This window comes from Halomonas sp. ATBC28 (genome assembly GCF_005937175.1).
Lineage (GTDB): Bacteria > Pseudomonadota > Gammaproteobacteria > Pseudomonadales > Halomonadaceae > Vreelandella > Vreelandella titanicae.
This window is the reverse complement of record NZ_VCQL01000014.1, coordinates 57,520-115,190: the sequence shown is the minus strand read 5'-3', so window position 1 is coordinate 115,190 and position 57,671 is coordinate 57,520. Positions and strand designations below refer to the sequence as shown.

The 57,671-nt window shown below is 54.0% G+C and carries 57 protein-coding genes (2 of these 57 only partly in view); 37 read left to right on the top strand and 20 right to left on the bottom strand.

What is annotated here, in order from left to right:
* Positions 1-1,145, top strand: the 3' portion of a protein-coding gene (yidC, locus tag E0L35_RS16645; RefSeq protein WP_009286358.1) for a membrane protein insertase YidC. The gene continues 544 nt to the left of window position 1, outside the view; the window shows 1,145 of its 1,689 coding nt (coding positions 545-1,689); the start codon falls outside the window, past its left edge; the stop codon is at positions 1,143-1,145.
* Positions 1,146-1,280: 135 nt separating this feature from the next.
* On the top strand, positions 1,281-2,651 hold the full coding sequence (gene mnmE, locus E0L35_RS16640; RefSeq protein WP_138800889.1) for a tRNA uridine-5-carboxymethylaminomethyl(34) synthesis GTPase MnmE: 1,371 nt from the start codon (positions 1,281-1,283) through the stop codon (positions 2,649-2,651).
* A gap of 18 nt (positions 2,652-2,669) precedes the next feature.
* Here the strand turns inward: mnmE and rlmJ are convergent, their stop codons facing one another.
* The 4 genes from rlmJ to rdgB form a co-directional block, all read right to left on the bottom strand.
* Positions 2,670-3,515 carry a 23S rRNA (adenine(2030)-N(6))-methyltransferase RlmJ gene (gene rlmJ / locus E0L35_RS16635; protein WP_009286356.1) on the bottom strand — a complete coding sequence of 282 codons (846 nt, stop codon included), beginning with the start codon at positions 3,513-3,515 and terminating at the stop codon, positions 2,670-2,672.
* Positions 3,516-3,602: 87 nt separating this feature from the next.
* Positions 3,603-4,277 (bottom strand): OmpA family protein, encoded by a 675-nt coding sequence (locus E0L35_RS16630; protein ID WP_022521033.1) that lies wholly within the window; start codon positions 4,275-4,277, stop codon positions 3,603-3,605.
* 79 nt (positions 4,278-4,356) lie between these two features.
* A complete protein-coding gene (hemW, locus tag E0L35_RS16625; RefSeq protein WP_022521034.1) occupies positions 4,357-5,541 on the bottom strand; it encodes a radical SAM family heme chaperone HemW in 1,185 nt (394 codons plus the stop codon).
* Positions 5,534-6,142 (bottom strand): RdgB/HAM1 family non-canonical purine NTP pyrophosphatase, encoded by a 609-nt coding sequence (gene rdgB / locus E0L35_RS16620; RefSeq protein ID WP_009286354.1) that lies wholly within the window; start codon positions 6,140-6,142, stop codon positions 5,534-5,536. Before rdgB ends, hemW begins: the two co-directional genes overlap by 8 nt.
* A 281-nt stretch (positions 6,143-6,423) precedes the next feature.
* Between rdgB and E0L35_RS16615 the strand changes: the two genes are divergently transcribed.
* From E0L35_RS16615 to E0L35_RS16590, 6 genes are all read left to right on the top strand, one after another.
* Positions 6,424-7,116, top strand: coding sequence for a response regulator transcription factor (locus tag E0L35_RS16615; RefSeq protein ID WP_022521035.1), 693 nt, complete (start codon positions 6,424-6,426; stop codon positions 7,114-7,116).
* Between the two features lie 24 nt (positions 7,117-7,140).
* On the top strand, positions 7,141-7,662 hold the full coding sequence (locus E0L35_RS16610; RefSeq protein WP_022521036.1) for a CsgE family curli-type amyloid fiber assembly protein: 522 nt from the start codon (positions 7,141-7,143) through the stop codon (positions 7,660-7,662).
* Positions 7,662-8,078: a curli assembly protein CsgF gene (locus tag E0L35_RS16605; protein ID WP_022521037.1), complete on the top strand. Its 417-nt coding sequence runs from the start codon at positions 7,662-7,664 to the stop codon at positions 8,076-8,078. Before E0L35_RS16610 ends, E0L35_RS16605 begins: the two co-directional genes overlap by 1 nt.
* Before the next feature lie 49 nt (positions 8,079-8,127).
* The gene (locus tag E0L35_RS16600) at positions 8,128-8,958 is read left to right on the top strand and encodes a CsgG/HfaB family protein (protein ID WP_022521038.1); all 831 of its coding nucleotides are present in this window, start codon (positions 8,128-8,130) and stop codon (positions 8,956-8,958) included.
* Between the two features lie 240 nt (positions 8,959-9,198).
* A complete protein-coding gene (locus tag E0L35_RS16595) occupies positions 9,199-9,738 on the top strand; it encodes a hypothetical protein (RefSeq protein ID WP_022521039.1) in 540 nt (179 codons plus the stop codon).
* A 60-nt stretch (positions 9,739-9,798) separates the two neighbouring features.
* Complete coding sequence (locus tag E0L35_RS16590; protein WP_022521040.1) at positions 9,799-10,560, top strand: hypothetical protein; 762 nt, start codon at positions 9,799-9,801, stop codon at positions 10,558-10,560.
* A gap of 61 nt (positions 10,561-10,621) precedes the next feature.
* Here E0L35_RS16590 and E0L35_RS16585 read toward each other — a convergent pair whose 3' ends face one another.
* The 5 genes from E0L35_RS16585 to E0L35_RS16565 form a co-directional block, all read right to left on the bottom strand.
* Positions 10,622-10,984, bottom strand: coding sequence for a hypothetical protein (locus E0L35_RS16585; protein ID WP_022521041.1), 363 nt, complete (start codon positions 10,982-10,984; stop codon positions 10,622-10,624).
* An 80-nt stretch (positions 10,985-11,064) separates the two neighbouring features.
* Positions 11,065-12,345, bottom strand: coding sequence for a glutamate-1-semialdehyde 2,1-aminomutase (gene hemL / locus E0L35_RS16580; protein WP_009286351.1), 1,281 nt, complete (start codon positions 12,343-12,345; stop codon positions 11,065-11,067).
* Positions 12,346-12,381: 36 nt separating this feature from the next.
* Positions 12,382-13,191: a hydroxymethylpyrimidine/phosphomethylpyrimidine kinase gene (locus E0L35_RS16575; protein WP_022521042.1), complete on the bottom strand. Its 810-nt coding sequence runs from the start codon at positions 13,189-13,191 to the stop codon at positions 12,382-12,384.
* Positions 13,191-13,622, bottom strand: a complete 432-nt coding sequence (gene hemJ / locus E0L35_RS16570; protein ID WP_022521043.1) for a protoporphyrinogen oxidase HemJ — start codon at positions 13,620-13,622, stop codon at positions 13,191-13,193. The genes E0L35_RS16575 and hemJ overlap by 1 nt, the downstream gene beginning before the upstream one ends.
* A 9-nt stretch (positions 13,623-13,631) precedes the next feature.
* Positions 13,632-15,467: a chloride channel protein gene (locus tag E0L35_RS16565; RefSeq protein ID WP_022521044.1), complete on the bottom strand. Its 1,836-nt coding sequence runs from the start codon at positions 15,465-15,467 to the stop codon at positions 13,632-13,634.
* Between the two features lie 134 nt (positions 15,468-15,601).
* On the opposite strand from E0L35_RS16565, the gene argC reads away from it, so the two are divergent.
* From argC to mgtE, 19 genes are all read left to right on the top strand, one after another.
* Positions 15,602-16,651: an N-acetyl-gamma-glutamyl-phosphate reductase gene (argC, locus tag E0L35_RS16560; protein ID WP_022521045.1), complete on the top strand. Its 1,050-nt coding sequence runs from the start codon at positions 15,602-15,604 to the stop codon at positions 16,649-16,651.
* 290 nt (positions 16,652-16,941) lie between these two features.
* On the top strand, positions 16,942-17,295 hold the full coding sequence (gene erpA / locus E0L35_RS16555) for an iron-sulfur cluster insertion protein ErpA (protein ID WP_007112206.1): 354 nt from the start codon (positions 16,942-16,944) through the stop codon (positions 17,293-17,295).
* A 161-nt stretch (positions 17,296-17,456) separates the two neighbouring features.
* Complete coding sequence (locus E0L35_RS16550) at positions 17,457-18,233, top strand: transporter substrate-binding domain-containing protein (protein WP_138800888.1); 777 nt, start codon at positions 17,457-17,459, stop codon at positions 18,231-18,233.
* A 118-nt stretch (positions 18,234-18,351) separates the two neighbouring features.
* Positions 18,352-19,023, top strand: coding sequence for an amino acid ABC transporter permease (locus E0L35_RS16545; RefSeq protein ID WP_009286346.1), 672 nt, complete (start codon positions 18,352-18,354; stop codon positions 19,021-19,023).
* Between the two features lie 11 nt (positions 19,024-19,034).
* Complete coding sequence (locus E0L35_RS16540) at positions 19,035-19,805, top strand: amino acid ABC transporter ATP-binding protein (protein ID WP_171051176.1); 771 nt, start codon at positions 19,035-19,037, stop codon at positions 19,803-19,805.
* A 617-nt stretch (positions 19,806-20,422) separates the two neighbouring features.
* Positions 20,423-22,327, top strand: a complete 1,905-nt coding sequence (gene mnmG / locus E0L35_RS16535; RefSeq protein ID WP_022521048.1) for a tRNA uridine-5-carboxymethylaminomethyl(34) synthesis enzyme MnmG — start codon at positions 20,423-20,425, stop codon at positions 22,325-22,327.
* Positions 22,324-22,983 carry a 16S rRNA (guanine(527)-N(7))-methyltransferase RsmG gene (rsmG, locus tag E0L35_RS16530; RefSeq protein WP_022521049.1) on the top strand — a complete coding sequence of 220 codons (660 nt, stop codon included), beginning with the start codon at positions 22,324-22,326 and terminating at the stop codon, positions 22,981-22,983. The genes mnmG and rsmG overlap by 4 nt, the downstream gene beginning before the upstream one ends.
* A 61-nt stretch (positions 22,984-23,044) precedes the next feature.
* The gene (locus E0L35_RS16525) at positions 23,045-23,812 is read left to right on the top strand and encodes a ParA family protein (protein WP_009286343.1); all 768 of its coding nucleotides are present in this window, start codon (positions 23,045-23,047) and stop codon (positions 23,810-23,812) included.
* Positions 23,813-23,827: 15 nt separating this feature from the next.
* The gene (locus E0L35_RS16520) at positions 23,828-24,757 is read left to right on the top strand and encodes a ParB/RepB/Spo0J family partition protein (RefSeq protein WP_009286342.1); all 930 of its coding nucleotides are present in this window, start codon (positions 23,828-23,830) and stop codon (positions 24,755-24,757) included.
* 205 nt (positions 24,758-24,962) lie between these two features.
* A complete protein-coding gene (locus E0L35_RS16515) occupies positions 24,963-25,358 on the top strand; it encodes an ATP synthase subunit I (protein WP_138800887.1) in 396 nt (131 codons plus the stop codon).
* Between the two features lie 32 nt (positions 25,359-25,390).
* Complete coding sequence (gene atpB / locus E0L35_RS16510; protein ID WP_009286341.1) at positions 25,391-26,218, top strand: F0F1 ATP synthase subunit A; 828 nt, start codon at positions 25,391-25,393, stop codon at positions 26,216-26,218.
* A 76-nt stretch (positions 26,219-26,294) separates the two neighbouring features.
* Positions 26,295-26,522 carry a F0F1 ATP synthase subunit C gene (gene atpE, locus E0L35_RS16505; RefSeq protein ID WP_022521051.1) on the top strand — a complete coding sequence of 76 codons (228 nt, stop codon included), beginning with the start codon at positions 26,295-26,297 and terminating at the stop codon, positions 26,520-26,522.
* A gap of 76 nt (positions 26,523-26,598) precedes the next feature.
* On the top strand, positions 26,599-27,069 hold the full coding sequence (locus E0L35_RS16500) for a F0F1 ATP synthase subunit B (protein ID WP_022521052.1): 471 nt from the start codon (positions 26,599-26,601) through the stop codon (positions 27,067-27,069).
* A gap of 11 nt (positions 27,070-27,080) precedes the next feature.
* The gene (locus tag E0L35_RS16495) at positions 27,081-27,617 is read left to right on the top strand and encodes a F0F1 ATP synthase subunit delta (RefSeq protein WP_022521053.1); all 537 of its coding nucleotides are present in this window, start codon (positions 27,081-27,083) and stop codon (positions 27,615-27,617) included.
* 16 nt (positions 27,618-27,633) lie between these two features.
* Positions 27,634-29,178, top strand: a complete 1,545-nt coding sequence (atpA, locus tag E0L35_RS16490) for a F0F1 ATP synthase subunit alpha (protein ID WP_009286340.1) — start codon at positions 27,634-27,636, stop codon at positions 29,176-29,178.
* Positions 29,179-29,246: 68 nt separating this feature from the next.
* Entirely contained in the window at positions 29,247-30,134 is an 888-nt protein-coding gene (atpG, locus tag E0L35_RS16485) for a F0F1 ATP synthase subunit gamma (RefSeq protein WP_009286339.1), read from the top strand.
* Between the two features lie 73 nt (positions 30,135-30,207).
* Positions 30,208-31,587, top strand: a complete 1,380-nt coding sequence (gene atpD, locus E0L35_RS16480; protein WP_022521054.1) for a F0F1 ATP synthase subunit beta — start codon at positions 30,208-30,210, stop codon at positions 31,585-31,587.
* Positions 31,588-31,611: 24 nt separating this feature from the next.
* Entirely contained in the window at positions 31,612-32,040 is a 429-nt protein-coding gene (locus E0L35_RS16475; RefSeq protein ID WP_022521055.1) for a F0F1 ATP synthase subunit epsilon, read from the top strand.
* Positions 32,041-32,213: 173 nt separating this feature from the next.
* Positions 32,214-33,596: a magnesium transporter gene (gene mgtE, locus E0L35_RS16470; RefSeq protein ID WP_009286337.1), complete on the top strand. Its 1,383-nt coding sequence runs from the start codon at positions 32,214-32,216 to the stop codon at positions 33,594-33,596.
* Between the two features lie 26 nt (positions 33,597-33,622).
* Here the strand turns inward: mgtE and E0L35_RS16465 are convergent, their stop codons facing one another.
* Positions 33,623-34,816 (bottom strand): cation diffusion facilitator family transporter, encoded by a 1,194-nt coding sequence (locus E0L35_RS16465; protein ID WP_022521056.1) that lies wholly within the window; start codon positions 34,814-34,816, stop codon positions 33,623-33,625.
* A 217-nt stretch (positions 34,817-35,033) separates the two neighbouring features.
* Between E0L35_RS16465 and E0L35_RS16460 the strand changes: the two genes are divergently transcribed.
* From E0L35_RS16460 to nhaD, 5 genes are all read left to right on the top strand, one after another.
* On the top strand, positions 35,034-35,834 hold the full coding sequence (locus E0L35_RS16460; RefSeq protein WP_022521057.1) for an undecaprenyl-diphosphate phosphatase: 801 nt from the start codon (positions 35,034-35,036) through the stop codon (positions 35,832-35,834).
* A 12-nt stretch (positions 35,835-35,846) separates the two neighbouring features.
* Positions 35,847-37,016 carry an FAD:protein FMN transferase gene (locus E0L35_RS16455; RefSeq protein ID WP_022521058.1) on the top strand — a complete coding sequence of 390 codons (1,170 nt, stop codon included), beginning with the start codon at positions 35,847-35,849 and terminating at the stop codon, positions 37,014-37,016.
* 1 nt (position 37,017) lies between these two features.
* Complete coding sequence (gene glmU / locus E0L35_RS16450) at positions 37,018-38,388, top strand: bifunctional UDP-N-acetylglucosamine diphosphorylase/glucosamine-1-phosphate N-acetyltransferase GlmU (RefSeq protein WP_022521059.1); 1,371 nt, start codon at positions 37,018-37,020, stop codon at positions 38,386-38,388.
* Positions 38,389-38,576: 188 nt separating this feature from the next.
* Complete coding sequence (gene glmS / locus E0L35_RS16445; protein ID WP_138800886.1) at positions 38,577-40,403, top strand: glutamine--fructose-6-phosphate transaminase (isomerizing); 1,827 nt, start codon at positions 38,577-38,579, stop codon at positions 40,401-40,403.
* A 157-nt stretch (positions 40,404-40,560) separates the two neighbouring features.
* Complete coding sequence (gene nhaD / locus E0L35_RS16440; RefSeq protein ID WP_022521061.1) at positions 40,561-42,027, top strand: sodium:proton antiporter NhaD; 1,467 nt, start codon at positions 40,561-40,563, stop codon at positions 42,025-42,027.
* Positions 42,028-42,116: 89 nt separating this feature from the next.
* Here nhaD and E0L35_RS16435 read toward each other — a convergent pair whose 3' ends face one another.
* From E0L35_RS16435 to E0L35_RS16425, 3 genes are all read right to left on the bottom strand, one after another.
* Entirely contained in the window at positions 42,117-42,716 is a 600-nt protein-coding gene (locus E0L35_RS16435; RefSeq protein WP_022521062.1) for a CBS domain-containing protein, read from the bottom strand.
* A 131-nt stretch (positions 42,717-42,847) separates the two neighbouring features.
* Complete coding sequence (locus tag E0L35_RS16430; RefSeq protein WP_022521063.1) at positions 42,848-44,233, bottom strand: ATP-binding protein; 1,386 nt, start codon at positions 44,231-44,233, stop codon at positions 42,848-42,850.
* Entirely contained in the window at positions 44,230-44,910 is a 681-nt protein-coding gene (locus E0L35_RS16425) for a response regulator transcription factor (protein ID WP_022521064.1), read from the bottom strand. The genes E0L35_RS16430 and E0L35_RS16425 overlap by 4 nt, the downstream gene beginning before the upstream one ends.
* Before the next feature lie 169 nt (positions 44,911-45,079).
* On the opposite strand from E0L35_RS16425, the gene E0L35_RS16420 reads away from it, so the two are divergent.
* Together E0L35_RS16420 and E0L35_RS16415 are read left to right on the top strand one after the other, a co-directional pair.
* Entirely contained in the window at positions 45,080-46,030 is a 951-nt protein-coding gene (locus tag E0L35_RS16420; protein WP_138800885.1) for a GNAT family N-acetyltransferase, read from the top strand.
* A 184-nt stretch (positions 46,031-46,214) separates the two neighbouring features.
* Positions 46,215-47,090 (top strand): c-type cytochrome, encoded by an 876-nt coding sequence (locus tag E0L35_RS16415; protein WP_138800884.1) that lies wholly within the window; start codon positions 46,215-46,217, stop codon positions 47,088-47,090.
* Between the two features lie 106 nt (positions 47,091-47,196).
* Here the strand turns inward: E0L35_RS16415 and rep are convergent, their stop codons facing one another.
* A complete protein-coding gene (rep, locus tag E0L35_RS16410) occupies positions 47,197-49,266 on the bottom strand; it encodes a DNA helicase Rep (protein WP_009286326.1) in 2,070 nt (689 codons plus the stop codon).
* A gap of 110 nt (positions 49,267-49,376) precedes the next feature.
* Here rep and E0L35_RS16405 point away from each other — a divergent pair, with 110 nt between their 5' ends.
* Positions 49,377-49,847, top strand: a complete 471-nt coding sequence (locus E0L35_RS16405; RefSeq protein ID WP_022521067.1) for a tRNA (cytidine(34)-2'-O)-methyltransferase — start codon at positions 49,377-49,379, stop codon at positions 49,845-49,847.
* Here the strand turns inward: E0L35_RS16405 and pyrE are convergent, their stop codons facing one another.
* On the bottom strand, positions 49,848-50,513 hold the full coding sequence (pyrE, locus tag E0L35_RS16400) for an orotate phosphoribosyltransferase (RefSeq protein WP_138800883.1): 666 nt from the start codon (positions 50,511-50,513) through the stop codon (positions 49,848-49,850).
* A gap of 141 nt (positions 50,514-50,654) precedes the next feature.
* Between pyrE and E0L35_RS16395 the strand changes: the two genes are divergently transcribed.
* Positions 50,655-51,422 (top strand): exodeoxyribonuclease III, encoded by a 768-nt coding sequence (locus E0L35_RS16395; RefSeq protein WP_009286323.1) that lies wholly within the window; start codon positions 50,655-50,657, stop codon positions 51,420-51,422.
* Between the two features lie 127 nt (positions 51,423-51,549).
* Here the strand turns inward: E0L35_RS16395 and rph are convergent, their stop codons facing one another.
* Entirely contained in the window at positions 51,550-52,272 is a 723-nt protein-coding gene (gene rph / locus E0L35_RS16390; protein ID WP_170834128.1) for a ribonuclease PH, read from the bottom strand.
* Between the two features lie 703 nt (positions 52,273-52,975).
* On the opposite strand from rph, the gene E0L35_RS16385 reads away from it, so the two are divergent.
* Positions 52,976-53,860 (top strand): serine hydrolase, encoded by an 885-nt coding sequence (locus tag E0L35_RS16385; protein ID WP_041157441.1) that lies wholly within the window; start codon positions 52,976-52,978, stop codon positions 53,858-53,860.
* Positions 53,861-53,982: 122 nt separating this feature from the next.
* Here E0L35_RS16385 and E0L35_RS16380 read toward each other — a convergent pair whose 3' ends face one another.
* The 4 genes in view from E0L35_RS16380 to E0L35_RS16365 are tightly spaced (at most 12 nt apart) and all read right to left on the bottom strand, a layout consistent with a single transcriptional unit that may run on beyond the window.
* Complete coding sequence (locus E0L35_RS16380; protein WP_138800882.1) at positions 53,983-55,539, bottom strand: FGGY family pentulose kinase; 1,557 nt, start codon at positions 55,537-55,539, stop codon at positions 53,983-53,985.
* 12 nt (positions 55,540-55,551) lie between these two features.
* The gene (locus E0L35_RS16375; RefSeq protein ID WP_138800881.1) at positions 55,552-56,544 is read right to left on the bottom strand and encodes an ABC transporter permease; all 993 of its coding nucleotides are present in this window, start codon (positions 56,542-56,544) and stop codon (positions 55,552-55,554) included.
* Positions 56,541-57,539, bottom strand: a complete 999-nt coding sequence (locus E0L35_RS16370) for an ABC transporter permease (protein WP_138800880.1) — start codon at positions 57,537-57,539, stop codon at positions 56,541-56,543. The genes E0L35_RS16375 and E0L35_RS16370 overlap by 4 nt, the downstream gene beginning before the upstream one ends.
* A protein-coding gene (locus tag E0L35_RS16365; RefSeq protein WP_212751695.1) for a sugar ABC transporter ATP-binding protein crosses the window boundary here: on the bottom strand, positions 57,532-57,671 show its 3' portion. It continues 1,348 nt past the right edge of the window; 140 of the gene's 1,488 nt are visible here — the last part of the coding sequence; its start codon lies beyond the right edge, outside the window; its stop codon occupies positions 57,532-57,534. The genes E0L35_RS16370 and E0L35_RS16365 overlap by 8 nt, the downstream gene beginning before the upstream one ends.

The following is a 57,671-nucleotide window of genomic DNA, read 5'->3' as shown; positions in this document are numbered from 1 at the left end:
GGCTTACCTTTGAGCGCGGCAGCTATGCGGTCAACGTCAACTACTACCTGGCCAATAACACCGACGCACCGGTTAGTGCGCGCTTTATTGGTCAGTTGGCACGCGACAATAGCCCTGACCCATCAAGCGGTGTCTCCATGGGTATGAAATCCTACTTAGGGGCCGCTTACTCAACGCCAGATGCACGCTACGAGAAGATCGACTTTGAGGATATTCAAAGCCATAACTTCGAAAACCGTGAAGCACAGGGCGGCTGGATAGCCATTATTCAGCACTACTTTGTGTCGGCATGGGCGCCTCAGCAGGATCAGCAAAACCTTTTCTACGTCACCACCGACTCCAGTAATCGTAACGTCGTAGCCTTTGCTGGCCCCACCAGCACTGTGGCCGCCGATAGTGAAACCACTCTAGGCGCCACTCTGTACGTCGGGCCAAAAGTGCAGGACTATCTGGAACAAGTCGCTCCCAACCTGCAATTAACCGTAGATTATGGCTGGTTATGGTTTATTGCTAACCCCCTCTTCTGGCTGCTGGATCATATCCACGAGGTAGTCGGTAACTGGGGTTGGTCGATTGTCCTGTTGACCATACTGGTTAAGACAGTGCTGTTCCCGCTTTCAGCCAAAGCTTACAAATCCATGGGTAGGATGCGTAAACTCGGCCCGGAAATGCAGCGCCTGAAAGAGATGTATGGCGACGACCGGCAGAAAATGTCACAAGAGATGATGAAGTTCTACCAGAAGGAGAAGATCAATCCGCTGGGGGGCTGTCTACCTATTGTGATTCAAATGCCTGTCTTCATCGCTCTCTACTGGATGTTGCTGGAGTCGGTTGAGTTGCGGCATGCGCCGTTTATCTTCTGGATTCAGGATCTATCGGTGAAGGATCCGTACTTCATTCTGCCGATTCTGATGGGCATTTCGATGTTCGTTCAGCAGATGTTGAACCCGACACCTCCAGACCCCATGCAGGCGAAGATCATGAAGATGCTACCTATCATCTTTACCTTCTTCTTCCTGTGGTTCCCGGCCGGTCTGGTTATCTACTGGGTGGTCAACAACATCATTTCGGTGGCGCAGCAGTACTACATTACGCGCAAAATCGAAAATGATCCGAGTATCGGCAAAGGCATGAAAACCAAATAGACTGCCTTTGTCATCGCCCTTCAGACCCCCGCCCCGAGCGGGGGTCTGGCGTTTTAAGGTCGACAAATCCAAACTATGTAGATCGATGCTAGACCGATCAAATGCTACTTCTGCCAATTGACTAAGAGATTCACCATGGCCGAACGCCTCTATACGCCTGACACCATTGCGGCGCTGGCAACTCCCCCAGGACGCGGCGGCGTGGGTATTATCCGCGTCTCCGGGCCCGCCTGCCGCGAAATCGCTCAAGCCATGGTTGGGCATTGCCCTGCCCCGCGATACGCTCACTACGGCCCATTCCAAGGCGCAGAAGGGAGCATTGATGAAGGCATCGCCCTGTTCTTCAACGGCCCCCTTTCGTTTACCGGTGAAGACGTACTGGAACTCCAGGGACACGGCGGCCCGATTATTATGGATATGCTGCTGGAGCGCTGTGTGGTCTTGGGTGCCCGCCTGGCGCGGCCGGGAGAGTTTTCCGAACGGGCATTTTTGAACGATAAGCTCGATCTGGCTCAGGCGGAAGCGATTGCCGATCTCATCGATGCCACCTCACGCTCAGCGGCAGAAAACGCCGTACGCTCGCTCCAGGGTGAGTTCTCGAAGCGCGTCTCTGCGCTGGTGGAGCGCTTGATCGAACTGCGCGTTTACGTTGAAGCGGCGATCGACTTCCCCGAAGAGGAGATCGACTTTCTTGCCGACGGTCACGTTGCCCAGCACTTAAGCAGCGTCCAGCAAGCGCTGAGCGACGTACGCCAGGCGGCAGGCCAAGGTGCACTGCTGCGAGAAGGAATGAGCGTGGTCATTGCCGGGCGACCCAATGCGGGGAAGTCGAGCCTGCTAAATGCGCTGACCGAACAAGATACCGCCATTGTGACGGATATCGCGGGCACGACCCGGGACGTGCTCCGTGAGCACATTCATATTGATGGTATGCCCCTACATATCATCGACACCGCTGGATTGCGCGATACGCCTGATGCGGTGGAGAAAATTGGTGTCGCACGTGCCTGGGCCGAAATAGAGAAAGCCGACCGAGTGCTGCTACTCGTTGATGCCAGCACCACTACTTCAACCGACCCCATGGCCATCTGGCCGGAGTTTGTCGCTCGCCTGCCCGACCAGAGCCGCTTAACCCTGGTGCGTAATAAAATCGATACCAGTGCCGAGCCGGCGGGCATTGATTTATCCACAACCATACCCATTGTGCGCCTATCGGCGAAAACCGGTACGGGTGTGGATAACTTGAAAGCGCATCTGAAGGATGTGATGGGTTTTGCCGCCACCACCGAGGGTCGCTTCTCCGCCCGCCGAAGGCACCTGGACGCCCTAGATCGCGCCATGGCAGCCCTTGATACCGGCCGTGCTCAGTTGGATGGATATGGCGCAGGGGAACTGCTGGCGGAAGATTTGCGCGACGCCCAACAAGCCTTAGGCGAGATCACTGGCGAATTCAGCGCCGATGATTTATTGGGCGAAATTTTTGGCAGTTTTTGTATCGGCAAATAGGGTTACTTTTTTCGACAACTACTCTCCCACCCACCAATCCGCCTGATAGCGGCTATCAGCGCCGAGCAGCGGGGTAATTTCTGCCATCGCTGCTGCCAGGCGTTTATCCAACCCCCAGGGCGGATTGATCACCAGCATACCGCTACCGAACATGCCGTGAGCCTGCTCGCCAGGTTCGCGCAGCAGCAGCTCGCTGCGCCATATCTTGCGTATTCCACTGGCCTGCAGCACGTCCAGCAGCATTTGGTGATGCCCGGCAGGCAGCAGCGGGTACCAGATCATCATCACCGCATGGCGAGCCTTTTCCAGGGCCTGGATAGCAGTGTCAGCGACCTCCTGGTACTCCACCTTGCGCTCAAAGCTTGGGTCAATCAGCACGCATACCCTGGGTGTTGCTACCGGCAGCATCGCTCTAAGCCCTGCCAGCCCGTCGCCATACACGCGCTTGACCTGCGCAGGGAGCGCCTGGCCATTCAAGTGCTGGTGTTCGCCCGGGTGCAGCTCAAACAGGCACAGACGATCGTGCTCGCGCAGCGGCTGGCTCAGCCACCAGGGCGAGCCTGGGTAGAGGGTCAATTCATTATGATCTGGCTGCGCCCCAACAATAGCGTTTAACCAGCTTCCCAGCAGCGCGTCGGTTAGCTGTTCACGCTTCTGCCACAGTGGCCAGATGCCCTCACGGTACTCTTGGAGTCGCTGGGTCTCTTTGGTGGCTAGTGGATAAAGCCCTCTACCGGCATGTGTATCTATATATGTAATAGGTGTTTTTTTACGTAATAGGTAATCAGTGACGGCGTAAAGCGTCAGATGCTTGTGTACATCGGCAAAATTACCGGCGTGGTAAGCGTGTTGGTAGGACAGCATGGTAGCTCGTAAACAGGTGAACGAAAAAAGCCCGCTATAGGAGCATAGCGGGCTTTGAGCGGCAATGCGCAGCTTTAAGAGGCTTACTTAGCCCTGGCCGTTACCGGTAGGCGTCAAGGTAATTTCTACCCGACGGTTTTGAGCACGGCCCTGCTCATTGTCGTTGCTGGCGACTGGCTGAGTAGCACCGTAACCAGAAGTATTCAGGCGCATGGATGAAACGCCGTTCTGAGACAAGTAGCTGGCGACGGCTTGGGCACGGCGCTCAGATAGACGCTGGTTATAGCTCGCGTCACCGGTACTATCGGTGTGGCCAGCGATACTAACGCGGGTATCCTGGTACTGAGAAAGTACGTTAGCAACTTCATTGAGTGAGCCACGCGCTTCACTAGTCAGCTCAGCAGAGTCAAAGCCAAAGGTAACGCCGCTGGGCATATTGAGCACGATATCGTCGCCACGGCGATCGATTTCAATGCGTGACCCCTGTAGGTTGTCACGTAGCTGCTGCTCTTGGCGATCCATATAGACACCAATACCAGCGCCCGCTGCTGCGCCTACGGCAGCACCAATTAGTGCACGGTCACGGCGGCTGGTGCTGCCATCGCCAGACAGAGCGCCTGCAGCGGCCCCCACGGCGGCACCAATCCCGGTGCCCATAGCGGTGCTAGAGCGCTGCGTTTGGCCACCGTAAGGATCCGATGTAGCGCAACCGGCCAGTAGAATAGCAGCCGCCAACGGTGTCAGTAGTCGAGAAATACGCATCACTCACTCCTTGTAAGTCGTCAAGCTTGATGGTTCAAGTCTGTTATTTCAGAAAAAAAGAATTTCTGTAGATTGCTGGTCAATCATCGCTGATCAAAGCTAGCAACTCATTCAAGAATAATAGACCTTGAGGCGATGCACGCAGTTTTTCAGGCATTTGCATCAAAAGTCCTTTTTTCTCGGCAGATTGTAAACGCGTGAGTAACATTGCAGGCGCTTGCCCAGTGTTGGCTCTCCATGTCTCAAGCGACACCCCGCCAGTGAGCCGTAAAGCGTTCATGGCAAACTCCAACGGTAGCTCATCCGTTTTTATCAGCTGTTTACCGGCTATAAAGCCACGCAGGTCATCTACGCGCTTTAGGTAGGCGTCTGGCTGGCGAGTTTTCCAGCGCCGTTCAATGTGCCACTCCCCATTTGAGTCAATACGGCTAAGCTTGCCATGAGCACCAGCGCCAATCCCGAGGTAGTCACCAAACTGCCAGTAATTAAGGTTATGGCGGCTCTGGTGACCGGCACTAGCGTAAGCCGAGATCTCGTAGCGCTTGAAGCCCGCCAGCTCCAGGAGCTGATGACCTTTATCCTGAATATCCCAAAGCGCCTCTTCCTCTGGCAGTATCGGGGGGTGGGAGTGAAAGGCGGTATTCGGCTCAAGGGTCAACTGATACCAAGAGAGATGTTCAGGTGCCAATGCCAGCGCTTGGGTAATATCATCCATCGCCAATTGAGGCGTTTGATCAGGCAAACCGTGCATAAGGTCAATATTAATGTTGGTAAAGCCTGCCTGGCGCGCCTGCGCTACCGCAGTAATCGCTTCGTCACCGCTATGAATTCGCCCCAGCGCATGCAGTTGATCAGGCTGAAAACTTTGAATACCCAGCGAAAGACGGTTAATGCCTGCTTTCCGGTAACCAATGAAACGCTCTTGCTCCGTGGTACCTGGATTAGCCTCTAAGGTAATTTCTATCTCTTTAGAGAAGGGTAAACGGATCTGGATCTCTTTCAGTAATCGTTCATAAAACGCGGGCGACATCAGGCTTGGAGTCCCACCGCCAATAAAGATGGTTTTAATTTCTCGACCAGCCGCCAGGTCAAGATCACTATCCAGGTCTTGTAACAGCGCATCTAGATAGGCGGCTTCAGGTAAATCTCGCGGTGTAAAACCGTGTGTGCCCGGCTCATGAGAATTGAAATCACAGTACGGACATTTACGGACACACCAGGGCGTGTGGATATAGAGAGAGAGTGGCGGCAACGTATCAGCCATGCGCCACCTTCAGTAACTCCACTAACCCCTGCAACGCGCGACCACGATGGCTAAGGCGATTTTTACTTTCGCTGGGCAGCTCGGCGACGCTCATACCCTGATCAGGTAACCAGAAAAGCGGATCATAGCCAAACCCCTCCTTCCCTCGGGGATGAGCAAGAATTTCGCCTTCCCAACTCCGTTGCACAATGACCGGCACCGGATCCTTCGGATGGCGCAAATAAACCAGCACACACCAGTAACGCCCACTTCTCTGCCCTTCCGCACAGTCACTTAATGCGGCTAACAACGTTTGGTTATTTTTCTCGTCGCTTCTCGGCTCACCGCCATACCGAGCGGAATAGATACCGGGTGCACCATTGAGTGCGTCTACTTCAAGCCCAGAATCGTCAGCTAATGCAGGTAATCCACTGATGAGGCTCGCTTCACGCGCTTTTAACAGTGCATTTTCGACGAAAGTTAGCCCCGTCTCTTCCACATCCGTGACACCAAAATCCGCCTGGGGGCGAACATCGAACCCCAAAGGTGAAAGTAACTGACTGAATTCTCTTAATTTTCCTGTATTGCCACTGGCAAGTACAAGGGTATTGACGGCGGCCATGGTATGTACTCCTAACATTAGAACTGCAGTTTACGCGCTCACTGCTGGTATCAAAAGCCGTCAAAATGTTACATAACGTATCTAATGATGAGGTAATTAATTTATTGCTTAATTAATAATAAGCATTTGTTAAATAACAATATTTTCCATATTAATGAAAATATTGAAGAGATGAAAAATATTTTTACCATATATTTAATAACAAAACTTTACGAAACGTATCTTATGGTCAACACTTCAGTGGTTACCTGCTCACTCTTTCTTTCCACGAGGGCCACCCAATGTCGCAGGAAAAGTCTACCGGAACGGTGTATGTCGTTACCGAAAAAAGTCCCCAAGTCCAGCTGTTCGCTGAGTACTTGAACAAGCACACCGGTTGTCAAATTAGTATCCACTCCCCCCACGCGGCGCTACCCATTTCCGCTTCCGGCAACATGTTGATTCTTATCGATAGTGATCATATCGGCATTGATGCACTGCCCGAATGGCAAGATAAGTTACCCGATGCACTCACTAAAACTCCTCTAGCCGCCTTTAACATTCACGATATGGATCACGCCCTTGAAGCACTCTCGTGCGCTCAACTAAAAGGCGTGTTTTATCGCAATGAAAGTCTTGAGGTCATCTGTAAAGGCATTCACGCGCTACTTGAAGGAGAGCTATGGATGTCACGGGATTTAATGGCTCGTTTAATTCTGTTTTATCGTAAATACCAAAGTAATGCTTTCCGCCCAGCCTGTGGACTAACTAACAGGGAGATGGAGATTATTTCACTACTTAGTGCTGGCTCTTCCAATCAACAAATTGCCGAAAAACTGTTTGTTAGCGAACACACCGTTAAGTCACACCTATACAACATTTTTCGCAAAATTAACGTTCACAACCGCATTCAAGCGCTCAACTGGATTCATCAGAACCTGGGCCCGATTCTGCCCAATATTGAGACCGCACGCAGTCTTCAACGACATCGTTAGCGCTAATGCGCAAGGGTAACTGTCATGCCATCAATGCACCGTTTATCCATCAACTTTTTCTTCATGGCGGTATGGATCGGGTCATCTTTAGCATTAGCTAACGAACCAACAGCCCCAACCGATGCATTGCCTGCCAACGAACAAGAAGCGATCGACGCTATTAATCAGCTCTCCAGTCCTGATGGGCCAGGAGTGCAAGGAAGCGCTAATGGAGGAAGTGAGCTAACTGGCGTGATGGTAGATAGAACAATCACCATGGCCGGTAAGACCTTCTACCGAGCCTTCAGCCAGCGGGCGATGGATAACCTGATTATCGGCAATGCCACCATCACCATTAAAGAGCGCCCAGATGCCCGCTGGGGTAGCCAAATATGGGTAATGGAAGGCAATCGTATGTATTTCCGCACACAGCTCTCCCCAAGAATAAATGAAGCCGATAGGGCGGCTGTGGAAGCCGTGCAGACCGTCGAAAGAGCACTGATTGAACGGCAAATATCCGCTTCGCTATCTTCCGACAAAGACTTGGGAAAAGAGGAGATTTTCTAATGAACCCAATAAAAAGAACTTGCTTAGTCGTTATGGGAATGGCCTTGGTGCTATCCACAACAGCACAAGCTGGGGAATTAATCTATAAGCCACTTAATCCTTCTTTTGGAGGTGATCCCTTTGTGGGTAGTTATTTACTAGGAAAAGCGCAGGCTCAAGATACCAATAAAGACTCCAGCGCTAGCCGATCAACTCCCACTTCCGCGACAGAAAGATTACTACAAAGTTTAGAGAGCCGACTCATTTCTCAATTAATAGCGGATGTCAGTTCGGGCGATGTTAGCGAAGGTAGCTTTGATAGTGATGAGTTTGGCGTAGTGGTTAGCGACAATGGTGGTCAATTAGTAGTTAGAGTAGTCGATAAGTTAACTGGAGATGTGACTGAAATAAGCGTGGGTGGGCTATTCAATCCTTAAAACAACAAAATAGCTCACTAAAAATTATCCGTCATTTCAGGGGAACACCATGAAAATTATCGCATCACTTATCGTCGCTAGTTTACTAAGCGGCTGCGCCGGCATGGTCGCTACATCGGAAAATTTAGAAGGTGCAGACGCAACGCTTACCCCCCGTGGAGCTACCTACCAAGATTTAATTTCACTCCCCCCCACAGCTGGGCAAATTTTTGTGTCTGTTTATGACTTTCGCGATCAAACAGGCCAATACCGCCCTGCGCCTGCAAGTACTTTTTCAACCGCTGTCACCCAAGGTGCGGCAGCAATGCTAACCGGTGCGCTGGCGGATTCAGGCTGGTTTATACCGCTTGAGCGTGTCGGTTTACAAAACTTGCTTACCGAAAGACGCATTATACGCGCAGAGTTTGAACGCTTTGGCCAGCCCGATACGCTGCCATCCCTGCGTGCTGCCTCGGTGATGTTGGAAGGCGGTATCATCGCCTACGAATCCAACGTGCGCACTGGCGGCGCTGGCGCTGAGTATTTTGGTATTGGTGCTTCAGGGCAGTACCAAGTTGACCAGGTAACGGTCAATTTACGCGCGGTTGAAATATCCACCGGCGAAGTACTGGCTAACGTAACCACAACGAAAACGATCTACTCGAAAGAAATGCGAGCGGGTGTCTATCGTTTTATTGATTTTCGTCGTTTGCTAGAGGCCGAAGTAGGCCTTACCACGAATGAGCCTGTACAGTTGGCGGTCATGTCAGCGATTGAGTCGGCGGTTATTCATCTTATCGCCAGAGGCGTTGAAAACCGACTGTGGAACCTCGCACCAGGTACGAATATTCAAGATACTGTACTTAATGACTACCTAAATTCCCCAACACCCATGCTTTAATATTTCTTATATAAAAAATTAACAACGGCCACATTAAAAGTGGCCGTTGCATACGTAAGCAATACCTAAAGTGACTAAAAAACTAATTCTCTTATGGTGTTTTTAATAGTTATTATTGTTTTAATAATTGTTAAAAAAACAATAGTCATCTCAAAAAAATTCGCTATGGTTAATTTCTAAAAACAAGCCAAACTCAACGCATGAATACAAACTGATACGAAAAGTTTCAAAAGGAAAAATATGAAAACGTTCAGTTACAGTAAGCACATGCGAATCTATTTTACTGCGTTAGTGGCCGCTATTTCTTTAACCAACGCTTCCACCTTATTAGCCGCTGGTAATGACTTTACACGTTTGTCTGAAGAAAACGCACGAATAACTCAATATGCAGCAGGTACATACCATAACAATCTATTAAAAAGTAACGTTAGCATTATTAGTCAAAATGGCAATGACAACCAAGCTAATGTTACACAGTCTCGCTCAGCGAGTTATCAAATGGGTAACATCGCCTATATCTATCAAGATGGATATAACAATCAAGCCAGTATTTCTCAAAATAATGGCGCTAACATTGGTTTAGTAAAACAGGTAGGTTCAAATCACGTCGCGAATATAAGTCAAACTGGCGGCCAATTTGAAATTAAAGCGCAAGTAACTCAATTTGGACAAAATAGTGATATTGCTCTTTCTCAATCGGGCAGTGGCCTTCGCAGCATAAGTGTCGAACAACAAAATTATTCGGGCTATGCGCGGCCGGTCACTATCGATACCAACTGAGTCGCATCCAGCTTCTCAGTTAAAACCAAAGCAAGTAGATCGAAACCAAGGGGAAACACCATGAAAACTCAAATTACTACTATCGCTGCCGCCATTGCTCTAGTTAGCGCGTTCTCAGCACAAGCTCGTGACTACCAAGATTCAACTATCAACGGCGCTGCCAATTACGTGGCAAATCCAGCTTTTGATGAACAAGAAGCAATTCGTTTAGGTTTGAATGGTTTTGATCGGGATGATAAGCGCACTTCGTTAATCATTCAAAATGGTGATGATAACATTGCTGAAACTGATCAATATGGAGATGCACAGTATTCTCGCGTAGTTCAGAAAGGAAATGAGAATAGCTCTTATGTATTACAAAGCGGTAACGAACACGAATCTGTCGTTTATCAAATAGGCGATGAGAACAAATCCACTGTGATACAAAAGGGTGGTGAACGTAATGATTCTTTTGTTCACCAAGATGGTAACGGTAACGACTCCACCGTTGCTCAGTTCTGGAATACTAGCCAGAGCGACTCCATCGTCGAACAATTTGGCGATAATAACTCCTCTGACGTCTATCAGGCATATAACACCGATGAAACTTGGAGTTTTGTGCATCAGGACGGCGACTATAACGAAGCCAAAGTCATCCAAGTTGCAGCGGATCTAAGTGCTTCCTACATTTACCAAGGTGGCGATGGTCACATGGCAGATGTATACCAAGAAGGCCGTAACAACGTATCGACTATCCGCCAAAACGTTTCTTACGGTGGTGCAGCAGCAGCTATTCATTCTCAGGTAGGCCACAATAACTCTGCTATCTCCACTCAGTGGTAACCCACCAAGAACACACAAACCGCCCCCATGGGGCGGTTTTTTATTGCTTAAAAGGTAACAGCTAACGAATCATCAGCGTCAATGTTCCCCCTGCCCCCTGAGTCGATGAACGCGACCGGTTACTGCCTTTTTGAATATCGACTTCCAGCCGCTCATCATCACTTAACAGTTTTACCGTGCCTTCCAGCTCCGTGCCAGTAAAGGTGTACTCAGCAGGTACTGTTCCGCTCTCTTCAACGTGCTCGGTGGTTTCTCCTTCGTGGGTAATCCGCCAGTGGGCGGAAAACTCAGCGCCCGGTGAACCGCTCATGGTGATATGGATCTGGGTCATGTCCTGCTCCTGAGGCGACTGAGCAGCCAGCGGGAAGCAAACCAGCAGCCCCGCTGCGCAGATCATGTATCGCCAAGCCGTTGGTCGTGCCATGAGTGTAACTCTCATATAAGCCAAGAGCCGCTCAAGTTGAGCGGCTCTTGACAGTATAGCTGGCTTTAGGTTACGTGCCGTTACATTACCGCAAAGGCTTTTTCTGCTGCATCCAGCGTGAACTGAATGTCTTCCGGGGTATGAGCACTGGACATAAAGCCTGCTTCGTAAGCAGAAGGCGCCAAGTAAACGCCATGATCGAGCATCGCGCCAAAGAAGCGGCGGAAGGCATCCGGGTTACAGGCGGTGGCTTGGGCAAAGTTATCCACACGGCTTTGAGAGGTGAAGAAAAGTCCAAACATACCGCCCGCCGACTGCGTCATCATCGGCACCCGTGCGGCATTGGCACGCTCCTGAAGGCCCGCACAAAGGGTGTTAACCCGCTGGGTAAGCGCATCGTGGAAGCCCGGTACCTGTAGTTTGGTTAGCAGTGCCACACCTGCAGCCATCGCCAACGGGTTACCCGACAATGTGCCCGCTTGGTAAACCGGCCCCAGGGGGGAGATGTTTTGCATTATCTCGCGCTTGCCACCAAAGGCGCCCACCGGCATGCCGCCACCGACAATTTTTCCCAAGCAGGTTAGATCAGGCACTATACCGTAGTGGGCTTGGGCACCGCCCAATGCCACTCGAAAACCAGTCATCACTTCGTCAAAAATCAGCACGCTGCCATACTCGTTACATACTCGGCGCAGCGTTTCCAAAAAGCCCGGTTGAGGCGGAATACAATTCATATTGCCGGCAACGGGTTCAACAATAATGCAGGCAATCTGATCGCCAATTTCGCTAAAACACGCTTCGACCCCTTCAGGGTCGTTAAACGACAGGGTAATAGTGTGTTCAGCCAGCGACGTGGGCACGCCCGGTGAGCTGGGTTCGCCGTGGGTAAGCGCGCCAGAGCCCGCCTTAACCAGCAGTGAATCAGAGTGGCCGTGGTAGTTACCCTCGAACTTAACGATCTTATCGCGGCCGGTGGTACCTCGCGCCAGGCGAATCGCCGACATGGTGGCTTCGGTGCCCGAGCTAGTCATGCGCACCATATCCATGGAGGGGATCATCTCGCAGATCAAATCCGCCATGGTGGTTTCGACTGCGGTAGGGGTACCAAAGGACAGGCCGTTGTCTAATCGCGCCCGTACGGCTGCCAATACGTCTTGGTCGGCATGCCCAGTGATCATGGGCCCCCAGGAGCCGACATAATCCACGTAGCGATTGCCTTCGACGTCAAACAGAAAGGCACCTTGAGCACGCTCCATAAAGACCGGCGGGCGGTGCAACCCTTTAAACGCCCGGACGGGTGAGTTTACTCCGCCCGGTATATGGCGACTGGCAAGATCGAACAGTTCAGCTGATGTAGTCATAGCATCCTCTCGGTCAATGGCGTACAGAAGATAGGATCAAAAACGGGCAGCCCGTGAAAAACGATGTGGCAAACACTGGCCGCTGGGCGGTTGAAAGCCTTGAGACAAACTTTGCCAAGTAAAGTGCTGAGCCTGCTCACAAGCTGTTGGTAAGCGCTCACCAACAGCAAGACGAGCAGCTAGAGACGATGCCAGCGTGCAGCCAGAACCATGGAACAATTCAGGCAAACGTGGCCACTGCCACTGGCGAGTAGTATCAGGCGAGTGCAGGGTGTGCACCACCTGTTGGTCGTTGCCGGGCAGCGGCTCATCCGTGGCAGTGACCAGAATGGCTTGGCACCCCTGTGACATCAGTGCCACCGCACGGGCCGTATCATCGAAAGGAGTGATGATGTCGGGCGTAAGCTGAGCCAACTCAGCGCGATTGGGGGTTAAGATATCCACAAGCGGTAACAAGCGATCAATAAACAATTGTCGCAAAGCAGGTGTGGATAACTCAGTTCCGCCACCGGCTTTGAAGACCGGATCGGCCACCACGGGAATGCCTGGAAAACGACGAATAATTTGCTCCGCTGCGCGCAGGGTGTCTTCGTCGGCAAGTAGGCCAATCTTAATCGCCGCGACCTGCATCTCACTAATTGCCTCGGCCATTTGGCGCATCGCGGTCGGCTCAGCAGGGATCACGCGGGTCACATTATGACAATTCTGTACCGTCAGCGCAGTGGGGATCGTTACCGCCCAACCACCACAGGCCGCAATGGCTTCACTGTCAGCGATCAACCCAGCGCCACCAGTCGGATCATGCCCGGCGAGTACCAACACCACGGGGGGAAGTGGTTGGCGCATCAAAAGGGCTTCACAACGGCAAGCAGAATAATCGCCACGAGCGCAATCACCGGCGCTTCATTAAACCAGCGAAAAAACACATGGCCTTTGGTACAACGATCCTGGGCAAACTGCTTCAAATAGATCAAACAAACGTGATGATAGGCGATAAGCAGAACCACTAGCGCCAGCTTGGCATGCATCCAGCCCTGGCTAAACCACTCGGGCACCAGATAGAGCATCCAGCCACCAAAAATGAGTACCGCAATCATCGATGGGGTCATGATGCCACGGTAGAGCTTACGCTCCATGGTTTTGAAATAGCTGATGGCCTGTTCGTCGCCGTTATCCCGCGCAGTGGCGTGATACACATACAGGCGGGGTAAATAGAACAGCGCAGCGAACCACGTCACTACGGCCATTAAGTGAATGGCCTTTACCCATAGGTACATTGTCGCTCCTTAAAGTGATGAGTCCTTCTTACGGGTATCATTCTCTCGTACTTCATTGTCACGAAGGTCGGCACCACGGGGGTCAGTGTAGTGATAATAACGTTCGATGGCGCCACGGGTGATAATACCTGAAATACGCCGCTGCTTTGGGCGATAGCCATGAACGACGTAGAGCGCCCCCAGAGCGTTATCCTGCAGTTTTAGAAACGCTTCGGAAAGCGTCGCCTGTAAACCAATCGGTGCCAGCTCTAAACGCTGGCCGGGGATTTCCAGTAGATCAATCAGCTCATCCTCAGGCGGCTCATCCCCCTGCAGCGCCTCATCGTGCTCAAGTAGCCAGCGTGCCAATTCAGCGGCTTTTAGCGCCAGCACAGGTTTTTCCTCTGTTGACCGCTCAATCACTAACCACACTGGGTTCTTCTCTAATAAAAGCCGCGCTTGATCAGGGGTGATCATTCGCTCGGTGCGCACCAGTTGACGCTCCATCACCGCAGGCACCGAAACCCGTGAGAGTGCCTGCATCAACGGCTGCTGAAGCGGGTGAAGCCCGTAGCGCACCGTGCTAATAAAGAAACCTTCACAGCCGGTCAATTGACGCGAGGTTAAGCACGCCACCACCACCGCCAGCATGCCGGGAAGCATGATACTCGGCGTATGGGTTAACTCCAAAAGCGCCATTAGGGCAGCAAGAGGCGCTTGTAACACCGCCCCCATCATTGCGGCCATGCCTAGCATCGCGTAAATACCAGGATCCGCGGCTTTATCAGACCAAAGCCAGCCTCCCAGTAAACCAAACAGTGCACCTGTGGCAGCACCTATGACCAACACCGGGCCGATAATACCGATGGGTACGCCGCCAGCGACAGTTAGCGCTGTAAGCAGTAGTTTGACGATCATTAGCGCCAGCAGCACTTTAATTTCCAGCTGGTTATTGAGCGCCGCCGCCACGCTGTCATAACCGATGCCCTGAACCTGAGGGAACCACCAAGCCACCGCGCCAGTTGCCACACCCACCAAGCCAAGGCGCATCCAGAGCGGCCACAGCATAATCCGCTGGTTGCGTGAAATATGAATAAACAGCCCCGCTAACAGACCAATCACCAGCCCGGTAACCACAATCCACGGCAAGTTGATCAGTGAACCTAGTGCTATCTCGGGGATACGAAAAGCGGGTTCATTGCCATAAGCCAACTGTGCTACCAGCGCCCCCATGGTAGAGGCCAAAATCACGGGCATAAAACTCACCAAGGTGTACTCCATCATCACCACTTCCATGGCAAAGATGACACCCGCGATAGGCGTGTTAAAAGAAGCGGAAATAGCTGCTGCGGTACCGCACGCCACAAGTACTCTGAGACTATTATTGGGCAAACGCATCTGTTGGCCTAGTCCACTGGCCGCCGCCGCGCCCAAATGAATCGCCGGGCCCTCGCGCCCAGCAGAGAGCCCGCCCAATACCACCACAACACCTACCCACCACTGATTTAACCAATTGCGTAACGGAAAACGGCCCTGATGATAGGTAAGCCGCTCAATTACATGGCCAACGCCCAGCTTGCGCGCTGTCGGTTTTTGCCGGTACAGCAGCACACCCACAAGGGTAACCGCCAACATAGGTAGCAGCGCACGCAGCCAGGGCACCATGCTTTCAAACGCTTCTGGGTCGCCATCGGTCATGTAGAGCGCGGCGCCCGCTTCCAATAGCAGCCGAAACGCCACCATCACAGCGCCGGTAATAACCCCCGAGACAAGGCCCAGCAAACAGAGCTGCGGAAGGGCGTCGACGTTGGCCAACTGGCGACGAAAACTCTCTAAGGTAAAATCCGATCGGGAAAAACGCGCCACAGCGACCTTCCTTACTCTTGTATCTTTACACTCTTGTGTATCATAGCTGGATACGCTTAAACAGCTTGGTGTCCTATGCTTAAGCTAATAGCGAATTTGGTTTTCTACTCAGCGGCATCCGTAAGGAGTGAATTGTGATTAAGGTCGGCATTGTTGGCGGTACAGGTTACACCGGCGTTGAACTACTGCGGCTACTTGCCCAGCACCCCCACGTCAACGTAGCCATGATTACCTCGCGCTCGGAAACCGGCGTCAAGGTGTGCGACATGTACCCCAACCTGCGCGGCCATTACGACACGCTGGCATTTAGCGAGCCGGACGCCAAACAGCTGGGCGCCAAACAGCTGGGCGCCATGGATGCGGTATTTTTTGCCACCCCCCATGGCGTCGCCCATGCCCTAGCCGGTGAGCTACTCGAAAACGGCACTCGGGTGATTGATCTATCGGCCGATTTCCGGCTGCGCGATGCTGACGAGTGGAGCCGCTGGTACGACCAGGCCCACGGTGCCCCGGAATTGTTGCAAGAGGCAGTATACGGGCTGCCGGAAATGCACCGGGAGAAAATCAAAAACGCACGTTTAATTGCGGTTCCCGGTTGCTACCCCACCAGCGTTCAGTTGGGCTACCTGCCGCTTCTGGAAGCGGGTTTGATCGACCCAAGCCAACTCATTGCTGACTGCAAATCCGGAGTTACCGGCGCAGGCCGTGGCGCTAAAGTGGGTTCACTGCTTGCCGAAGCCAGCGAGTCGATGAAGGCCTACGGCGCTTCGGGCCACCGCCACCTCCCGGAAATTAGCCAAGGACTTAGGGATATCCAGCAATCCACAGTGGGTTTAACCTTTGTGCCCCACCTAACGCCGATGATTCGCGGCATTCACTCCACACTCTACGGCCAGCTAACCGCTGAGCCGGGCGACCTGCAGACACTCTTTGAGCAGCGCTACGCCGACGAACCCTTTGTCGATGTGATGCCCGCGGGGAGCCACCCTGAAACGCGCAGTGTCAAAGGCATCAACACCTGCCGCTTAGCAGTGCACCGGCCGGGCAATGGCAACACCGTCGTCGTGTTATCGGTGATTGATAACCTGGTCAAAGGCGCTTCAGGCCAAGCAATCCAAAATCTCAACTTAATGTTTGGCTTTGAAGAGAACACAGGACTCACCGCCCCTGCGCTGATGCCTTGAACCAAACACCAGTATGCAGAGGGTACTTCAAAAGGTTTCTTTACCAAGGCAGTTAACGTGGTGCGAGGGCAGGTTGGAGCGAGGGTCTTTCGACATGGATGTCGAAAGTAGCGCCCATGGACGGGTTCACAGCGCCCTCGCGCAAACCTGTCCTCGCCACCGAGGGGATCGGTAGCTAACCTAGACATTCCTAACTAATTCCCAGCAATAGTTGACCAATTTGCTGGGAATTACCCATAATCACCCCCCAATGCCGATTTATTCGTTCTTAAAGCTCGCGGGAGGTACCCATGAGCGGTGCAGAAGCCTTTGTTCCTACTCCACTACTGCTCTCTGATAGCGCACGAAAACGTATTAATGCGCTGATTGCAGAAGAAAATAACCCATCCCTTAAACTGCGGGTCTATGTAACTGGTGGCGGCTGTTCAGGTTTTCAGTACGGTTTCGACTTTGCAGAAAACGTCGCCGACGATGACACCGTAATAGAGTTCGGTAACGCAGCCCTAGTGGTTGACCCCCTCTCCTACCAATACTTGGTAGGCTCCACCGTCGACTACGAAGAGGGCCTGGCGGGCGCACGTTTTCGCGTTCAAAATCCTAATGCCACCACCACCTGCGGCTGCGGCGCCTCCTTTATGGTCTAAACAGCGTTGGCCCGCAGCGCTCCCCGTGACTTGACGCCCTGACGGTTTCTCGCCAAGGTTAATAGGTCAACAACGGCTTAAATAACGGTTTATAAAGAGCATCAAACGGTAAAAAACCGCTTTGTAACCCGCCATCAGCCATATAAAGCACGGGGAAACTTATGAAAATAGCACTACCACTCAGCCTAACCAAAACAACGCTGGCGCTTGCACTGGGATTGGGCAGCGCCAATGCCGCCATGGCCCAAACGCCATCGGTGAACGTGGCCACTGACCCAAGCTTTGTGCCGTTTGAAATGATGGATCAAGAGACCGGCGAAATGGTCGGCTTCGATATGGATATCATCAACGAAGTCGCCGAACGCGCAGGTTTTGAAGTCAACCTCACGACCATGGAGTTCTCCGGCATCATTCCCGCCGTGCAAACCGGCAGCCAGGAAATCGCCATTGCCGGTACCACCATTACGGAAGAGCGTGCCGAAGTTGTCGACTTCTCCGACCCCTACTACGATTCCGGTCTTCGCATTATTGTGCGTGCCGACAATGACAGCGTCGAAACACTAGAAGACCTTCAGGATCTCGCCGTTGGTACCAAAATTGGTTCCACCAGCTACGACTACCTGCAGCAAGAGCTTGGCGAAGATGCTGACATCACCCCCTTCCCGGGTACTGCCGACATGTACATGGCGCTGTTAGGCCGCAACGTTGACGCGGTGCTCTATGACGCCCCTAACGTTGCCTACTTCTCGCAAACCCGTGGCGAAGGCCGTACCAAGGTTGTTGGCCCGCTATATGAAGGTCAGCAGTACGGCATCGTCTTCCACAAAGGCAGCGAGTGGGTGGAACCCACCAACGAAGCACTCGCCGCGATGAAAGAAGACGGCACTTACGATGAGATCTACACCAAATGGTTTGGTGAAGCCCCCAGCGAAGAGTGAGTGTAAAACCTCTATAATAGCGTAACGCCATTACAGGGCCGGGTGGCCAAAACTCCCGGCCCTGCTGCGTTGATCATGTGTTTTTTGCCAACTGCTTTTTTGTTTCAGGAGTCTACGCGTGGACGTCAATTTTCAGTTTGATTGGTCGGCGGCGTTTGGGTCTATCCCTTACCTGCTGCCGGGTATTCCCTGGACGCTACTTATCTCATTTGGCGGCTTGGCCATTGGTTTTTTTATCGGCATATTCTTTGGCCTGTTACGCATTAGCCCCCTGCGCTGGCTACGCTGGCCGGCCATCATTTATGTCGAAGTGTTCCGCGGCACGCCGATTCTGGTTCAAGTACTGTTTATTTTTTACGGCTTACCACAACTGCTGGGTGGGCCAATTAACGCCCTGGTCGCCGGTATTGCCGCGATCGCCGTTAATTCCGGCGCTTACATCTCTGAAATCGTGCGTGGCGGTGTGCAGTCAATTGAGCGCGGTCAAGGGGAAGCTTCGCTCTCTCTGGGCCTTTCCCGCACTCAGGCGTTTCGCTACGTTATCTGGCCCCAGGCGTTTCGGCGCATGATCCCGCCTCTTGGTAACCAGGGCATCATCAGTATCAAAGATACCTCCCTGTTTTCAGTGATTGGCGTCAGTGAGCTGGTGCGCCAAGGGCAGATCTATATCGCCACCACCTTCACGGCCCTTGAGGTCTACTTTATGGTCGCCCTGATGTATCTCGCGATCACCTGGACGCTCTCCATCATCCTGCGCCAACTTGAGCGCAGAGGCCTGGCCGGACAATAAGGACACGCGCAATGAGCGAGACATTGAACAACACAACGCAACCAATTGTGCGTATGCAGCAGCTCAACAAGCACTTTGGCAGCCTGCACGTACTCAACGATATTGACCTTACGATTGTGCCCGGTGAAGTTGTCGTGATCATCGGCGCCAGTGGCTCAGGTAAATCGACGCTGATTCGCTGTATTAACGGCCTGGAAGAGTTCCAATCAGGCAGTCTGGTGGTCGATGACAATGAACTGCTGCCCTATGGAAAGAGCACCCAAGCACTGCAAACCATCCGCACCGAAGTGGGCATGGTTTTTCAGCAATTCAACCTGTTTCCCCATCTCAGCGTCATTGATAATGTCACACTGGCGCCGATGAAAGTGCGCGGTTTAAGCCGTGACGACGCGGTCAGCAATGCCAAACGTTTGCTTGACCGGGTGGGTATCGCCGACCAGGCCGATAAGTACCCCAGCCAGCTCTCAGGCGGCCAGCAGCAGCGTGTGGCGCTCGCTCGTGCCTTGGCCATGGAACCCCGGCTGATGTTATTTGACGAGCCCACATCGGCGCTTGACCCGGAAATGATCGGTGAAGTGCTCGATGCCATGCGTGAACTGGCCAAAGAGGGCATGACCATGGTGATTGTTACCCATGAAATGAGCTTTGCCCGTGAGGTTGCCGACCGGGTGATTTTTATCCATAAAGGCGAGATTACCGAGCAGGGACACCCGGAAAAACTGTTCGATTCACCGCAACATGAACGTACTCAATCCTTCCTTGCGCGGGTGCTTAAACACTAGATGTGAACACTCAATGCCCTCGCGTAGACCTGCGCTTAGCACCTAAATAACGCGTTCGCTAATGCGAAATGACGCTTTTTTACCGGCCTGTCGACACGACAGGCCATTTTTTTGCCTGTGGATAAACTTTTTTTACATTAATCGTTTTTATCTCCGCAAGGACTACCATGGGCGTCTCTCAGCGTTAGCTCCACACCCAACGTTGCTTGTTCACAGGTGCGGTAACAACCTAGGTACTGGCCGGTGGATAAGCCGTGGCCAATTGCATCTGTGGATAAGGCGCTATTTCATCCACAGGCTTAGCACCCTTTCTACCCAGGCACTCCCGCCTTCAAACATGTAGAAGTCAACAATATAAGTTGATGAAATAATTAATAATTATTCGCTTATACACAGAAATTGTCCACACTAGTAGTTACAACATTTACAGAACTTCTCTTATTTTATATTTATGTTGTTATTAATAGAGGCGGTTTAGCGATTTGGGGTGTGGAAAAACCTGACGGTTACCCACAGGGGGTTTATACTTGCCGACTCATTGATCTAAGGTGGCTGCGTCTAGAATCGACTGCATTGGCCACATCATCCGTGCCGACAGGCACAAGACGAGGTGTCTCTTGAATTACCCCGACCGCTTTGACGTGATTGTCATCGGCGGTGGCCATGCGGGAACTGAAGCCGCACTGGCCTCTGCTCGCATGGGCTGTCAGACCCTGCTGCTCACCCATAACATCGAAACTCTGGGCCAAATGTCGTGTAATCCCGCGATTGGCGGCATCGGCAAAAGTCACTTGGTCAAGGAAATTGATGCACTGGGCGGCGCCATGGGGCTTGCCACGGACTTGGGTGGTATCCAGTTTCGTGTGCTCAATGCCAGCAAAGGGCCTGCCGTTCGGGCCACCCGTGCCCAGGCTGACCGCATCCGTTACAAGTCAGCGATCCGCGGAATGCTGGAAAACCAGCCCAACTTAACGATTTTCCAGCAAGCCGCTGGTGATCTGATTGTGGATAACGACACCGTACGAGGCGTCGTCACGGAAACCGGCATTCGCTTTCATGCCGACAGCGTCGTGCTGTGTACCGGGACATTTTTGGGTGGCGTGATTCATATTGGTTTGGATCAAAGCAAAGGCGGCCGAGCGGGCGACCCGCCTTCCAACGCGCTGGCTGAACGTCTGCGCGCCCTGCCGTTTCGGGTTGACCGCCTAAAAACCGGTACGCCGCCGCGCATCAATGCCAAAAGCGTGGATTTTTCCCAGTTGGAAGAGCAGCCCGGTGATAGCCCAACGCCGGTTATGTCCTACCTGGGATCGCGGGAGATGCACCCTCAGCAGGTGAGTTGCCACATTGCTCACACCAATCAGCACACCCACGATCTGATTCTGGCCAACCTTGATCGCTCGCCGATGTATTCCGGCGTCATCGAAGGGATTGGGCCACGTTACTGCCCATCGATAGAAGACAAGGTTCATCGCTTTGCCGATAAATCCAGCCACCAGGTGTTTATCGAACCCGAAGGCTTGGATACCCATGAGCTCTACCCCAACGGCATCTCGACTTCGCTGCCCTTTGACGTGCAGATTCAGGTGGTGCGTTCCATCAAAGGCTTGGAAAACGCCCATATCACCCGGCCTGGCTACGCCATTGAGTACGACTTTTTTGACCCACGAGACTTAAAACACTCGCTGGAAACTAAATTTATCCACAACCTGTTTTTTGCCGGTCAAATCAACGGCACTACCGGCTACGAAGAAGCCGGTGCTCAAGGTTTGCTCGCAGGCCTGAATGCCGCCCGCCGCGCTCAGGAGCTGGACGCCTGGTATCCCCGCCGCGATGAAGCCTATCTCGGTGTACTGGTTGATGATCTGATCACTATGGGTACCAAAGAGCCCTACCGGATGTTTACTTCCCGTGCGGAGTACCGCCTGCTGTTGCGGGAAGACAACGCGGATTTACGCTTAACCGAAGCGGGCCGGGAATTGGGTCTTGTCGACGACACGCGCTGGGCAGCGTTTAGCCAAAAACGCGAGGCTATCGAACAAGAGAGCGCGCGGCTAAGCACCCTGTGGATACAACCGGGAAGCCCAGCGGCTGAACAAGTGGCCGAAAAAACCGGGGCACCGCTCACTCGCGAGTATTGCTTGAGTGATCTGCTTAAACGCCCTGAATTGAATTACAGCGATTTGGCCAATCTGCCCGGCATTGAGGGCACCCTGGTCACTGACCCAGCAGTCGCCGAGCAGGTGCAGATTCAGGCTAAGTATCAAGGCTATATCGATCGTCAGCAGCATGAGATCGATAAACTCAAACGCCACGAAGCCACGCCACTGCCTGCGGAGCTGGATTATTTAAAAGTCGAAGGTTTGTCTAACGAAATTCGCCAAAAGCTGGCTGAAGCGCGGCCGGAAACGCTTGCTCATGCGGCGCGGATTTCAGGCGTTACACCGGCGGCCGTCTCTATTTTGCTGGTGCATCTGAAAAAGCGCCGGTTGGTAGCCGCAGCTGAGGTAGTTAACGGATGAGTTCGTTGAACCCACTGTTGAAGACGCTACCTACAAGCGTTGCACCACGGCTCGATCAAGGCCTTACCCAATTAGGCATCGCCGTTGACGAACATCAACGCCAACAGCTGCTAGGCTTATTGGCACTGTTGCACAAGTGGAATCGGGCTTATAACCTCACAGCGGTGCGCGATGTGGACGACATGGTGTCGCGTCATGTGTTGGATAGCGCCGCTGTGTTGCCCTATGTGCGGGGGCCGCGGCTACTGGATGTAGGTGCGGGTCCTGGGCTTCCTGGTATCGTATTAGCGATATTAGCCCCCCAGCTTGATGTAACACTGCTGGATAGTAATGGCAAAAAGGTGCGCTTTCAGCGTCAGGCGGTAATGGAGTTAGGGCTTGAAAACGTCACTCCCGTACAGGCGCGGGTGGAACAGTTTGAAGCCGCCGCTTTTGATCAGGTGATTTCCCGAGCATTTGCCAGCTTGGTCGATTTTGTCACCTTGACCCGCCAGCTACCCAGCGCCGATGGCCAGTGGTTAGCCATGAAAGGCCCGGGGGCGGATGATGAACTGCGCGACCTGCCCGCCGGTATACGTTTATATCAGCGTCACCTATTGGAAGTACCCTTTGAAGCGGCCCAGCGGCAGCTGCTGATCTTGGATGTTGAAAGCTAAATGTGAAAGCTGAATGTTGAAAGCTGAACGTTGATTCTGACCCCCAGAAGGAGTTGAGTAAGTGAGCCAGATCATTGCCCTGACCAACCAAAAAGGCGGCGTGGGCAAGACCACCTCGGCCGTTAACCTGGCGGCCAGTCTCGCTGCGCTCGACCGTCGCGTACTGCTGGTGGATCTTGACCCCCAAGGCCATGCCAGCATGGGCAGCGGCATCGATAAATACGAGCTCGATAAAAGCGTGCTTGACGTTCTACTGGGCGAAGCAACGGCCGCTGATACGATTGTCAAAAAGCTGGCGGTCAAGTACGACGTACTGCCGGGTAACGGTGATCTCACCGCCGCCGAAGTCGAGCTGCTAGATCGCGATAAAAGCGAGAGCTGCTTAACCAACGCACTAGCTTCGGTCTCGGATGCCTATGACGTAGTGTTGATCGACTGCCCGCCCTCTTTGAACATGCTAACCGTGAATGCATTAACGGCTTCCGATAGCGTGCTGATCCCTCTTCAGTGCGAATTTTACGCCCTGGAGGGGCTGTCGGCCCTGCTCGATACCGTTGAGCAGATTAAGCAAAATGTGAATCCTGATCTTGCCATTGCGGGCATTTTGCGCACTATGTATGACAAGCGCACCAGCTTAACGCGGGAAGTGGATAAGCAGTTGCGTGACTATTTTGGCGACATGCTGTTGAAAACGACCATTCCTCGCAACGTCAAAGTTGCCGAAGCGCCGAGCCACGGATTACCCGTTACGCAATATGCCCGGTTCTCCCGTGGTAGCCAGGCCTATCGTGTGTTGGCGAAAGAGATGATTCGTCGCCTAGCGTTATAAAATGAGGAAAAGCGAATGACGCGTAAACCCGCGCTGGGACGTGGCCTGGATGCCCTGATTGGTGCCGGTGCCCGTCGCCGTGACAGCTTAGAACTTGCCGGTAGCGGCACCCCGTTGGAGCTTTCTGACGCCGCGCGTAGTGCCGCGGCCGATGACGTTAGCGAAGATCGCCTTGAACGTCTGCCGTTAGGGCAATTAACGCGAGGTAAATATCAGCCGCGCCGGGATATTCAGCCCGAAGCGCTAGAAGAGCTGGCAGACTCCATTCGCGCCCAGGGCGTGATGCAGCCCATCGTCGTGCGTCCAATTGGCGTGGATCGCTACGAAATTATTGCCGGTGAGCGTCGCTGGCGGGCAGCCCAACTTGCTGAGCTGGACGTTATCCCGGCGGTGATCCGGGAAGTCAGCGATGAAGTTGCCCTGGCGCTGGCGCTGATCGAAAACATTCAGCGTGAAAACCTCAACGCCATCGAAGAAGCCATGGCGCTCAAGCGCCTGGGCGAAGAGTTTGAGCTTACCCAGCAGCAGATTGCCGACGCAGTGGGTAAATCGCGCACCCAGGTAGCCAACCTGTTGCGCCTGCTGGCGCTAGATCCGGAAGTGCAAACCCTACTCGAACGGGGTGACCTGGATATGGGCCACGCAAGAGCTTTGCTGACGCTGAACAGCACCCAGCAGCGGCAGGTGGCTCATGAGGTGGTCAATAACGATATGACGGTGCGGGCCACCGAAGCGCTGGTGAAAAAAGTCCAAACCAGCCAAACACCAACCAAAACGCCTAACCGTCAAAGCAAGCAGCCCGATGTGGCCAAGCTTGAAACACATCTTGGCGAACTGCTCGGTGCGCCTGTCTCCATTGATCATGGTCAAAAAGGCAAAGGTAAGTTAACGATACGTTATACCAGCCTCGAAGAATTGGATGGCATCTTGAATCATATTAAATAGCAGGCTATTCAATATCACGTAAGAAGCGCACACGTTTTCCCCCTTTGGTCGCAAATCAGCCCTTAAGCGGGCAAAATCGGTGCGACTTCGGTTGAAGGTGTGATAGCGCTTCCCTATAATCGCGCAAGATTTGTGCAGGTTGCCTTGGTTTGTCTAGCTATTAGCTGGTCGAGGTATTGGTTTTTATCAGTGAGGCTGGGCCGGTATGCAGCGATACGAAACCCAGCGTCGAAAAGCCTACATCGTTCGGCTCACGATCGCGCAACTGATGATCACCTTCGTTGGTATGTTGGCCGCCTATCTAGTCGCCGATTTAGAAGGCGTGTCATCGGTTTTTAAAGGGGCGCTGGTAGCCTTATTACCGCACGCCTTTTTTATCAAACGAATGGGGGTTTTACGCGCGAGTAGCCCTTCAAAGGCAGCGATGCGCCTGTTTCGCGCCGAGGCAGGCAAGTTTGGTTTGACGGTGGCACTGTTTGTTGCAGTGTTCGTGGCAGCGCCCCCCTCAAACCCTACTTTCTTTTTTTATGCTTATGTTGCAGTTGTTCTAACGCATTGGCTTACGCCTTGGTTAATGCCAAAAAAAAACGCTAATGCCTAGAAAATTGCACAACTGATTGAGGTGACACATCCATGGCCGCAGGAAACGAAGTCTCAACGACTTACTATATCCAGCACCACTTGCAGAATTTGACCTTTGGCAATCATCCTGAGAACGGCTGGTCGCTGGCGCATTCAGCAGAAGAAGCAAGTGAAATGGGCTTTTGGGCCATTCACCTGGATACCATGGGCTGGTCGATTGCCATGGGGTTGCTGTTTATCTGGATTTTCCGCAAAGCGGGCAAAATGGCCACCACGGGAGTACCCAGTGGTCTGCAAAATGCCGTTGAGATGGTCGTAGAGTTTGTCGAGGACATGATCAAGGGGACATTTAAAGGGCATAACCCGATCATCGCCCCCCTCGCGTTGACGTTGTTCGTGTGGATTCTGTTCATGAACACGCTCAAAATTATTCCGGTCGACTACTTCCCCGTGCTGTTCAGCAAGCTGGGCGTGGACTACATGAAAATTGTCCCCACCACCGATGTGAACGCCACGCTGGGTTTGGCATTAGGGGTATTCGGACTGATCCTTTACTACAGCTTTAAGGTTAAAGGCGTGGGTGGTTTCGCCAAAGAGCTGTCATTGACCCCGTTTAACCACTGGGCGCTGATTCCCTTTAACCTCCTGCTGGAAATTGTCGCGCTGCTGGTTAAACCGTTTAGTTTGGCGATGCGTCTGTTCGGCAACATGTTTGCCGGCGAAGTGATCTTTATTTTGATCGCCATGCTGCCGTTCTGGGCTATCTGGGTGCTGGATGTGCCGTGGGCCATTTTCCATATTTTGATCGTCGTACTACAAGCTTTCATCTTTACAGTGCTGTCCGTGGTGTATCTAAGCGCTGCACACGAGCATCACTAATCCGAGCAATGCTTGAAACACATTAACCCTTAACCTCAACCCTCGACCTTTAACTTGAAAAACTAGGAGCATTACCATGGAACTTATCTACATTGCCGCTTCCATCATGATCGGTCTCGGCGCTCTAGGTACCGGCATTGGCTTCGCTATTTTGGGTGGTAAGCTGCTGGAATCTACAGCGCGTCAGCCTGAACTGGGCGACCAGCTGCAAACCAAAACCTTCCTAATGGCAGGTCTGTTGGATGCCGTTCCGATGATCGGTGTTGGTATCGCAATGTACCTGATCTTCGTTGTTGCCGGTTAATGACAGCTCAGCCGAGCGTTAAGCGCTCGGTTTTGTTTCACTCCGGTCGCCACGAACTTGTCAGAGGTACATTCCTGTGAATATCAACATGACGCTAATCGGGCAGACGATCGCCTTCGCGATCTTTGTCTGGTTTTGCTTAAAGTATGTGTGGCCTCCGATCAGCAACGCGCTTCATGAGCGTCAGAAAAAAATTGCTGATGGCTTGGATGCAGCCAGCCGTGCTAACCGTGATCTTGAGCTTGCTCAAGAGCGGGCGGAGCAGACGCTGCGCGAAAGCAAGGAGCAAGCTTCTCAGATTCTTGAGCAGGCCAACAAACGCTCTGCCCAGATAGTTGAAGAAGCCCGCGAACAGGCCCGCGCCGAAGGCGAACGCCTAGTAGCGAGTGCACGTTCCGAGATTGAGCAAGAAGTGAATCGCGCTAAGGATGAACTTCGTGCCCAGGTCTCTTATCTCGCCGTTATGGGTGCCGAGCGTGTTCTTGAAGCGTCGGTCGACGAACAAGCCCATCGCAAGTTACTCGATGAGCTTGCTGCTGAACTGTAAGGAGGTGAACCATGGCGGAATTACTTACCGTCGCTCGTCCTTACGCTAAGGCAGCGTTTGAATACGCGCGTGATCATGAGGCGCTTGATAGCTGGTCACAAGCGCTGAGTTTTTTAAGTGTTGCGGTAGCAGATGACGTCGTGCGCCATCGGCTAAGCAGTCCCAAATTAGACAGCGAGCAAAAAGTGTCGCTGCTTGTCGAGCTTATTCCTGAGCAACAGGATGAGGCTTTACAGCGATTTTTGACTGTTTTGGCTGACCAGGGCCGCCTGATGGCGTTGGCCTCCATTGCTGATCAGTTCGAGCACCTGCGTGCTGAACACGAGCAGCGGGTTGAAGTGAACGTCACCTCTGCTTACAAGTTAGATAGTAAGCAGAAGACCAAACTAGCGAACGCGCTTAAGAAACGTCTGAATCGCGAAATCTCTATTACTACTCAGGTGGACAAGTCGCTTATTGGCGGTGTCATCCTGCGTGCTGGCGATACCGTTATTGACGGCTCCGTACGTGGTCGATTGAACCGCCTTTCCGAAGCGCTAACCGCTTGAGTCTGAGGGACATGGCATGCAGCAACTGAATCCTTCCGAGATCAGCGACATCATCAAGCAGCGAATTGAAAAGCTTGACGTCGCATCCGAAGCCCATAATCAGGGCACCATCGTCACCGTTTCCGACGGTATCGTGAAAATTCACGGCCTCGAAGACGCGATGTTTGGTGAAATGATCGAATTCCCCAACAGCATCTTTGGCATGGTACTCAACCTGGAGCGTGACTCCGTGGGTGCCGTAGTGCTGGGTGACTACCTGCAGCTCGAAGAGGGCATGACCGCCAAGTGTACCGGTCGTATTCTCGAAGTGCCGGTAGGCCCTGAGCTGATTGGTCGTGTGGTCGATGCGCTGGGTAACCCCATTGATGGTAAAGGCGACATTAACACCACCATGACCGACGCCGTTGAGAAAGTGGCGCCGGGCGTTATTACCCGTCAGTCCGTCGATGAGCCGATTCAAACCGGTCTGAAATCGATCGATGCCATGGTGCCGATCGGTCGTGGTCAGCGTGAGCTGATCATCGGTGACCGTCAAATCGGTAAGTCCGCCATTGCCATTGATGCGATCATCAACCAGAAAGGCAAAGGCGTGACCTGTGTCTACGTGGCGATTGGCCAGAAGCAGTCGACCATTGCCAACGTGGTACGCAAGCTTGAAGAGCACGGCGCCATGGAGCACACCATCGTCGTCGCCGCTGGCGCTGCCGATCCGGCTCCCATGCAGTTCCTGGCCGCTTACTCTGGCTGCACCATGGGCGAATACTTCCGCGACCGCGGCGAGAACGCGCTGATTGTGTATGACGACCTCTCCAAGCAGGCCGTCGCCTACCGCCAGGTATCGCTGCTGCTGCGTCGCCCGCCGGGTCGTGAAGCCTATCCTGGTGACGTGTTCTATCTCCACTCGCGTCTACTTGAGCGTGCTGCACGAGTTAATGTCGACTACGTTGAGAAGTTCACCAACGGCGAAGTGAAAGGCAAAACCGGTTCCTTGACCGCGCTGCCGATCATCGAAACCCAGGGCGGCGACGTCTCCGCGTTTGTACCGACCAACGTGATCTCGATCACCGATGGTCAGATCTTCCTGGAAACCAACCTGTTTAACTCGGGTATTCGTCCGGCGATTAACGCCGGTCTATCGGTTTCTCGTGTAGGTGGTTCGGCGCAGACCAAAATCATCAAGAAGCTCGGCGGTAGTGTCCGTCTGGCGCTGGCTCAGTACCGTGAACTGGCGGCGTTCTCGCAGTTTGCCTCTGATCTTGACGAAGCCACGCGTAAGCAGCTTGAGCACGGCCAACGTGTCACCGAGCTGATGAAGCAGAACCAGTACTCGCCGATGTCGATCGCTGAAATGGCGCTGTCGCTGTATGCCGCCAACGAAGGCTTCCTGGATGATGTCGAAGTGAACAAGGTGCTGGACTTCGAGCGTGCCTTGCACGACTACATGAAGTCTGAGCACGCTGATCTACTCGACAAGATCAACCAGAGCGGCGACTACAATGGTGAGATTCAAGACAGCTTGAAGTCGGGTCTCGAGAAGTTCAAGGCGACTCAGAGCTGGTAATGTTTAGCCCGTCTGTGATGGACGGGTTTGCATGCTTTCTGAGAGCCACGAACGAAGGGTAGATCGCTATGGCAGCTGCAAAAGAGATACGCACCCAGATCGGGAGCATTAAAAATACGCAGAAGATCACCAGCGCCATGGAAATGGTGGCTGCATCTAAAATGCGTAAAGCGCAAGATCTGATGAGAGCTAGTCAGCCTTACGCTAAGCAGATCCGCAATGTGGTCGGCCACATTGCCGATGCGAACCCCGAGTACAGGCACGACTATATGGTCGAGCGTAGCGAGGTTAAGCGCGTTGGTTACATTGTGGTCTCTACAGACCGTGGTCTGTGCGGTGGCTTGAACCACAACCTCTTCAAAGCCTTGCTCAAACAGGCCAGCGAGTGGAAAAAGCAGGGCGCAGAGCAGGATTTTTGCGCTTTGGGCGCTAAGGCCAGCACCTTTTTCCGCAACTACGGTGGCAATTTGGTGGCGGCGAAGAGTGGTTTAGGCGAAGCCCCGACCGTTGAAGGTCTGATTGGCAGTATTAAGGTCATGCTCGAAGCGTACGATGAAGGACGTCTCGACCGGCTTTACGTGGTGCACAACGAGTTTGTTAACACCATGACCCAAAAGCCAGTGGTTCGTCAGCTTCTTCCGCTGTCGCCTGATATGGGCGCAGACGCTGAGCAAGACGACGAAAACGCCCGTCCCGGAAGCTGGGACTACCTGTATGAACCGGATGCCAAGGCGTTGCTCGATAGCCTGCTGGTTCGTTTCATCGAATCGCAGGTGTATCAGGCGGTAGTGGAAAACGGCGCTTGTGAACAAGCCGCCCGAATGATCGCTATGAAAAGTGCCACTGACAACGCAGGCGGCCTTATCGACGATCTGGAGATGGTCTACAACAAGGCCCGTCAGGCCGCCATCACCCAGGAAATTTCTGAGATCGTCGGCGGCGCTGCTGCCGTATAACGCCTAGGGAGTCGACTATTTAAGCGACTCCCGGCAGACAGGTTTCATTTGCAGGTTTTAGAGAGGAACCAAGATGAGCGGACGTATCGTACAAATCATCGGCGCGGTGATTGACGTAGAGTTTCCGCGGGACTCTGTGCCCAAGGTCTACGACGCGCTGAAGGTCTCCGATGTTGGGACCATCCTCGAAGTCCAGCAGCAGCTGGGCGACGGCGTGGTGCGCACCATCGCCATGGGCTCCACTGAGGGCTTGAAGCGTGGCATGGACGTGACCAGCACAGGTGCCGCCATTTCCGTACCGGTAGGTAAGGAAACGCTGGGCCGTATTATGAACGTACTCGGCGAACCGATCGACGAAGCGGGACCGATCGGTGAGCAAGAGCGTATGCCGATCCACCGTAAAGCACCGAGCTATGCCGACCAAGCAGCTTCTAACGAGCTGCTGGAAACCGGTATCAAGGTTATCGACTTGGTCTGCCCGTTCGCTAAGGGTGGTAAAGTTGGCCTATTCGGCGGCGCCGGTGTCGGTAAGACCGTTAACATGATGGAGCTTATCCGCAACATCGCCACCGAGCACAGTGGCTACTCTGTATTCGCCGGTGTTGGTGAGCGTACGCGTGAGGGTAACGACTTCTATCACGAAATGACTGAATCCAACGTTATCGATAAGGTATCGCTGGTTTATGGTCAGATGAACGAGCCTCCGGGTAACCGTCTGCGCGTAGCGTTGACCGGCCTGACCATTGCCGAGAAATTCCGTGATGAAGGCCGCGACGTTCTACTGTTCGTCGATAACATCTACCGTTACACCCTGGCGGGTACCGAAGTATCGGCACTTTTGGGTCGTATGCCATCAGCGGTAGGTTATCAGCCTACGCTGGCTGAAGAGATGGGCGTTCTGCAGGAGCGTATTACCTCGACGAAAACCGGCTCAATCACCTCCGTACAGGCCGTTTACGTACCTGCGGATGACTTGACCGACCCGTCGCCGGCGACCACCTTCTCGCACCTGGATGCTACCGTGGTATTGGCACGTTCTATCGCCGAGCTGGGTATCTATCCGGCGATCGATCCGTTGGACTCCACCTCACGTCAGTTGGATCCGCTGGTCGTCGGTGAAGAGCACTACGCCACCGCTCGTGGTGTGCAGAACGTTCTTCAACGCTACAAAGAGCTTAAGGATATTATCGCCATTCTGGGTATGGACGAGCTGTCTGACGAAGACAAGTTGGCCGTTTCCCGGGCGCGTAAAATCCAGCGCTTCTTGTCGCAGCCGTTCTTCGTGGCCGAAGTATTTACCGGTTCACCAGGTAAGTATGTCTCACTGAAAGACACCATCAGTGGCTTCCAGGGCATTCTTGCTGGCGAATACGACGATATGCCGGAACAGGCCTTCTATATGGTCGGCTCCATCGACGAAGCCGTCGAGAAAGCCAACCAGATGAAGAAGTAATCCCGTCCATTAGGGGGATTCGCTATGGCGAATAGCTTTACTTGCAATATCGTCAGCGCTGAAGCATCGATCTTCTCAGGTACCGTTGAGCAGGTGATTGCTTCCGGGATTATAGGTGACCTGGGTGTTTTGCCGGGTCACGCCCCGCTGCTGACCGAGCTTCAGCCGGGTCCGGTACGCGTGATTCACGATGGCGGCAAGGAAGAGAACTTCTTTGTCTCGGGGGGCTTCATGGAAGTCCAGCCGAATGTCGTGACGATTCTGGCCGACTCTGCATCACGTGCCAGCGACCTCAACGAGGCCGCTGCCGAAGAAGCGCGTCAGCAGGCGCTGAGAGCCTTTAATGAGAAGTCATCGGAGCTCGATTATACTCGTGCTGCCGCTGAACTTGCCGAAGCCGTTGCACAGCTGCGAACGATTCAGCAGCTGCGTAAAAAGGCGGGTAAAGGCTAACACTCACGCACTTGGCGTGTGTCCAACGCCCCTTAAACCCGCTACCAGGGTTTAAGGGGCGTTTTTTTGTTTGGCAGTCAAATAAGTAAGTATGATGAGTTTGGTCAGTAGAATGGGCTGGGTGATGGATTAGCTCGGCAGCACGACGCTTGTAAGCGCAAGGGGGGAGAATCATGGCACTGAATGATGAAAGCCTACAGGAATTAAAAGCCGAGCTGCTCGACGAGTTGGGCAAGGAAGTGCCCAGTAAATCGGTGCTCTCTTTGCGATTGGCCGAAACCCGCTCTGCGGATATCGGTGAAGTGCTCGAAGAGATGATCGAGGATGACGAAGAGCTGCCTGCGGCGCTCGCCCTTCTGGATATTCTTTCTGCGGAACGGGCAGCCAATGTGCTGGGCTATTTGCCTGGGGAGAGCCAGCTCGAGGTGGTAGGAAAGCTGGATGACAGCCAGGTTCTCAAGCTGCTCGAAGAAATGGGGTCGGACGAACGTGCCGATCTGTTCAATCTTCTCAACGAAGACCGTCGTGAGGCACTGCTGCGTCGCATGGCTCACCGCGAGCGAGAAGACCTGAAGCGGCTTGCCAGCTACGAAGAGGGTACCGCCGGCGCCATCATGACCTCTGACTATGTCTCCATAGCCAGTGGCATGACGGTGTCGCAGGCGATGATGAGGGTACGCCAGACCGCTCCCGACGCGGAAACGGTCTATCAGCTGTATATCCTGGATAGCGACGGACAACTGATCGGTACCATGTCGCTGCGTCAGCTTATGGTGGCACGCCCCGGCGCCATTGTTGATGACATTATGATCAAGGATGTCATCAGTACACGGGTTGATAGTGCCCAGGAAGATGTCGCCCGTATTGTGGCGAAGTATGACTTGTTGGCGCTGCCAGTGATCGATGCCGATGAACGCATGGTCGGTATAGTGACCCACGATGACGCGATGGATGTCGCTGAATCCGAGGCGACAGAGGATTTCCACAAGGGGATGTCGATCGGCCAACTGGAAGATGGCGTAAGCCGTGTGAAGCTCTGGAGCCTCTACCGTAAGCGCGTGTTCTGGCTGGTACTGCTGGTCTTTGCCAATCTGTTTTCGGGGGCCGGGATTGCCTATTTTGAAGAGACCATTGCCGCCCAGGTAGCGCTGGTATTCTTTTTACCGTTATTGATCGGTAGTGGCGGTAACGCCGGGGCTCAGGCAGCCACGTTGATGGTGCGCGGCATGGCGACCGGTGACGTTGGCGTCAAAGATTGGGGCAAACTACTGGGCCGCGAGCTACTTGTCGCCGGGTCACTGGGTATCACCATGGCCATCGCGGTAACGCCTATTGGCATTATGCGCGGGGGAGAAGAGCTGGCAATGGTGGTCGCCTTGAGCATGGTGACCATCGTGCTGTTTGGCAGCCTGTTGGGGATGTGCCTGCCGTTCGTACTCGAGCGCTTTAAGGTCGACCCTGCCACGGCATCGGCACCGCTGGTGACCACGCTTATTGATGCTTCCGGGGTGGTGATCTACTTCAGCATCGCCACACTGCTGTTGACAGGGTTATAAGAGGAAACAACCAGCGGGTAGAGGCTCTAGCGCATCGAGCTACTGGCGGCGCGGGTGATAAACAGCACCTCGACGTGGCCGAGCCACTCGATATCGCTAGCCAGCGCTTTTAGTTGGCTAGCGAGGCACTGGGGCGGCTGATGCACTGCGTCATCAATGATCAATGATACCGACACCTTATCGTCCAAGTAGTGCAACTGGAGCTCGTTCAGGGTGCGCCACACAGGGTGCTTGTACCAGCGTGCATCCAGGGCAGCCTCTACTTCAGGGCGGAGTGGAAGGCCGGGAAGGCGGCTAGGATCACCCGCCCCGGCGTCGTCTTCGGGGTCAACGTGGAATATCACATCGGTGAGTGCGGGAAACTCATGGCGTAGGCGACGGCTGACTTCATTACCTATTTCGTGGGCTTCCGACACGGTAATCTTCGGCCCGACCACCACGTGTAGGTCGACCATTACCCAGCCGGCGGATTGCCTGGTACGCAGATCGTGAACACTATCCACACCCGGAACGCTGCAGGCAACATCGTGCATCTGATCCTGTACGTCCTCTGGTAGCGCGGTATCCACCAATTCCCGCGCCGACTCCCACAGCAAGTCCAAACCTACCTTGCCGACTAATAAACCCACAATGATGGCGGCCACGGCATCCAGCCAACCCAAACCAAACTGGGCGCCCACCAAGGCTACTAACACCACGGCAGTGGATAATGCATCACTGCGCGAGTGCCAGGCGTTGGCTTCGAGTAACTTTGACTTTACCCGCTTGGCAACCCGCATGGTGTAGCGAAAAATCCACTCTTTGCTAAACAGAGCGATGACAGTAATCACGATTGCCAGCGCGCCAGGGGCGTTAACGTCGGCGCCGCTAAACAGGCGATCCAGGCTCGACCAGGCAATCGCGCCAGCCACGAAAATCAGTACGCTTCCCAGCAGCAGGGTCGTCAGGGTTTCGATACGGCCGTGGCCGTAGTGGTGGTCTTTATCGGGCTCCTGACGCCCATAGTGAATGGCCGCCAGGACAAAGCCGTCGGTGACTAAGTCTGATAGGGAGTGAATGCCGTCGGCAATCAACGCCGCTGAGCCGACCATAAAACCGATCGCGACTTTGACGATGCTCAACAGGGCATCCAGCCATGCTCCGATGTAGGTAACGCGCTTGGCCTCTTGGCTAAGTCGCGCTTGGTCGTGAACCACTGGCGTATCGATGGTCTGAGTCATGGGTACCTTGCAAGGACGCACGCATTCAATAGACGCCTATTGTAGCGCACTCCTTATATCCTCTATAGCCTCCACTGCTTTCAGGCTGTGAAACGATACCTTTGTGTGTCAGTGGTGGCTAGTCTCAGCAAAGGCAATGGCGGACAACGAATAGGTGGATGTGTATCCTTAAGCGCCATTGCAACCATTAAATTGTTTCTATGCACAGGATTTTTTTATGGATTGGCTCCAGGTGGTGGTGTTAGCGGTTGTTCAGGGAGTGTCAGAATTTTTACCCGTTTCAAGCTCTGCCCACCTAATCTTGGTGCCTGTGCTGACAGAGTGGCAAGATCAAGGCCTAGCCTTTGATGTTGCCCTACATTTAGGCAGCCTCTCCGCGGTGATTATCTATTTCCGGCAGGAAATTTGGCAGATGGTCATTAGCAGCTTGGCTGCGCTTAGCGGCAAAGGAGTGAACGAAGACGCACGACTGGCTTTATGGGTGACGTTAGCAACCATCCCGGTGGGGCTTATTGGTTTACTACTGCACGATGTTATTTCTCATTTGATGCGCTCTACGCTGATTATCGGCTTCAGTTTAATTGGTTTCGGGCTATTGTTGGGGTATGCCGATTGGCGTAAAGAGGGGACGCGCAGCGAGTACCAACTGCGTTTGAAGGATGTGCTGATTATTGGCGGTGCCCAGGCGCTAGCACTCATCCCAGGAACCTCGCGCTCGGGGATTACCATTACCGCGGCGCTGATGGTGGGCATGAACCGAGAAGGCGCCTCGCGCTTCTCTTTCTTACTATCAATCCCGGTGATTGTGCTGGCAGGTGGCCTAGAAGCAGTAGGGCTGTTTAGCGCTCCACAGTCGATTGATTGGATCGCGATGTTGGCGGGCACCTTGTTATCGGGAATAAGCGCGTATTTGTGTATTCACTACTTTCTGGTGGTTATAAAAAAATTGGGAATGCAGCCCTTTGTGATTTATCGCGTGCTGTTCGGCGCCTGGCTGCTGTGGTTCTTTTATTTTTAGGATAAAGCAACGATGAAAAAGGCTGTTGAACGCACAGCAAGGTGGGGACGTGCACTGATCGTAACGGGCTCACTGCTGGGCTTGGGGTTAGGCGTGGCAGGCTGCTCAGAGAGTGATCGACCGCTGGAACCACCGGTACGCTTTGATGGCAATATTTTCGGCACCTTCTACCAGGTGACCATTATGGATCCGCTTACTCAGGGCGAGTCTCTTGAATTGGAAGAGGGCTTTAAAGCAGAGCTGGAGAGCGTTGATCAGGCGATGTCGACCTACCGGGATGACTCGGAGCTGATCGCCTTCAACGAAGCGCCTTTAGATGAGTGGCAGCCGCTCTCCAATGAGCTTATTGACGTGCTTGCGATTAGCCAATCCGTCGCGGAAGCCAGCCACGGCGCTTTTGATATTACTGTAGGCGACCTGGTCAATTTATGGAGCTTTGGCCCCGGTGCACGGCCTGAAACCGTCCCTTCTGACGATGCCCTGTCCGAGGAGCTTGCCCAGGTAGGCATTGATGCGCTAGAAATCGACACCCAAAATATGCAGGCGCGGCGTACCCGCGATGTGTTTGTCGACCTTTCCGGCGTGGCCAAAGGCCATGGAACTGACCGCGTAGCTGCTTACCTGGAACAGCAGGGGCTGGAGCACTACTTAGTCAATATTGGAGGAGAACTGATCGCCCGCGGCCTGCGTGATGAGGAAGAACAAACGCCCTGGCAGGTTGGCATTGAGGTGCCTGAAAATGGCCAGCAGCGTGCTCAGCATATTATCCCGTTAGAGAGTATGTCGGTGGCCACCTCGGGTGATTACCGCAACTATTTTGAAGTGGATGGCCAGCGCTTTTCCCACACCATTGATCCGCGCACGGGGCGGCCGGTGACCCACCAGCTTGCCTCGGTGTCTGTTTTCCATCCCTCCAATGCCTGGGCAGATGCCTGGGCGACGGCGCTACTGGTGGTTGGCGAACAGGAGGCGATGCAACTGGCCATTGAGAATAACCTTAAAGTGCTTTTGCTCGTGCGTGATGGCGAGCAGTGGCGCAGCATTGCTAGCCCGGAATTTGTTAATTATTTTGGGGAAACACTGGTTAATGAGTTGGGCATTGAACAACGACGAGCCCCAGCGACCAACAGCCCCGCCACAGACAGCCCGGCGCCCGCTGACCCATCAGTAATAGGTGAATAGTATGCAAGAACTGGATATTGTCATTCTCGCCGCGGGTAAAGGCACGCGGATGCGTTCACAAATTCCTAAAGTGCTGCATCCCTTGGCCGGCAAGCCAATGGTGCAGCACGTGCTGGATACCGCTTCAGGGTTGCAGCCGGATCGCACCCATGTCGTTATTGGTCATGGCGCTGACCAACTGCGCGAAGTGCTGGCAGAAAAGCCTGTAAAGTTTGCCGTTCAGGCCGAGCAGAAGGGCACCGGACACGCGGTGGCGCAAGCGCTCGAGCAGTTAGGGAGCGGTAAGGTGTTAATCCTTTACGGCGATGTACCGCTGCTGCAGCGGGAATCCCTGAGCGAGCTGTTGGCCCATGTGGATGAGCAGCACATGGGGCTGTTGACGGTAACGCTAGCTGACCCCTCGGGCTATGGGCGAATTGTGCGTGACGACGCAGGCGAAGCAGTGGCGATTGTTGAGCAAAAAGATGCCAGCAGTGCCGAGCTTGCGATTACCGAATGCAATACCGGTATTATGGCCATGACGAGTGCCCAGCTTAAACGCTGGTTACCGCAGCTCTCCGCAGAAAATGCCCAGGGTGAGTACTACCTGACCGATGTAATTGCCATGGCCGCAGCGGAAGGCATCAAGGTATGCACTGCCCAACCGGCCTCCGCCGTTGAAGTGGAAGGGGTTAATAATCGAGCGCAAATGGCTCGCTTGGAGCGCGTTTATCAACGCCAGTTGGCCGATAAGTTAATGGCACAAGGAGTGGCACTTGCCGACCCCGAACGGCTCGATGTGCGCGGACGTTTGACCTGCGGTCACGATGTGTTTATCGACGTGGGTTGTGTATTTGAAGGCGAGGTGGAACTAGGCGAGGGTGTGCGCATTGGCCCCTACTGCGTGATCAAAAACAGCACCATTGGTGCAGAGAGCGTGATAGAGCCCCACAGCGTGATAGACGGCACCGTGGCAGCTGGTCTGAACCAGGTTGGCCCCTTTGCGCGACTTCGCCCCGGCACGCGGCTAGCAGTAAAAGCCAAGGTGGGCAATTTCGTTGAAACCAAAAACGCCGATGTTGGTGAGGGCAGTAAGATTAATCACTTAAGCTACGTCGGTGATGCCCGATTGGGGCGTGACGTGAACGTGGGGGCAGGCACGATCACCTGTAACTACGACGGCGCTAACAAGCACCACACCGATATTGGTGATAACGCCTTCATCGGCTCGAACACCGCCTTGGTCGCACCTGTTTCAGTAGGCAAAGGCGCTACCATAGGGGCTGGGTCTACGATTGCTAAAGATGTCACCGACTATGCGTTGGCCGTTACGCGAGGCCGTCAGCTAGAAAAAATTGATTGGCTGCGTCCCAGTAAAGTGACAAAGCCATAGGGCGGGAAGGAAGCAATTAAAGAGGGCTCTTGAGTCAGTCCTTAAAACAGCGCTTAAAATCGTTTTTAAATGGTGCTAAGAATCATTAAAAAGACGTATTTAGAATCAATGGTCGTCGTTCTACCGTTCAGCGGGTTGGTCGAGTAGCGTTTGTGAAGAGCTCTGGTTAATAAACTAGGAGAGTGATTATGTGTGGCATTGTAGCCGCCGTTGCCCAGCGCAACGTCCAAGAAATTCTATTAGAAGGACTAAAACGCCTGGAATATCGCGGCTACGATTCAGCCGGTATGACGGTGTTCAACGACGGCGTATTAACCCGCCATCGTGCGCTTGGAAAAGTGGCGGCGCTTACCGCTCAATTGGATAAGGCCGCGCTACCGGGTTTTTCGGGTATCGCGCATACCCGCTGGGCAACCCACGGTAAACCCTCTGAGGCCAATGCGCACCCGCACCACAGTAGCGATCAGGTTGCCGTTGTGCATAACGGTATCATTGAGAACTACGAGGCTATAAAAGAGAGCCTCCAGCGCAGTGGCTATGCGTTTAGCTCAGAAACCGACACCGAAGTAATTGCTCACTTACTCTCCGAAAAGCTGGCTGATGGGCTCAGCCTGTTTGATGCTACCCAGCAGATCGTTAACGGCTTAGGCGGCGCCTACGCACTGGGCGTAATGTGTGCTCAAGAACCTGGCGTGGTGGTTGGCGCGCGCCAAGGTAGTCCGCTGGTGGTCGGTGTGGGGATTAATGAGGCCTTTTTAGCCTCTGACCCGCTGGCGCTGCTGCCGGTCACAGATCGTTTTATTTACCTTGAAGAGGGCGATTTGGTCGAGCTGCGCGAGCAGGGTGTCATTCGCATAGTGGATCGCCACGGTAACGACGTCGAGCGCCCTATCCATACCTTTGAGCACGGCGATGGCGCGGCCAGTAAGGGCGATTACCGCCACTATATGCTCAAAGAGATTTTCGAGCAGCCAACGGTGATTGAGGCGGCACTAGAGGGGCGGCTGAGCGCTCAAAGCGTGTTAATAGAGAGCTTTGGCCCCGATGCGCTGGCACTTTTCCAGCGCACTCGCCACGTGCATATCATTGCCTGCGGCACCAGCTACCATGCGGGGCTGGTGGCGCGCTATTGGCTGGAGCGCTATGCGGGGGTGCCGGTGCAGGTCGAGGTGGCCTCTGAATATCGCTACCGCCACCCGGTCGTGCCCGAAGGCACGCTGTTTGTCACCCTCTCCCAGTCCGGCGAAACCGCCGATACCCTGGCCGCGTTACGCTTTGCTAAAACCCTCAACTATGTGGGTTCGCTGGCGATTTGTAACGTGCCCGGTAGTTCGCTGGTGCGGGAGTCGGATATGTCTCTCATGACCCGCGCGGGCCCTGAAATTGGCGTGGCCTCTACCAAAGCCTTTACTACCCAGTTAGTGGCGTTAATGCTGCTGACGCTTTCGGTCAGTAAAGCCAAAAATCAGGTTGAGTATCCGGATATTATCGCTGCGCTGCGCACGTTGCCGGAGGTGTGTCAGCGGGTGTTGGCGTTGGATAGCCAGATCGAAATACTTTCCCAAGCTTTTGCAGAGAAAAATCATGCGCTCTTCTTGGGGCGCGGAGCTCACTATCCGATTGCCCTTGAAGGGGCGTTAAAGCTCAAAGAGATTTCCTATATTCATGCCGAGGCGTATCCCGCAGGGGAGTTAAAGCATGGCCCGCTGGCGCTAGTGGATAGCGAAATGCCAGTGATTTCGGTCGCCCCCCACGATGATCTGCTTGAAAAGCTAAAATCCAACCTTCAGGAAGTCCGTGCCCGCGGCGGCAAACTGTTTGTGTTCGCCGATGAAAGCGTGGGTATCGACGTCCAGGAAGATATTCGTGTGCTGACCCTGCCACACGTGCACGAAGCGCTGGCGCCGCTGCTGTATACCCTGCCGCTACAGCTATTGAGTTACCACGTGGCCGTGCTCAAAGGTACCGATGTTGACCAGCCGCGTAATCTGGCCAAGAGTGTGACGGTGGAGTGACGACGACGCCAAACCTTGTGAGTAGTTGAACTAATAAAAATGCTTTACGAGATGCGGCAATAAGTCGCATCTTATGCGCAACCGTTGCGTTGCAGCATGTCATTAGGGTGCTTATGATCGTGGCGGTCTTTTTCCCTTCTGATTGGATAACATCGCCATGAAACCACCAAACGTCCACGTAACCCGGCATTATGCTAGCCGGGTCGCTTGGTTGTTGCTCGCCTGCACGCTTTTTGTCTTTCCTTCCCTCTCTTATGCCGCCGCTGGGCCCCTTGATCTTACTCTTTCACTTGCCGGTATCTCTTCTGTCGTGATCTTCGTGCTCGCCTATGCGTTGGTGATGAGTGAAGAGCTACTGCATATGCGTAAGTCTAAGCCGGTGCTGGTTGCGGCAGGGCTTATCTGGGCGCTAGTGGCCTGGGTCTATGTACAAGCGGGGATGCCGGAAGAGGCGGAAACCGCCTTCCGTGAAACACTGCTTGAATACGCTGAGCTACTGCTGTTTTTGCTGGTGGCAATGACCTATATCAACGCCATGGAAGAGCGTCGGGTATTTGATGCGCTACGTTCTTGGCTAGTGCGTAAAGGCTTCAGCTATCGCTCCTTGTTCTGGATTACCGGTGTCATGGCATTCGGTATTTCGGCGATTGCCAACAATATGACCACCGCCATGCTGATGTGCGCCGTGGTACTCAAAGTGGCCGAGGGTGATAATAAGTTTATCGGCCTTTGCTGTGTCAATGTGGTGGTAGCTTCTAACGCGGGTGGTGCTTTTAGCCCATTTGGCGATATCACCACGCTGATGGTGTGGCAGGCGGGCCAAGTACCATTTGAAGGCTTCTTCGCGCTGCTGCTTCCGGCGGTGGTTAATTTCATGGTGCCTGCGGTTATCATGAATTTCTTTATCGTCAATCGTCAGCCTGCTTCGCTTAAAGAGAATGTCTGGCTCAAGCGCGGCGCACGGCGAATTATCGTACTGTTTTTGATTACCGTGGCCATCTCGGTACTGTGCCATTCTATCCTCTACTTACCGCCTGCCATGGGTATGATGTTTGGTTTAGGCCTGCTGCAGTTCTTTGGTTACTACCTACGCCGCAGCCTGCCGCGTTCGCTTGAACGCAAGCGTGAGCGCTACTCCCGCCGGGGCGATTGGAAGAAGCTGGAGCAGCTGGGTAGCGTGGTTCCCTTCGATATTTTCAGCCGTATCGCTCGTTCCGAGTGGGATACGCTGCTGTTCTTCTACGGGGTTGTAATGTGTGTGGGTGGCCTTGGCTTTATGGGCTACCTCAGCCTGCTTTCCGAAACGCTCTACGGCAGTTGGAACCCGGTGTGGGCGAACGTGGTGCTGGGGCTTATCTCGGCAGTCGTGGACAACATCCCGGTGATGTTCGCAGTACTTTCCATGGCCCCGGATATGACGGAGGGTAACTGGCTGTTGATTACCTTAACCGCAGGCGTGGGGGGTAGTTTGCTCTCTATGGGCTCAGCCGCGGGGGTTGCCCTTATGGGGCAGGCGCGAGGTATTTATACCTTTGCCGTACACCTTCGCTGGGTACCGGCAATATTGCTGGGCTATGCCGCCAGCATTGCGACGCATCTTTGGATTAACGGCGCGTTGTTTTAAACGCTGTATAGCAAACTGAAAACGCCCCTCACTGAGTAACCAGTGAGGGGCGTTTCTAGATGTAAATTAAATGGGTTAACGATCAGTCGTTATAGATCGTGGCCAGTTATGACTTGGCAAATATCAGCGAAGCTTTTCGCCATAGGCACCGGGTTGATTTCTTTACCTACCGCGCTCTGTATATCACTGGCTGAGATAATGCCGCGAATTCTAAGTTCGTGGTTATCGTTTTGCTCTGTGATTAACAGGTGTTGATCGGTCACGGCTTCCATCGACAGCACCAGATCCTCAATGGTCAGCGATGCCAGCTGGGTGATGGTCATGGCGCTAAGCTTGTGCCACGGGGTCATGATCATTTCAGCGGTCACTTCTTCGCGGCTGAGGTTACGCTGCTGCATGGCGATGTTGATACGCCGCGTACCAATCACTTCTTTTGAGTTAATAATTCCGATGCAGTGCGCTTGGTGATCCATCACGAACAGCAGTCTTACACCGCTATAACGCATCTTGAGATGCGCCTCGTCGATAGGCGTGTCGGCATCAACGGATTGAGGCATGACTTGGGAAAAGTCGGTCAGTACCGTCATCGCTGGGCTAGTAGGCAGTAGCCGCCGCGCAGTTGGCTTGGCTAGCAGTGGTGCTGAGCCTAGTTGAATTAAGGGTTTAGGTGAAAAAGTCACTTGGTTCATCAGGGTACCTCCATGTGGAGAAAAGAGGGAGCCGTGGGTGTCTGGCTCGCCTTGCACCTCCACAGTTGCACGCAATTCTTATCGCAACCTTAAGAGACTCATAAAACTCAGTTTAGCAAGAAAAGAGGGTGCTACTCCTCTTTTAGGCGCTGTAAAACAATACGCACACGCAATCCCCCACTGGGGGCATCATCAAGCTGAAGGGTTCCGCCATGGCGTGTGACCAGCCGCTCAACGATGGAAAGTCCTAATCCTGAACCAGCACTGGGGCCCGAGCGTTGAAAGCGCTCAACCACTTTTTTGCGTTCATTGATTGGTATCCCCGGGCCTTGGTCATCCACCGTTAATTGAAAGCTTTGTGGCGTCGTCGCTAGGGTGATGCTGATGACACTATGGTTAGGCGAGTGTTGGATAGCATTACCGACTAGATTCTGTACCAGGGTTTCAATGGCACCGGGCTCTTCTAATATCGACCAATCTGCCTGCTCATCTGCATTTAACAGTAGTTGCTGTTCGCGCTCAGCGGCCAGCGGCGAAAGCTTGGCAAGGGTCTCACGCACTTCACTAAGCAACTGGCTAGTGCGGTATTCAGGCTGCGACTCCTCTTCAGGCTCCAGGCGAGCCAGCGTTAAGAGTTGGGTAACCAAGCGCGTGGCCCGTGCAACGCCGCCGCGAAGGTGACTGAGCGCCTCCTGACGATCTTCAAGATTGTCGGCAGTCAGGGCATTCTGGGCGTGTAGATCAAGCACTGCTAACGGGGTACGTAATTCGTGGGCGGCATCGGCAATAAAGCGCTTTTCACGCACGCGCATTATGCGGATTCGCTCTAACAGCCGGTTGAGCGCACCGGCGATAGTATCTAGTTCCTGGGGCAGTGGGCTGAGGGTGAGGGGCTGTAAATTATGCGGATCACGATTGCGAATTTGCTCGGCCATGCGCAACAGTGGTACCAAGCCCCAGCCAATCGACCACCACAGCAGGGCGGTGAGTAGCGGCAGGCCAATCAGGTCGGGCAGTAACGTGCGCAATGCTACCGCCCTGATCAGCTCCCCGCGAACGTCTTCGCGCTCGCTAACCACAATCCGCTGTATGGAGTTGGGGATGTCGAGTACATAAATGCGCCATTGGATCTCATCAATAGACTGACTAGTGAAACCCAAAGGGAGATCGGCCAACGGCGACTCAGGGGCATTAGCTGAGCGCAACAGGAGGCGGTTCCGTTCCCATAGCTGAAAGCCCAGCTGGCTATCCGCCCGGTAACCTGCAAAGCGTCGATCAGATCTCGCCGTTTTGCCTAGAGCGCTTTCTAGGCTGTTGAGCAGTACTCCCCGGGCCTCATCTGGCAGCGGTGCTTGCAACAAGCCTTCTAATAAGCGCGCATTTTGCTCAAGACTGGCATCGTACAGTGCTTCAATTTCATGGGCAGCGTAGCGATAGCTGATAAAGCCAATCACCAGCATGCTAATGCCAAACACCAGCAGCGCTAGCCCCAGAGTGCGTTGGCGGATAGAGGTCATGAGTGCTGATCCTGGTCCGTTTTATCCATTACGTAACCAATGCCGCGTAGTGTGCGAATCAGGTGAGGAAAGAATTTTCGCCGAAGGTGGTGCACATGTACTTCAATGGCATTGCTTTCTACATCTTCATCCCAGCCATAGACCAAGCGCGTTAGGGTATCGCGGGTGAACACTCGCCCAGGGTGACTCATAAACTCTTGCAGCAGGGTTAATTCCCGTCGTGATAACACCACGGGTTTCCCCTGGTAGCTAACCTGCATGGTTAACGGATCAAGGCGAATACCTCGGCACTCCAGGGCGCTGTTTACCTGGTCACTGCTACGTCTCAACAAGGCTCTCAGGCGGGCTTTTAATTCAGCGACCTCAAACGGCTTGGTTAAATAATCATCGGCACCTGCATCCAACCCGGCGATACGTTCATCGACGGCATCGCGAGCGGTTAATACCAAAATGGGCACGCGATTGCCCAGCCGCCGCACGGCTTCCAGTACCTGCATACCATCCATACGCGGTAGCCCCAGATCGAGAATGACCGCATCAAAAGGTTCACCTTCCTTTAACGCGGCCAAGGCGCTAACGCCATCACTCAGGTGATCCACCGTGAAATTCTCGGGCTTTAATGCCAAGCGAATGCCCGAGGCTAAGCTCGGATCGTCTTCTACCAACAATATACGCATGGCGGGATGGTTACTCCTTTAAATCATTCGCTGCCATTAACCTTTGAAATAAGCACGGATAAGGGTGGCGTGCAAAGGCTTAGGCCGTCAGGATGAGGTTATAAATTGTAGGCTAATAACGTAGCACGCTTTATTACTTCTTCGGAGCTCGGCATTTGATTGATCAGCCATGACGTCTAGTGACCCCTCAAATAGCCCAGAGGTAGTACTTTGCCCGCCAGCACGGCGTCGCGAGGCACTGCTGCAGCTGTCTGCTGCTCATGACCCTGAACAGCAAGCGGCACTGAGCGCTGCCGTAAAGGCAATGTACAATCAACCAGATGTCCAGTGGGATGGGCTATGGATAACTATTGAGGCAGGCCAGTTAGTGAGCGCCATCTGGGTACAACCTCTGCCCATGAATATGGCGCAGCTATGGTTACCCAAGCCGTTGCCCAGCGAGCAGGGTGTGCATACTAGCGCACTATTGCGTGCGGCCAATGCATGGGTAGAAGCCCACAATATTCGCTTGTGCCACTTGGAGCTGTCATCCCAGGCGCCCGTATCAGAAGCGCTGCTACGTGAGCATGGCATGCAGCGTTTGGCTTGCTTGGATCATTTAACCGGCAGTAGCCGCTACCGCTTAGCGATGAATGAAGCGCTGCCGCTTTCACTGCAGCCGCTTTGCGAGTTTTCTTGGGCGGAGCAGCTGAATCTGCTGGCCGCAGTGGGTCAGGGTTCGCTGGATAGCCGACCCCTGCGCGACGTACTCTCAGTGGAAGAGTTATTGAATGGGTTTTATCAGCAGGATCCCCAAGCGCCACAGCACTGGTACGCAGTGGGCTATCACGAGGCTGTGGTGGGTGTGCTACTGCTTGCGCCGCGCCCTGCGCTAGGCCGTTGGGAGCTAATGTTAATGGGACTAACACCGAATTGGCGTGGCAAAGGCTTGGGGCGCTCGTTGTTAAATAAAGGCCTCGCGCTTGCCCAGCAGGCTGGCGTGCAGGAGGTCACGCTGGCGGTAGATGACATAAATTTACCGGCTAAACGGCTTTACCAGCAGGCGGGTTTCATACGCTATGCGCAGCAACGTTTATTCGCCTGGAAAGGCAGTGGTGAGAGGAGGAGTTTGCCAAATTAAGCTGCCAATAGTAGTCAACGGTTGAATAGGCGCGCTTAGTAGCATTTTCTTGCGCTTTGCGTTGCCGTTATACTAGTCCTATATGCACGTCTTGGCGTCTCAGCTGCGCACCGTCGATATTGGCGCTGCCACGCACAGGGGTTGAGGATAAAAGTTTGATGACAATACTCAAGAGGTGGTGAGAGTGAAAGCTAAGCTGATCATGAGCGGGCTGGCGGCCCTCGGCTTCATGGCGGGCACATCCAGTGTTTATGCCCAAGATGACGCCGCACGTGATGCGATTGCCGAGCGTTTGGCGCCGGTGGGTCAACTCTGTTTACAAGGCCAAGACTGTGGCACCGCAGCGGCACCTCCTAGCGATAGTAGCAGTGGCGGTGATATCGACGGTGAGGGCATCTACGGTAATGTATGTAGCGCCTGTCATGAATCGGGCGCTGCGGGCGCACCTATTCGTGGTGATGAAGAGGCCTGGGCTGAACGTGCTGAACAAGGCTTCGCCACGCTGCTAGATCACGCTATTAACGGTATTGGCGCCATGCCGGCGAAAGGCGGTAACCCCAACCTTTCCGATGAAGAAGTGGAAGCGGCGGTCGCCTATATGGTTGAGCCGGTTATGGAAGTGCCCGAGTTGAGTGGCGGTGATGAAGCTGCTGCAGAGGCCGAAGCTTCTAGCGACGAAGGTGCCGCCGATGAGGCCGCTACCGAAGAGACCGCCGCTGCTGAAGGTGAAGCGGCAACTGAAGAAATGGCTTCTAACGACGATGCAGCGAGTGAAGAAGACGCGGCAGCAGTTGAAGAAGCCAGCGGTGGCAGCGACTTAGACGGTGAAGCTCTCTACGCAAGTTCTGGCTGTGTGGCATGTCACGATAACGGCGTTGCTGGCGCACCGACAATTGGCGATTCAGAAGCTTGGGCGGCGCGTTTAGAGAAGGGGGCTGATGAGCTCTACGCCAGCGCCATTAACGGTATCGGTGCTATGCCAGCCAAAGGCGGTAATCCCAATCTTTCCGATGAAGAAGTGATGGCTGTTGTCGATTATTTAATGGCTGAAGCCCAGTAAAGTAAGCAGCAATGATTTAGCTTGGTAAATTTATCCACAGGGTGTTTTAGTCGCCGCCCTGTGGATATTCTTTTTTTAAAAGCCTAATTTTATAACTCCCGCTTTATCACCCCAGCAGCGAACGCAGCCCGGCAATGGCGTCTTTACCGCGGGCCTGCTTCTTATCCGGATCCTCTTTATCGGCACGACCTTCCCACTCCAAATCCTCCCCGGGAAGCTCGTCTAAAAAGCGGCTGGGCGTACAGTCCATCAGTTCACCGTAGGCTTTGCGCTGGCGGGCAAGCGTCAGCGTTAGCGTGCGCCGCGCCCGGGTAATGCCCACATAGGCCAGCCGCCGCTCCTCCTCCACAGTGCCTACTTCGATGGCGTTGCGGTGAGGCAGTAGATCCTCTTCCAAGCCCATTAAATAGACGTGGGGGAACTCCAGGCCTTTTGAGGCGTGCATGGTGAGTAGCTGTACTCTATCCGAGTCATCCTCTTCCGCCTGCTGCTCCAGAATATCGCGCAGTACCAAGCGTGAAATAGCCGCTTCTACGCCGTCGGTTTCGGTCTCGGTGGAATCGGTATCGTCCTCTGGGTCGCGGTTGAGGGATTTTTCTAGCTGGTCGATTAGAATCCACACGTTGGCCATGCGACGTTCGGCGACGGTGGGCGCGCTGGCGTTTTGATACAGCCAGGCTTCGTAATCCATATCCCGCAGCATGTCGCGAATGGCGGCAATGGCATCGCCTTGATCCATGCGCTTGCGCACGCCGTCGATAAAGTGGGTAAAGCGCGACAACCGCTCCACGGCTCGGGTCGGTAATACTTGCTCCAACCCAAGCTCATGGCAGGCGGCAAACAGCGAAATTGAGCGTTCTGTAGCATAGTTGGCGAGCTTCTCTACCGTTCCAGGGCCCACTTCGCGGCGTGGCACGTTCACAATGCGCAAAAAAGCGTTGTCGTCGGCGGGATTAATCAGCAGGCGCAGGTAAGCCATGGTGTCTTTAATCTCGTTGCGCGAGAAAAACGACGTACCACCGGAGAGCTTGTAAGGAATTTGGTAGTGCTGCAGCTTAAGCTCTAACAAGCGGGCCTGGAAATTGCCCCGATAAAGCACCGCAAAGTCTCGCCACTCGGCCTTTTCCTTGATACGCCGGGTGAGCATTTCGCTGGCGACCCGCTCAGACTCCGCCTCTTCATGACGATTCACGATTACTCGAATAGGCGCGCCGTCGCCCATATCAGACCATAGTGTCTTCTCGTAAACGTGGGGGTTATTGGCGATCAGTGTGTTGGCGGCGCGCAGTATCGTGGCGGTAGAGCGGTAGTTTTGCTCCAGCTTGATGACTTTCAGGCGTGGGAAATCCTCACCCAGGGTAATCAGGTTTTCAGGGCGTGCACCGCGCCAGGCGTAGATCGACTGGTCATCGTCGCCTACCACGGTAAAGGTGGAGCGCTCCGCCATCAGCAGTTTCACCAGCAGGTACTGGGAGACGTTGGTGTCTTGATACTCATCGACGAGCATATAGTGGATTTTGCGCCGCCAGCGCTCTAGTGCTTCCGTATCGTTCTTGAGCAGTACCACCGGCAGCAGAATCAGATCATCGAAATCCACCGCGTTGTAGGCTTTTAAATGGCGTACGTAGGCTTCATACACCCGAGCGGCAAAGTGCTCATCGTCATCAGCCGCAAACGAGAGCGCATCGCTGGGTAGCACCAAGTCGTTCTTCCAGGTGGAAATTTTGCTCTGCACGGCGTTGATCTGCTCGGCGTCCACCTGAGCGTCTTTATTCATCAAATCGCGCAGCAGTGCTTTGGCGTCTTCCGGGTCAAATAGCGAAAAGCCCGGTTTATAGCCCAGGGTTTTAAGCTCGCCACGGATAATATTCAGCCCCAGGGTGTGAAATGTAGAGACCGTCAGCCCGTGGCCCTCTTTGCCGTGGAGCATCTGGCCCACGCGCTCTTTCATCTCTCGGGCGGCTTTATTGGTAAAGGTCACCGCGGCGATTCTGCGCGCGCTCATCCCACACTCTTGCACCAAATAGGCAATTTTAGTGGTGATAACGCTGGTTTTACCGGAACCTGCACCCGCCAACACCAGGCAAGGGCCATCAATGTAGCGCACGGCTTCCTGCTGGCGCGGGTTTAGCCCTTTGATGCGGCTAAGAATGCTCTTGGGCGTTGCGGGCGTCATGGCGTCGGTCGTCCTCTACGAGAGTTGCAGGCGGTTTCAATTACGATTTCAAGTACGGTTTCAAGTACAATCGTCCGCTTGGCGAATGCATAATAAACAGGCAGGTGGAGATGTTTGAAGTAGCGCTTTTTGAACCGCGCATGGCGCCCAATACGGGCAATATCATGCGCTTGGTTGCCAACAATGGCTGCCGGTTACACCTGATTGAGCCGCTTGGCTTCGACCTGGAAGAGAAAAAGCTGCGTCGCGCCGGGCTGGATTACCGCGACCTCGACAACGTCACTCGCCACGCCGATTTTAGCGCCTTTCAGCAAACCATGCAGGGGCGGCGCATTTGGGCGATCACTACCAAGGGAACCCGCACCTACAGCGATGCGGACTTTGCCCCAGGCGATGTACTGCTGTTTGGCTCTGAAACCGCTGGGCTCTCACCCCAGGTGCATGAAGCGCTAACTTCGGAGCATAAATTGCGCCTGCCCATGCAGCCGAACAACCGTAGCCTAAACCTTTCCAACGCCGTGGCTATTGTGAGCTACGAAGCGTGGCGCCAGCAAGGGTTCGCTGGCGCGCTGCAAGTCTAATCAGTTGGTAATCCCATAGCGGCCACGATAAGCCCTGATCGCTTCAGCGTAGGCGAGCATTTCGCCACCGGCATGCTCTTCCAAGTAAGTGAGCACTTGCTCCAGGGTGACGATACTGACCACCGGCATGGCATACTGAGCCTGCACTTCCTGAATCGCGCTCTGCTCGCCCTGGCCGCGCTCTTGACGGTCGAGTGCGATAATTACCCCGGCGGCCTGAGCACCGCTCTGCTCAATCAGCGTCATCACTTCGCGAATCGCGGTGCCCGCGGTAATCACGTCATCAATGATCAAAATATCGCCAGCAAGCGGTGCGCCCACAATATTGCCGCCTTCTCCGTGGGTTTTAGCCTCTTTGCGGTTGAAGGCGTAGGGCATATCCCGGTCGTGATGATCGGCCAGTGCCGCCGCGGTGACTGCCGCCAGTGGGATACCTTTGTACGCCGGGCCAAACAGAACGTCGGCGTTTAAGCCGCTATCGACAATCGCCTGGGCGTAAAAACGCCCCAGTTTGGCCAGCGCACGACCGGTTTGAAACAGCCCTGCGTTGAAAAAGTAGGGGCTAACGCGGCCAGATTTAAGCGTAAACTCGCCAAACTTAAGCACGCCTTGCTCAATGGCAAAGGCAATGAAATCGCGCTGGTAGGGTTGTAGAGTGGTGGCCACGGCATTCCTCACTAGGCGGTAGGTTTAAATCAGTACGAAAGCAACAATAAAAGTGGGGTAAATGGCAAGTTTTACTAGCTGCCTTTACCCAAACGTCTAAACGTCGGGTATCATACAGCAGCGACGCAAAAGGGACGATTTATGAAAATTGCCAGCATCAATGTCAATGGTATTCGTGATGCCGTCGATCGTGGCTTCCTGGACTGGCTGGCTCAGCAGGATGTCGACGTGGTCTGCGTGCAGAACATCAAGGCAAAAAGTTTTGAACTGGGTGACCACATTCTGTATCCGGAAGGCTATGAAGGCTATTTCCTGGATGCCGAAGAGGACGGTTTCTCCGGTGTGGCACTCTATTGCCGCAAAATTCCCAAGGCGATTATGTATGGCCTTGGGTTTCCACAGTGTGATCATGAAGGACGTTTTCTGCAGGCGGATTATGAACGCTTCAGTATCGTCTCCTTCCTGATGCCTGACGGAAGTGACCAAAAAGCCAAACAGGCGTTTATGGAGCAATATCAGGAGTACCTGACGAAGATGTCGCGCAAACGCCGCGAATACATCCTCTGCGGTACCTGGCATATTGCCCATAAAACCGTCGATTTGGCCAACTGGTCGGATAATCAACTGACCTCAGGCTTTCGCCCGGAAGAGCGTGCCTGGATGGATCAGGTGCTTGGTCCCACCGGGTTTATCGACACCTTCCGCGAAATTAACCGCGATGCAGGTGAGTACACCTGGTGGCCGAAGCTTGACCAAGACGTGCCTCGTGAGCGTCAGGAAGGCTGGCGGATCGACTATCAGTTAGTCGGCCCCAACTTCCGCCGCCACGTGGTCGACGCGTGGATCGATTACGATGCGACCTTCTCAGAGTTCGCACCGCTAATCGTTGAGTACGACCTAGCGCTTTAGGCGCTAGGCAACGAACTTTTCCCGCGTCGCCTGTCACCCTTGCTGATTAGCCGGGGTGACAAACAACAGGCCAGCATTTAGCTGGCCTGTTGTTTTTATACGCCTTACTCTTCACACCTCACCTTCATTACCCTCGAATACCCAGCGCTTCACGCTGATGATCACGTAACGCATCGCCTGCCTTCTCGGCCAAGTCGAGCATGTCATTTAGCTCGGCACGGGTGAAGGCGCCGGCCTCGGCGGTTCCCTGTACTTCGATCAGCTCGCCGCTTTCGGTCATTACCACGTTCAGGTCGGTATCGGCCTTGCTGTCTTCCGGGTAGTCCAGATCCAACACCGGCACGCCTTTATAAATACCCACGGAAATGGCGCTCACCAACTGCTTGAAGGGATCGCCCTTGATCTTCTTCTCGCGTTGCAGATAACGGATCGCATCGATCAGTGCTACGCAGCCCCCGGTAATCGCCGCGGTACGGGTACCGCCATCGGCCTGAATCACATCGCAATCCACAGTAATGGTGAACTCACCCAGCTTCTTCAAATTCACCGCGGCGCGCAGGCTACGGCCAATCAAACGCTGGATTTCCAGCGTGCGACCGCCTTGCTTGCCGCGGGTCGCTTCACGGCCACTACGGGTGTGAGTGGCGCGGGGCAGCATGCCGTACTCAGCGGTGACCCAGCCCTGATTCTTGCCGCGCAGCCAGCGCGGCACACCGGCTTCTACGCTGGCATTACACAGCACTTTGGTATCGCCAAACTCCACCAGTACGGAGCCTTCCGCATGACGGGTGTAATCGCGGGTCAGGCGAATCTCACGGAGCTGGTCGGCTTCGCGACCACTGGGGCGCACAACATCAGGACGCTTAGCACTGCTCACAAATATTACCTCTCGATAAACGCGTAACTGGGAAAAGCCGTCCATTGTACACGTCTGGGAGTGCGCTGATGGGCTTAACATCCAGCTAGCGTCTTGAAAGGGGCGTTTCAAGAGTAGTACGTAGGCGTCCGAAATACGTTAGCGAAATAGGAACTTATGGACGGATGGTACTTCCGTCTCACGCAACAAGGAATAGAAGCTGCTGTGCGGCTCAAAATTGGCAACAAAGCACCATATCTGCGATGTGTTCGGTGAGCAGGAAATCGGTGGCTATAAGATTTATGGGCCTCTGGTGGTATTTGCTTGGAGCCAAGGGAAAGGAAATCGCCAAGCCACTACGCCCTAGAAAATGCGGGAAACGTCGCCTATCCAACATTGCATAAGCAACCAGCCTTGCGCAAAATCAGCTTTGGTATGGTCATTATCGATTTCGCAGCAGAGGCAACAGATCATGTCATTCGATCCAAACTACGTCGCCACAATTGAAGAAATCGCGGATGCAATCACAAATGATAACGTGACATGGGCTAACCACCTATCCTACGACCCGGATGGCAACGGAGAGATGACTGCTTTGGTTTGCAACTTTGACAAATTCGTCGTCGCTGAGCGCAGACGACATCTTTGTCATCTGAATCCTCGTGACCGTTGACGACAACAGTAGGGAATAACGGAATTGGCTAATCACGCTCCGTATGATGAACGCAAATCAATAGGCCCTACGCCCGATCTCGCCGCGAAAAGTGCGATCTGTTTGCAGTTGCCTCGCAACTCCACTGGCTCTGATGTCATCATCTATGAGAAGGATGCCGACAAGGCAATGACGCCTGCGTCAATCGTCAAACTGATGACGGCCGTCGTTGCCATCGAGATGGCAAGTAATTTCCAGTTGCCGAAAAGCTTCAAGCTAGAGATAGTTTCTGAAGATGATGTCGAAGGATCAGGTCGTAACCTTCATGCAGGAGACCGCCTTTCACTCGGCGACAGCATTGCTAACCTTTTGGTGCCGTCATCAAATGTAGCAGCCAATCTGATTGCGCGGACATTTGGTCAAATGATGCTGGGATCGAAGACAGGCACAAGTCACGACGCCGTGCAGCGCTTCGTTGCGGAAATGAACACGACCGCTCGAAATCTTGGGATGACGAAAACGCAATTCCTGAACCCACACGGGTTGGCGGTACGCGGACAACGATCTACCGCCCGAGATTTATCATTGCTGGTGAAGAAATGTCTGATATATGGCCCGATTACGAGGGTTTGGGGGATCAAGGCTTTTGCTATTGGGATAACGGGATCGGTGCCGCGCAGGCTGGTTTTAAAGTCTGCTTTTCACTCCTCAACGCACCGGGCTGTACCGGAATTCTCGCTTCCGCAATATCTTGGTGGGAAAACGGGCACGCTGTGGCCATCTATATTCAACCTGGCATCTGTTTCGGCAACTAATAGCGGAGGGATCTGCGTCTCAGTATCGCTTGGATCACCAACAGTAGAGGATCGATACCACGACTATTTGAAATTGGTTGACCTCAGTAATGAATTAGCACGCGGCACCGTTTGAATCTGTACCTTGCACCGCTAATAATCATCGCTCCGGGTGGGAACGATGTTTATGTTTTGTTCACGGATTTCGGACACCTACGCGCTACTCATGTAATGATCCAATGAAGTAGGTTGGTTGCGTCAATTGAGACGCCCTTCGTAAAGTTTCTTGAAAGCGGTATAACGCGCAGTGTGCAGCGCTTGCATTGCCTGGTCGGGCTCTAATGTTTGTTCGCCTGGGGTGAGGCCATTGGCAACGCTGAGCACCTCACCATTGGCCTGAGCAGCGAGCGCCGCCACGGCTACTCCAAGTAGTACGGGTTCCGGCGCATCCGCCAGCACAACCCGGCAACCGGTACCGTCGGCATAGAGCTTGCGCAGCAGTGCTGAACGTCCATGCCCTCCGCTGAGGTGCAGGGTATCGATGGCATAACCATGGGCGTTCATACGCTCTATGATGGCACGGGTGCCGTAAATCAGCGAGGTGGCTGCCGCCCAATAGACCTTGATGAAGCTCTCGCGAGGCGTATCAAGGGTCAATCCCGTGATGGTGCCGCGAATTTCCGGATCCGCCAATGGCGAGCGGTTGCCAATGAAGTCAGGACAAACATGGGTGTCAGGAGCTGGGTCGCCGGATGCCAAGCGCTCGAGTAGAAGGTCTGATAACGCGCCGTGAAGATCGTCGCCGAATTCACTGCTGGCTGAAAATAGTGCCGCCAGGTGATCTAGAAGGGCACCGGTAATGCTTTGCCCCCCTTCGTTGGCAACAAAACCATCGCATAGCGCCCCCGGATAAGGGCCCCAAACACCGGGTACCTCGCGCCGTTCGGGCTGGGCGCCGATATGGCAGGTGGAGGTGCCGCCAATCACGGCAAGGCGGTGCTCGGGAGCATCAGCGAGGCTTCTGCCTAGTGTGCCCAGCGCACCGGCATAGGCATCAATCATGCCCACTGCGAAGGTACATCGAGTCGTCAGTCCCAAGTCATCGGCGGCTTCTTCGGTCAACTGCCCAAGTGCTACGCCCACCGGAAGGGCTTGTTCGGGTAGGCGGGCGCACTCGAGTACATCCTGCATATCGATCTGCTTTAGAAAGTCGTGATCCCAGCCATGACCAGGGCGTGGGTCAAACGTCCACTTGCAGGAGAGCATGCAGACCGAGCGTTCAAGAGAGCCGGTGCATTTAAAGCCCAACCAATCGCCTAGATCACCAGCGTAGCCGATCTTTGCATAGAGCTCGGGCCGGTGCCGCTTCAACCACATGAGCTTAGGCATCTGCATCTCAGGAGACATGACACCACCCAGATTGCACAGCGGCGCTGCCTGGGTAGCCGTGCACTCAGCGGCTTCTGCGGTTGCCCGGTGATCCATCCACACAATGATATTCCACGCCTCATCGCCCGGTGAGAGCGCTAGAGGCTTATCCTGTTTATCAAGGAGCACCAACGAGCAGGTGGCGCTCACCGACATACTGGTGATGGAATCGGACGCTACACCGGCAGCCTCGCGGGCGCGCTGGGTCGCGCTGCATACCGCGTGCCAGATATCCGTTGAGCTTTGCTCCACGTGATGCTCGGCAGGGCGATGCATTGCAATCGGTGTTTTCGCTTCGGCAAGCATCACGCCATCCGGCGTGAAAATGCCTGCCCGGGCGCTGCCCGTACCGATATCGATGCCTAGAACATGTTCTTGATGACTCATGGAAAACCTTACTCACGACTGTTTAATAAATGGCATACGTAGTGCCATTACAATAATTAGAAAAGCCCCCCATACCGCGGTGGCTAGATGCTGGCTGGCGCCCATCAGGTTCATGCCGGAAGCGATTACCTGCAGGCTCATCAAGCCCAGCACCAGTGGCAGTACGCGGCCAAAGCCACCAAAGGGGTTTGCCCCGGCCAGAAAACAGGCCAAAACCGTAATCAGTAGGTAGCTCTCGCCGTGGCCTACACGTACAGAGTTAAAGCGGGCGAGCATCACCATGCCCGCTAACCCTGCCAAAATGCCGGAAATCGTGTAGACGGTGATCAGCACGCGCTTGACGTTAATGCCCGAGTACTCCGTCGCCCGAGAGTTGGAGCCCAGCATATAAATCGAAAAGCCAGTGCGGGTGAAATGCATGATGTAGATCAACCCTGCGGCAGCGGCGAGAAAGATCAGCATGGGGATTGGTATGCCCAGAAAACTGCCGCTGCCGATGGTTTGAAATACCTCCGGCATGCCTGAAATACCGCCACCGCGGGTTAAAAACTCACCCACACCCTGCAGAAAGATCATTGCCCCAAGGGAAACCAAAATGGGGTGGGCGCCCACATAGGCAACGATAACGCCAATCAAAAAGCCTGCGGCAGCGCCGACGGCAAGCCCGGCGATAATCGCCATGGGAACGCTTAGTATGCCCATGCCCGCCAGTAACCCCTGTACCAGCCAGGCGGTCATCAGCCCTGCGATATTGGCGGTAAAGGTAACCGAGAGGTTCAGGCCGCCGGAAATAATGGGTAGCAGCATCGCCAGTGAGAGTAACCCCAGCTCCGGCAGCTGCATCGACATCGAGCCAAAATTAGTGGCGGTCAGAAAGCCCGGTGCCAATAGCGAGAAGAGTCCAATACTGCCGATGAGCAGAGCCGTCATGGCGGCCACTTCAATGCTATCGCCCCCCAGGCGGAGCCTGGCCGTGGAGGGCTGTTTATTCAGGCGCTTATTCATACGTTCCTCGCCTTGGTGGTGCGGGGCAACAGGTTGCCGAGGTTGCTGGTGGTGATCGCAATCAAGATAATCAGCCCGACAATCATGCGGAAGGCGTAAGGAGTGACGCCCAGCAGGTTCAGGCCGTTTTGGACAACGGCGAGAAGCAGTACACCCAGTACGGCGCCGAGCACTGAGCCACGCCCGCCACCCAAGGTTGCGCCGCCGAGGACGACAGCTGCCAGAATGGGCAACTCCTGGCCTATCAAGGCGTTAGGCACGACCTCTTGTACGATATGAGCCTGCATCAGACCCGCCACCCCCGCGCATAGCCCCAGCCAGCCGTAGGCAAAGGCATGGATCTTCCAGACGCTCACGCCAGAGCGGCGAGCTGACTCGGGACTTGATCCGAAACCGTAGATCGCGCGTCCAAAACCGGTACGGGCCAGAATGAACCAGGTGAGTATTACCATCACCACCATGACAGCTGCAGGTAAGTAGAGCGTGGCTGATCCACGTTCGGCGGGTAGGTCAAGCAGCGGCACTGAATAGTAGAGCCAATCGGGAATATCGTAGATGGATACCCCGCTGGTGAAGTACATCAAGAGGCCGAAAAACAGGTTAAATGTGCCGATGGTGACGATGATCGAAACAATTCGGAAGCGGTGGATCAGCAGCGCATTGAAGAGTCCCAGTAACATGCCAACCAGCATCGAAAGCAGGATGCCAAGTAACCAATTGCCCCCGCCCAGGTAATTCATCAGCAGTGACAGCACCACGTACTGCACCACGGATGCCGCCACTGCGAAGGAAATATCTATCCCACCCGCAATCAGAACGACGACCAGGCCCACTGCAAAGATGATATTGACCGACTGATTGTTAAGCAGGTCGAACAGGTTCTGAAAGGTAAGAAAGCTGTCGGTCGCTAGTGCCAACATTACGCACAGCAGCATGAGGATACTCAATAGAGTACCTTCAGTGCCGATCCTTCTGTTTAGCAGTCGTTTATGCATTGATGATCGCCTCCAGCGCTTCTTCCGTGGTCTCCGCAGGTATGACCTCGGAGTAGATGCGCCCCTCGCGCAATACGAGCGCACGGTCTGCGTTCATCCAGATTTCTCCTGCTTCATCCGAAATCAGAATGA

Bases quoted from the DNA above. Each gene is read 5' to 3' on its own strand.
- nhaD (WP_022521061.1), top strand. From the start codon at position 40,561: ATGAAACCACCAAACGTCCACGTAACCCGGCATTATGCTAGCCGGGTC.
- hemL (WP_009286351.1), bottom strand. From the start codon at position 12,345: ATGACTACATCAGCTGAACTGTTCGATCTTGCCAGTCGCCATATACCG.
- E0L35_RS16520 (WP_009286342.1), top strand. From the start codon at position 23,828: ATGACGCGTAAACCCGCGCTGGGACGTGGCCTGGATGCCCTGATTGGT.
- mgtE (WP_009286337.1), top strand. From the start codon at position 32,214: ATGGCACTGAATGATGAAAGCCTACAGGAATTAAAAGCCGAGCTGCTC.
- E0L35_RS16615 (WP_022521035.1), top strand. From the start codon at position 6,424: ATGTCGCAGGAAAAGTCTACCGGAACGGTGTATGTCGTTACCGAAAAA.
- erpA (WP_007112206.1), top strand. From the start codon at position 16,942: ATGAGCGGTGCAGAAGCCTTTGTTCCTACTCCACTACTGCTCTCTGAT.
- E0L35_RS16435 (WP_022521062.1), bottom strand. From the start codon at position 42,716: ATGAACCAAGTGACTTTTTCACCTAAACCCTTAATTCAACTAGGCTCA.
- E0L35_RS16370 (WP_138800880.1), bottom strand. From the start codon at position 57,539: ATGCATAAACGACTGCTAAACAGAAGGATCGGCACTGAAGGTACTCTA.
- atpB (WP_009286341.1), top strand. From the start codon at position 25,391: ATGGCCGCAGGAAACGAAGTCTCAACGACTTACTATATCCAGCACCAC.
- E0L35_RS16585 (WP_022521041.1), bottom strand. From the start codon at position 10,984: ATGGCACGACCAACGGCTTGGCGATACATGATCTGCGCAGCGGGGCTG.
- E0L35_RS16515 (WP_138800887.1), top strand. From the start codon at position 24,963: ATGCAGCGATACGAAACCCAGCGTCGAAAAGCCTACATCGTTCGGCTC.
- E0L35_RS16430 (WP_022521063.1), bottom strand. From the start codon at position 44,233: ATGACCTCTATCCGCCAACGCACTCTGGGGCTAGCGCTGCTGGTGTTT.
- E0L35_RS16460 (WP_022521057.1), top strand. From the start codon at position 35,034: ATGGATTGGCTCCAGGTGGTGGTGTTAGCGGTTGTTCAGGGAGTGTCA.
- E0L35_RS16610 (WP_022521036.1), top strand. From the start codon at position 7,141: ATGCCATCAATGCACCGTTTATCCATCAACTTTTTCTTCATGGCGGTA.
- atpG (WP_009286339.1), top strand. From the start codon at position 29,247: ATGGCAGCTGCAAAAGAGATACGCACCCAGATCGGGAGCATTAAAAAT.
- E0L35_RS16495 (WP_022521053.1), top strand. From the start codon at position 27,081: ATGGCGGAATTACTTACCGTCGCTCGTCCTTACGCTAAGGCAGCGTTT.
- E0L35_RS16475 (WP_022521055.1), top strand. From the start codon at position 31,612: ATGGCGAATAGCTTTACTTGCAATATCGTCAGCGCTGAAGCATCGATC.
- E0L35_RS16455 (WP_022521058.1), top strand. From the start codon at position 35,847: ATGAAAAAGGCTGTTGAACGCACAGCAAGGTGGGGACGTGCACTGATC.
- rlmJ (WP_009286356.1), bottom strand. From the start codon at position 3,515: ATGCTGTCCTACCAACACGCTTACCACGCCGGTAATTTTGCCGATGTA.
- E0L35_RS16590 (WP_022521040.1), top strand. From the start codon at position 9,799: ATGAAAACTCAAATTACTACTATCGCTGCCGCCATTGCTCTAGTTAGC.
- glmU (WP_022521059.1), top strand. From the start codon at position 37,018: ATGCAAGAACTGGATATTGTCATTCTCGCCGCGGGTAAAGGCACGCGG.
- atpD (WP_022521054.1), top strand. From the start codon at position 30,208: ATGAGCGGACGTATCGTACAAATCATCGGCGCGGTGATTGACGTAGAG.
- rep (WP_009286326.1), bottom strand. From the start codon at position 49,266: ATGACGCCCGCAACGCCCAAGAGCATTCTTAGCCGCATCAAAGGGCTA.
- E0L35_RS16575 (WP_022521042.1), bottom strand. From the start codon at position 13,191: ATGCGCCAACCACTTCCCCCCGTGGTGTTGGTACTCGCCGGGCATGAT.
- hemJ (WP_022521043.1), bottom strand. From the start codon at position 13,622: ATGTACCTATGGGTAAAGGCCATTCACTTAATGGCCGTAGTGACGTGG.
- rsmG (WP_022521049.1), top strand. From the start codon at position 22,324: ATGAGTTCGTTGAACCCACTGTTGAAGACGCTACCTACAAGCGTTGCA.
- E0L35_RS16375 (WP_138800881.1), bottom strand. From the start codon at position 56,544: ATGAATAAGCGCCTGAATAAACAGCCCTCCACGGCCAGGCTCCGCCTG.
- E0L35_RS16420 (WP_138800885.1), top strand. From the start codon at position 45,080: ATGACGTCTAGTGACCCCTCAAATAGCCCAGAGGTAGTACTTTGCCCG.
- E0L35_RS16630 (WP_022521033.1), bottom strand. From the start codon at position 4,277: ATGCGTATTTCTCGACTACTGACACCGTTGGCGGCTGCTATTCTACTG.
- E0L35_RS16605 (WP_022521037.1), top strand. From the start codon at position 7,662: ATGAACCCAATAAAAAGAACTTGCTTAGTCGTTATGGGAATGGCCTTG.
- E0L35_RS16395 (WP_009286323.1), top strand. From the start codon at position 50,655: ATGAAAATTGCCAGCATCAATGTCAATGGTATTCGTGATGCCGTCGAT.
- rdgB (WP_009286354.1), bottom strand. From the start codon at position 6,142: ATGGCCGCCGTCAATACCCTTGTACTTGCCAGTGGCAATACAGGAAAA.
- E0L35_RS16380 (WP_138800882.1), bottom strand. From the start codon at position 55,539: ATGAGTCATCAAGAACATGTTCTAGGCATCGATATCGGTACGGGCAGC.
- E0L35_RS16550 (WP_138800888.1), top strand. From the start codon at position 17,457: ATGAAAATAGCACTACCACTCAGCCTAACCAAAACAACGCTGGCGCTT.
- E0L35_RS16425 (WP_022521064.1), bottom strand. From the start codon at position 44,910: ATGCGTATATTGTTGGTAGAAGACGATCCGAGCTTAGCCTCGGGCATT.
- E0L35_RS16600 (WP_022521038.1), top strand. From the start codon at position 8,128: ATGAAAATTATCGCATCACTTATCGTCGCTAGTTTACTAAGCGGCTGC.
- E0L35_RS16405 (WP_022521067.1), top strand. From the start codon at position 49,377: ATGTTTGAAGTAGCGCTTTTTGAACCGCGCATGGCGCCCAATACGGGC.
- E0L35_RS16465 (WP_022521056.1), bottom strand. From the start codon at position 34,816: ATGACTCAGACCATCGATACGCCAGTGGTTCACGACCAAGCGCGACTT.
- E0L35_RS16540 (WP_171051176.1), top strand. From the start codon at position 19,035: ATGAGCGAGACATTGAACAACACAACGCAACCAATTGTGCGTATGCAG.
- E0L35_RS16595 (WP_022521039.1), top strand. From the start codon at position 9,199: ATGAAAACGTTCAGTTACAGTAAGCACATGCGAATCTATTTTACTGCG.
- glmS (WP_138800886.1), top strand. From the start codon at position 38,577: ATGTGTGGCATTGTAGCCGCCGTTGCCCAGCGCAACGTCCAAGAAATT.
- hemW (WP_022521034.1), bottom strand. From the start codon at position 5,541: ATGGCTGATACGTTGCCGCCACTCTCTCTCTATATCCACACGCCCTGG.
- atpA (WP_009286340.1), top strand. From the start codon at position 27,634: ATGCAGCAACTGAATCCTTCCGAGATCAGCGACATCATCAAGCAGCGA.
- atpE (WP_022521051.1), top strand. From the start codon at position 26,295: ATGGAACTTATCTACATTGCCGCTTCCATCATGATCGGTCTCGGCGCT.
- mnmE (WP_138800889.1), top strand. From the start codon at position 1,281: ATGGCCGAACGCCTCTATACGCCTGACACCATTGCGGCGCTGGCAACT.